52 protein-coding genes (1 of these 52 running past the window's edge) are annotated in these 57671 nt (G+C 71.0%); 31 read left to right on the top strand and 21 right to left on the bottom strand.

What is annotated here, in order from left to right; translation table 11 throughout:
- From ABT352_RS36725 to ABT352_RS36710, 4 genes are all read right to left on the bottom strand, one after another.
- Positions 1-510: the beginning of a sugar ABC transporter ATP-binding protein gene (locus ABT352_RS36725; RefSeq protein WP_350949646.1), read on the bottom strand. The gene continues 1041 nt to the left of window position 1, outside the view; the window shows 510 of its 1551 coding nt (coding positions 1-510); the start codon lies at positions 508-510; its stop codon lies beyond the left edge, outside the window.
- An 85-nt stretch (positions 511-595) separates the two neighbouring features.
- Positions 596-1657, bottom strand: coding sequence for a sugar ABC transporter substrate-binding protein (locus tag ABT352_RS36720; protein WP_350949645.1), 1062 nt, complete (start codon positions 1655-1657; stop codon positions 596-598).
- 153 nt (positions 1658-1810) lie between these two features.
- Positions 1811-2512, bottom strand: coding sequence for a GntR family transcriptional regulator (locus ABT352_RS36715; protein ID WP_350949644.1), 702 nt, complete (start codon positions 2510-2512; stop codon positions 1811-1813).
- Positions 2509-3039 carry a VOC family protein gene (locus tag ABT352_RS36710; protein ID WP_350949643.1) on the bottom strand — a complete coding sequence of 177 codons (531 nt, stop codon included), beginning with the start codon at positions 3037-3039 and terminating at the stop codon, positions 2509-2511. The genes ABT352_RS36715 and ABT352_RS36710 overlap by 4 nt, the downstream gene beginning before the upstream one ends.
- A gap of 321 nt (positions 3040-3360) precedes the next feature.
- Between ABT352_RS36710 and ABT352_RS36705 the strand changes: the two genes are divergently transcribed.
- Positions 3361-5565, top strand: coding sequence for an alpha-ketoacid dehydrogenase subunit alpha/beta (locus ABT352_RS36705; RefSeq protein WP_350949642.1), 2205 nt, complete (start codon positions 3361-3363; stop codon positions 5563-5565).
- A 63-nt stretch (positions 5566-5628) separates the two neighbouring features.
- Positions 5629-6876 carry a dihydrolipoamide acetyltransferase family protein gene (locus ABT352_RS36700; protein WP_350949641.1) on the top strand — a complete coding sequence of 416 codons (1248 nt, stop codon included), beginning with the start codon at positions 5629-5631 and terminating at the stop codon, positions 6874-6876.
- 101 nt (positions 6877-6977) lie between these two features.
- Here ABT352_RS36700 and ABT352_RS36695 read toward each other — a convergent pair whose 3' ends face one another.
- Positions 6978-7982, bottom strand: coding sequence for a DMT family transporter (locus ABT352_RS36695; protein WP_350949640.1), 1005 nt, complete (start codon positions 7980-7982; stop codon positions 6978-6980).
- Between the two features lie 73 nt (positions 7983-8055).
- On the opposite strand from ABT352_RS36695, the gene ABT352_RS36690 reads away from it, so the two are divergent.
- Positions 8056-9006, top strand: coding sequence for a LysR family transcriptional regulator (locus ABT352_RS36690; RefSeq protein WP_350949639.1), 951 nt, complete (start codon positions 8056-8058; stop codon positions 9004-9006).
- A gap of 10 nt (positions 9007-9016) precedes the next feature.
- On the opposite strand, the gene ABT352_RS36685 is transcribed toward ABT352_RS36690, so the two are convergent.
- The 4 genes from ABT352_RS36685 to ABT352_RS36670 form a co-directional block, all read right to left on the bottom strand.
- Positions 9017-10258 (bottom strand): MFS transporter, encoded by a 1242-nt coding sequence (locus tag ABT352_RS36685; RefSeq protein WP_350949638.1) that lies wholly within the window; start codon positions 10256-10258, stop codon positions 9017-9019.
- A 104-nt stretch (positions 10259-10362) separates the two neighbouring features.
- Positions 10363-11253: an ATP phosphoribosyltransferase gene (gene hisG / locus ABT352_RS36680; protein WP_350949637.1), complete on the bottom strand. Its 891-nt coding sequence runs from the start codon at positions 11251-11253 to the stop codon at positions 10363-10365.
- Between the two features lie 17 nt (positions 11254-11270).
- Complete coding sequence (locus ABT352_RS36675; RefSeq protein ID WP_350949636.1) at positions 11271-11975, bottom strand: SDR family NAD(P)-dependent oxidoreductase; 705 nt, start codon at positions 11973-11975, stop codon at positions 11271-11273.
- Positions 11962-12693, bottom strand: coding sequence for a phosphoribosylaminoimidazolesuccinocarboxamide synthase (locus ABT352_RS36670; RefSeq protein WP_350949635.1), 732 nt, complete (start codon positions 12691-12693; stop codon positions 11962-11964). The genes ABT352_RS36675 and ABT352_RS36670 overlap by 14 nt, the downstream gene beginning before the upstream one ends.
- A gap of 170 nt (positions 12694-12863) precedes the next feature.
- Between ABT352_RS36670 and ABT352_RS36665 the strand changes: the two genes are divergently transcribed.
- The 18 genes from ABT352_RS36665 (at position 12864) to ABT352_RS36580 (ending at position 33511) form a co-directional block, all read left to right on the top strand.
- On the top strand, positions 12864-14126 hold the full coding sequence (locus ABT352_RS36665) for an aminotransferase class III-fold pyridoxal phosphate-dependent enzyme (RefSeq protein ID WP_350949634.1): 1263 nt from the start codon (positions 12864-12866) through the stop codon (positions 14124-14126).
- Entirely contained in the window at positions 14119-15150 is a 1032-nt protein-coding gene (locus ABT352_RS36660) for a Gfo/Idh/MocA family protein (RefSeq protein ID WP_350949633.1), read from the top strand. The genes ABT352_RS36665 and ABT352_RS36660 overlap by 8 nt, the downstream gene beginning before the upstream one ends.
- A gap of 26 nt (positions 15151-15176) precedes the next feature.
- The gene (locus ABT352_RS36655; RefSeq protein WP_350949632.1) at positions 15177-16931 is read left to right on the top strand and encodes an ABC transporter ATP-binding protein; all 1755 of its coding nucleotides are present in this window, start codon (positions 15177-15179) and stop codon (positions 16929-16931) included.
- Complete coding sequence (locus ABT352_RS36650; protein WP_350949631.1) at positions 16924-18702, top strand: ABC transporter ATP-binding protein; 1779 nt, start codon at positions 16924-16926, stop codon at positions 18700-18702. The genes ABT352_RS36655 and ABT352_RS36650 overlap by 8 nt, the downstream gene beginning before the upstream one ends.
- Positions 18699-19232 carry an NUDIX hydrolase gene (locus tag ABT352_RS36645; RefSeq protein WP_350949630.1) on the top strand — a complete coding sequence of 178 codons (534 nt, stop codon included), beginning with the start codon at positions 18699-18701 and terminating at the stop codon, positions 19230-19232. Before ABT352_RS36650 ends, ABT352_RS36645 begins: the two co-directional genes overlap by 4 nt.
- A gap of 4 nt (positions 19233-19236) precedes the next feature.
- Positions 19237-20133 (top strand): ATP phosphoribosyltransferase, encoded by an 897-nt coding sequence (gene hisG / locus ABT352_RS36640; RefSeq protein ID WP_350949629.1) that lies wholly within the window; start codon positions 19237-19239, stop codon positions 20131-20133.
- 14 nt (positions 20134-20147) lie between these two features.
- Positions 20148-20975 carry an HAD family hydrolase gene (locus ABT352_RS36635; protein WP_350949628.1) on the top strand — a complete coding sequence of 276 codons (828 nt, stop codon included), beginning with the start codon at positions 20148-20150 and terminating at the stop codon, positions 20973-20975.
- Between the two features lie 53 nt (positions 20976-21028).
- Positions 21029-22078: a BMP family lipoprotein gene (locus tag ABT352_RS36630; protein ID WP_350949627.1), complete on the top strand. Its 1050-nt coding sequence runs from the start codon at positions 21029-21031 to the stop codon at positions 22076-22078.
- A complete protein-coding gene (locus ABT352_RS36625; protein WP_350949626.1) occupies positions 22075-23586 on the top strand; it encodes an ABC transporter ATP-binding protein in 1512 nt (503 codons plus the stop codon). The genes ABT352_RS36630 and ABT352_RS36625 overlap by 4 nt, the downstream gene beginning before the upstream one ends.
- Positions 23583-24719, top strand: coding sequence for an ABC transporter permease (locus tag ABT352_RS36620; protein ID WP_350949625.1), 1137 nt, complete (start codon positions 23583-23585; stop codon positions 24717-24719). The genes ABT352_RS36625 and ABT352_RS36620 overlap by 4 nt, the downstream gene beginning before the upstream one ends.
- Positions 24716-25933: an ABC transporter permease gene (locus ABT352_RS36615; protein WP_350949624.1), complete on the top strand. Its 1218-nt coding sequence runs from the start codon at positions 24716-24718 to the stop codon at positions 25931-25933. Before ABT352_RS36620 ends, ABT352_RS36615 begins: the two co-directional genes overlap by 4 nt.
- 11 nt (positions 25934-25944) lie before the next feature.
- The gene (locus ABT352_RS36610; protein ID WP_350949623.1) at positions 25945-28077 is read left to right on the top strand and encodes a N,N-dimethylformamidase beta subunit family domain-containing protein; all 2133 of its coding nucleotides are present in this window, start codon (positions 25945-25947) and stop codon (positions 28075-28077) included.
- Positions 28074-28985 (top strand): 6-phosphogluconolactonase, encoded by a 912-nt coding sequence (locus ABT352_RS36605; RefSeq protein WP_350949622.1) that lies wholly within the window; start codon positions 28074-28076, stop codon positions 28983-28985. Before ABT352_RS36610 ends, ABT352_RS36605 begins: the two co-directional genes overlap by 4 nt.
- Positions 28986-29046: 61 nt before the next feature.
- Positions 29047-29979 carry a PfkB family carbohydrate kinase gene (locus ABT352_RS36600; protein ID WP_350949621.1) on the top strand — a complete coding sequence of 311 codons (933 nt, stop codon included), beginning with the start codon at positions 29047-29049 and terminating at the stop codon, positions 29977-29979.
- Entirely contained in the window at positions 29976-30701 is a 726-nt protein-coding gene (locus tag ABT352_RS36595) for a GntR family transcriptional regulator (RefSeq protein ID WP_350949620.1), read from the top strand. Before ABT352_RS36600 ends, ABT352_RS36595 begins: the two co-directional genes overlap by 4 nt.
- Positions 30694-31716: a nucleoside hydrolase gene (locus tag ABT352_RS36590; protein ID WP_350949619.1), complete on the top strand. Its 1023-nt coding sequence runs from the start codon at positions 30694-30696 to the stop codon at positions 31714-31716. The genes ABT352_RS36595 and ABT352_RS36590 overlap by 8 nt, the downstream gene beginning before the upstream one ends.
- A gap of 25 nt (positions 31717-31741) precedes the next feature.
- Entirely contained in the window at positions 31742-32494 is a 753-nt protein-coding gene (locus tag ABT352_RS36585) for a response regulator transcription factor (protein WP_350949618.1), read from the top strand.
- A gap of 75 nt (positions 32495-32569) precedes the next feature.
- Positions 32570-33511 (top strand): isopenicillin N synthase family oxygenase, encoded by a 942-nt coding sequence (locus tag ABT352_RS36580; RefSeq protein ID WP_350949617.1) that lies wholly within the window; start codon positions 32570-32572, stop codon positions 33509-33511.
- 147 nt (positions 33512-33658) lie between these two features.
- Here ABT352_RS36580 and ABT352_RS36575 read toward each other — a convergent pair whose 3' ends face one another.
- Positions 33659-34312 (bottom strand): TetR/AcrR family transcriptional regulator, encoded by a 654-nt coding sequence (locus ABT352_RS36575; RefSeq protein ID WP_350949616.1) that lies wholly within the window; start codon positions 34310-34312, stop codon positions 33659-33661.
- Between the two features lie 103 nt (positions 34313-34415).
- Between ABT352_RS36575 and ABT352_RS36570 the strand changes: the two genes are divergently transcribed.
- A complete protein-coding gene (locus ABT352_RS36570; RefSeq protein ID WP_350949615.1) occupies positions 34416-35978 on the top strand; it encodes an FAD-dependent oxidoreductase in 1563 nt (520 codons plus the stop codon).
- Positions 35979-36206: 228 nt separating this feature from the next.
- Here ABT352_RS36570 and ABT352_RS36565 read toward each other — a convergent pair whose 3' ends face one another.
- On the bottom strand, positions 36207-37328 hold the full coding sequence (locus tag ABT352_RS36565) for an epoxide hydrolase family protein (RefSeq protein WP_350949614.1): 1122 nt from the start codon (positions 37326-37328) through the stop codon (positions 36207-36209).
- 262 nt (positions 37329-37590) lie between these two features.
- Between ABT352_RS36565 and ABT352_RS36560 the strand changes: the two genes are divergently transcribed.
- Both ABT352_RS36560 and ABT352_RS36555 read left to right on the top strand, forming a co-directional pair.
- A complete protein-coding gene (locus tag ABT352_RS36560; protein ID WP_350949613.1) occupies positions 37591-38031 on the top strand; it encodes a MarR family winged helix-turn-helix transcriptional regulator in 441 nt (146 codons plus the stop codon).
- A 117-nt stretch (positions 38032-38148) separates the two neighbouring features.
- On the top strand, positions 38149-38880 hold the full coding sequence (locus ABT352_RS36555) for a TSUP family transporter (RefSeq protein WP_350949612.1): 732 nt from the start codon (positions 38149-38151) through the stop codon (positions 38878-38880).
- Between the two features lie 134 nt (positions 38881-39014).
- Here ABT352_RS36555 and ABT352_RS36550 read toward each other — a convergent pair whose 3' ends face one another.
- Complete coding sequence (locus ABT352_RS36550; protein WP_350949611.1) at positions 39015-39809, bottom strand: DUF998 domain-containing protein; 795 nt, start codon at positions 39807-39809, stop codon at positions 39015-39017.
- A gap of 182 nt (positions 39810-39991) precedes the next feature.
- On the opposite strand from ABT352_RS36550, the gene ABT352_RS36545 reads away from it, so the two are divergent.
- On the top strand, positions 39992-40582 hold the full coding sequence (locus tag ABT352_RS36545) for a TetR/AcrR family transcriptional regulator (RefSeq protein ID WP_350949610.1): 591 nt from the start codon (positions 39992-39994) through the stop codon (positions 40580-40582).
- Between the two features lie 170 nt (positions 40583-40752).
- Here the strand turns inward: ABT352_RS36545 and ABT352_RS36540 are convergent, their stop codons facing one another.
- The 3 genes from ABT352_RS36540 to ABT352_RS36530 form a co-directional block, all read right to left on the bottom strand.
- A complete protein-coding gene (locus ABT352_RS36540; RefSeq protein ID WP_350949609.1) occupies positions 40753-42222 on the bottom strand; it encodes an acyl-CoA synthetase in 1470 nt (489 codons plus the stop codon).
- Positions 42223-42259: 37 nt separating this feature from the next.
- Entirely contained in the window at positions 42260-43591 is a 1332-nt protein-coding gene (locus ABT352_RS36535; protein ID WP_350949608.1) for an MFS transporter, read from the bottom strand.
- A 91-nt stretch (positions 43592-43682) separates the two neighbouring features.
- Entirely contained in the window at positions 43683-44549 is an 867-nt protein-coding gene (locus ABT352_RS36530) for an amidohydrolase family protein (RefSeq protein WP_350949607.1), read from the bottom strand.
- A gap of 72 nt (positions 44550-44621) precedes the next feature.
- On the opposite strand from ABT352_RS36530, the gene ABT352_RS36525 reads away from it, so the two are divergent.
- Complete coding sequence (locus tag ABT352_RS36525) at positions 44622-45455, top strand: PaaX family transcriptional regulator (RefSeq protein WP_350949606.1); 834 nt, start codon at positions 44622-44624, stop codon at positions 45453-45455.
- Here the strand turns inward: ABT352_RS36525 and ABT352_RS36520 are convergent.
- Complete coding sequence (locus ABT352_RS36520; protein WP_350949605.1) at positions 45445-45942, bottom strand: cellulose-binding domain-containing protein; 498 nt, start codon at positions 45940-45942, stop codon at positions 45445-45447. The genes ABT352_RS36525 and ABT352_RS36520 overlap by 11 nt on opposite strands.
- 193 nt (positions 45943-46135) lie before the next feature.
- On the opposite strand from ABT352_RS36520, the gene ABT352_RS36515 reads away from it, so the two are divergent.
- From ABT352_RS36515 to ABT352_RS36505, 3 genes are read left to right on the top strand one after another with little or no spacing between them, the layout of a single operon-like run.
- Complete coding sequence (locus ABT352_RS36515; protein WP_350949604.1) at positions 46136-46651, top strand: MarR family winged helix-turn-helix transcriptional regulator; 516 nt, start codon at positions 46136-46138, stop codon at positions 46649-46651.
- A gap of 57 nt (positions 46652-46708) precedes the next feature.
- Positions 46709-47389, top strand: coding sequence for a HEAT repeat domain-containing protein (locus ABT352_RS36510; RefSeq protein WP_350949603.1), 681 nt, complete (start codon positions 46709-46711; stop codon positions 47387-47389).
- Positions 47390-47396: 7 nt separating this feature from the next.
- Positions 47397-48401, top strand: coding sequence for a HEAT repeat domain-containing protein (locus ABT352_RS36505; RefSeq protein ID WP_350949602.1), 1005 nt, complete (start codon positions 47397-47399; stop codon positions 48399-48401).
- Positions 48402-48550: 149 nt separating this feature from the next.
- Here ABT352_RS36505 and ligA read toward each other — a convergent pair whose 3' ends face one another.
- Positions 48551-50653 (bottom strand): NAD-dependent DNA ligase LigA, encoded by a 2103-nt coding sequence (gene ligA / locus ABT352_RS36500; RefSeq protein ID WP_350949601.1) that lies wholly within the window; start codon positions 50651-50653, stop codon positions 48551-48553.
- An 890-nt stretch (positions 50654-51543) separates the two neighbouring features.
- Between ligA and ABT352_RS36495 the strand changes: the two genes are divergently transcribed.
- A complete protein-coding gene (locus ABT352_RS36495) occupies positions 51544-52560 on the top strand; it encodes a LacI family DNA-binding transcriptional regulator (protein ID WP_350949600.1) in 1017 nt (338 codons plus the stop codon).
- A 107-nt stretch (positions 52561-52667) separates the two neighbouring features.
- Here the strand turns inward: ABT352_RS36495 and ABT352_RS36490 are convergent, their stop codons facing one another.
- Positions 52668-53141, bottom strand: coding sequence for a MarR family winged helix-turn-helix transcriptional regulator (locus tag ABT352_RS36490; protein WP_350949599.1), 474 nt, complete (start codon positions 53139-53141; stop codon positions 52668-52670).
- A 57-nt stretch (positions 53142-53198) separates the two neighbouring features.
- Between ABT352_RS36490 and ABT352_RS36485 the strand changes: the two genes are divergently transcribed.
- Positions 53199-53975 (top strand): alpha/beta fold hydrolase, encoded by a 777-nt coding sequence (locus ABT352_RS36485; RefSeq protein ID WP_350949598.1) that lies wholly within the window; start codon positions 53199-53201, stop codon positions 53973-53975.
- Positions 53976-54035: 60 nt separating this feature from the next.
- On the opposite strand, the gene ABT352_RS36480 is transcribed toward ABT352_RS36485, so the two are convergent.
- From ABT352_RS36480 to ABT352_RS36470, 3 genes are all read right to left on the bottom strand, one after another.
- Positions 54036-55793: an amylo-alpha-1,6-glucosidase gene (locus tag ABT352_RS36480; RefSeq protein WP_350949597.1), complete on the bottom strand. Its 1758-nt coding sequence runs from the start codon at positions 55791-55793 to the stop codon at positions 54036-54038.
- 105 nt (positions 55794-55898) lie between these two features.
- On the bottom strand, positions 55899-56717 hold the full coding sequence (locus ABT352_RS36475) for a carbohydrate ABC transporter permease (protein WP_350949596.1): 819 nt from the start codon (positions 56715-56717) through the stop codon (positions 55899-55901).
- Complete coding sequence (locus tag ABT352_RS36470) at positions 56714-57553, bottom strand: carbohydrate ABC transporter permease (RefSeq protein WP_350949595.1); 840 nt, start codon at positions 57551-57553, stop codon at positions 56714-56716. Before ABT352_RS36470 ends, ABT352_RS36475 begins: the two co-directional genes overlap by 4 nt.
- Positions 57554-57671: the final 118 nt, after the last annotated feature.

Raw genomic sequence — 57671 nt, 5'->3', positions numbered from 1 at the left:
GTCCAAGAGCAGCACCCGCGGGCCCTGGGAGAGCACCCGGCAGATCTCGACGACCTTCCTTTCCAGCGGCTCCAGCTGTTCGACCGGGGTGTCGGCCAGGTGCGCGTACTCCCATTCGGCGAGCAGCTCGGTGGCCTGCCGCTGCACCTCGGACCAGCGGATGAAACCTGCCCGAGAGCGGGGGAACCTGGCCAGGGCGATGTTCTCCGCGGCGGTGGCGGCGGGGACCAGCGTGCTGCGCTGGTAGACGCATCCGACGCCGGCGGTTCCCGTGGCGTCGCCGTCGGCGAGCACCCGGACCGAGCCGCTGTCGGGCTGGGTGAGGCCGGTGAGGATCGACATCAGGGTGGACTTGCCCGCCCCGTTCTTGCCGATCAGCGCCCGTGACTCGCCCCGGTTGACGGTGAGGGACACCGCCGACAGCGCCTTGGTCGGCCCGAACGCCTTGGACACCTGGTCCATCACGATGGCCTGCTCCGCGCCGGCCTGTTCTGAAGGGGCCTGTGGCATTGCTCCGCGCCCTCCTTCCTTGGGTTCTGGATCGTCTCCGGTGGCGGGCCCGCGGGCGCGCCACCGGAGATCACCGGGAGGGGGGTCAGCCGTTGCCCCACAGGCTGGGGTCGTCCACGTTCTCCTTGGTCACCGTGGGCGAGGGAAGCAGGTCCTGGAGGGACTCCCCGACCTCGACGATGGTGCTGTCGTGGTCGGTGGGGCCCGGCTGGTAGGTCTTGCCCGCGATCGCATCCTGGATGTACTGGATGCCGTACTTGGCGTACAGGTCCAGCGGCTGTGACACGACGGCGTCGAGGGTGCCTTCCCGCACCGCCTCCAGCGCCGCCTTGGAGCCGTCGATGCCGACGGTGACGATGTGGTCGGGGTCGCCGACCTTGGTGAGCTTGCCCTGCTTGCGCAGCGCCTGCTGGACTCCGGCCAGGCAGACCGACTCGCTGCCCATGAACAGGCCGGTCAGCTTCTCGGTGCTGAGCACCGTCTGCGCCTGGGTGGCGCACTCGTCCGGCTTCCAGTTCATCGGCTTGGAGATGACCTTGACGTTGGGGAACTTCTCGGCCATGCAGGTGGTGAAGCCCTTGCTGCGGTCCTGGCCGTTCTGGGTGGCCAGGTCGCCCTGGAGGTCGAGGACGGTACCCTCGCCGTTGATCTGCTTGCCCATGTACTCGCAGGCGGCCGTGCCCATGAAGACGTTGTCCGCGCGGACCACCATGTAGATCTTGCCCGAGTCGGCGCCCAGGTCGACGGTGACCACGGGGACGTTCTTGTCGTTGGCCCGGCCGATGGCGGGGGCGACCGCCTTGCTGTCCACCGGGACCACGATGAGGCCCTTGACGCCCCGGCCGAGCAGGGTGGTGATGTCGGCGTTCTGCTTGGCCGCGTCGCCGTCGGCGTTGACCGCGGGCAGCAGGTTGACGCCGGCCGCGGTGGCCTGCTCGCCGAGCTGCTTGACCAGCTGGACCTGGAAGGCGTCGGTGAGGAAGGACTCGGAGAAGCCGATCTCGCCGCTGTCGGCGGCGGCCGGTTCGCCGGAGGCCGCGCCGTCGCCGGTGGCCGTGGTGTCGCCGGAGGAGCATGCGGTGAGGGTGAGGGCTGCCGCGGCGAACAGGGTCAGTACACGCCTGCCCGTTGTGATGTGGTATGACATGAGACCTGCTTTGCTTGGGTGGTGATGTCGTTCTTCGTGTACTGACCGTTCGTTGCGGGACGGCCATGTGGAGGGCGCGTCCGGGAGTTCTGGTCCCGGAGTCACCTTTCGCCGCAGCGTGCCGGACGCGGGTGGAGCCGCGTCCGGTGTGGCTCAGCGGCCCGTGGAGTTGCGTTCGATGACCGGTAGGAGTGCGATCCGGGTCCTGCGGATGTGCCCTGCCAGCAGACGCTCCGCGTCCGTGGTGTCGGCGCGCCGGATCGCGTCGATGAGCAGTCGGTGTTCGGCGTTGATCACCCATTCCCGTTCGTGGCCCGCGCGTTCGACGTACGCGCGCCGGTACGGCTGGGTTATGTTCCACAGCCTTTCGATCATGTCCCGGAGCTCCTTGTAGGGGTTCCCCGAGTAGGACAGCAGGTGCAGTTCACGGTCGAGGTGGAGAAACCTGTCCAGGCTGGTGTTGGCCTCGATCTCGTCCTGGATCCGCTCCAGGCGCCGGATCGTCTCGGCCGGCAGGTGCGGGATGCTCTCGGTGAGCGCGAGCGGTTCCAGCCGTTCGCGGATCTTGTAGGTGACGTCGCACTCCGCCGCGTTCATCTCCGAGACCCAGGCGCCGCTGTTGGCCTTGAGGGTGACCAGGCCCTGGGAGTGCAGGATGCGCAGCGCCTCTCTCACCGGCAGGCGGCTGGCGCCGAAGTCCTTCGCGACCTCCTCCTGACGGATCCTGGCGCCCGGCTTGAGCGCCCCGGACAGGATCTGCTCGCGCAGGTGCTCGGCGATCTGGTGGCTCATCACGCTGGTGGCGGCGCCCGTTTTGTCGTCCGCGGATTCCAGGCCCGAGGTGAGGCCGGTCATCCGCCCACCGCCTGGCTCTGTTCCTCCCGCAGGTACCACGCCCGGCCGCGCGGGTAGGAGACCAGTTCGAACTGGGCACCCCAGGGGGCGAGGAAGTAGATCCAGCGCTGCCCGGCGTGCGGGCCGTCGCTGGCGGTGGGGCCGCCAAGCACGGTCACACCGCGGGAGCGCAGGTAGTCCGCCGCGGCGTCGATGTCCTCCACGTACAGGGCGAGGTGGTGACCGCCGACATCGCTGTTGCGCGGCGGGGTCTGCGCCTGGTCGGGGGCCTCGTACTCGAAGACCTCGAAGACCGGCTGGTTGCCGCAGCGGAAGAACCGCAGCTTGTCCACCCGGGCCCGGGGATGCACGTTGAGATGGGTGGTCATCCAGTCCCCGTCGTCGGACTTGGCGCCGAGCGGGTAGAGGTACTCGCACCCGAGCACGTCCACCAGGAACTCGGTGGCCTGGTCGATGTCGGGAACGGTCAGACCGACATGGTCCAGGCCGACGAGCCCCGGCAACCCAGGGGCACCCCCTTCAGCCATGTATCCCACCTCCGAATCCGTTGACGATCTGTTTCTTGGAAGTTTCCACTGCCGCACCTTCACCGAGTATGGATCCAATAAGGCCTGGTGGATCGGTAGCTTGGTCGCCCAAAGTATGGAAAGTCAATGTTGAGAGCACATTCTTCCGTTACGAAGACATAACGGTAGTGTGAGATCGGATCCAATCTGTGCGATGGTCGGTAACAACCGCGGATCGCGGAGGGGGTGCGGCCGACCGGTCCCGGTCGCCCGGCAGAGCGCCGGCGCCCCCGCGCCGGAACCTGCCCGGCCTCTGGCTTGTCCACCTGGAAGAGAACACACATGACCAAACACCAGGACCTCGCCGCGCCCACCCCCTGGCTGGAGTTGACCACCACGGAGGCGGACTGGGACGCGGCCGACCCCGACCTGCTGCGCGCGATGTTCGGGCAACTCGTGCTGATCCGCGCCTTCGAGGAGTACGTCCTCGAACTCGCCGGGTCCGGACTGGTCCACGGGCCCGCCCACTCCAGCGTCGGTCAGGAGGCCGGGGCTGTCGGGTCGATCCTCTCCCTCACCTCGGCCGACACCATCACCGGATCCCACCGGGGCCACCACCAGTTCCTGTCCAAGGCGCTGGGACATGTGCTGCCCGGCGGCTGGGACCCGCGCGGCGACCTGCCCGCCCCGGTCACCGACCTGCTCACCCGGACGCTGGCCGAGATCTGCGGGCTGGCCCGCGGTTTCTGCCGGGGCCGGGGTGGATCCATGCACCTGCAGTGGCCGGAAGCCGGAGCGATGGGCACCAACGCCATCGTCGGCGGCGGCGTCCCGCAGGCGGCCGGCTTCGCGTGGGCACACCGGCGGGCCGGCACCGACGCGGTCTCGGTCGCCTACTTCGGTGACGGCGCCGCCAACATCGGCTCGGTGCTGGAGAGCTTCAACCTCGCCGCCGCCTGGTCCCTGCCGATCTGCTTCTTCATCGAGAACAACCAGTACGCGGTCTCCACCCACGTCCGCGAGGTCACCGCGGAACCTCGGCTCTCGGTGCGCGGTCTCGGCTTCGCCATCCCCAGCTGGCGGGTGGACGGCATGGATCCACTCGCCGTCCACCTGGCGATGGGCGAGGCGCTGGCCCACATGCGGGCGGGCAACGGGCCGGTCATCATCGAGGCCGACCTGTACCGGTACTACCACCAGAACGGCCCCTTCCCCGGCAGCGCGTTCGGCTACCGCTCCAAGGAGGAGGAGCGGCAGTGGCGGCAGCGCGACCCCATCACGCTGATGACCGGCCACCTGCTCCGGCGCGGCGCGCTCACCGAGCAGGAGGCGGGCAGGGCCGTCGACCAGGCCGCCGCCATGATGCGGGCGATCGGCGACCGGCTGCTCGAACCTCTCCCCGGCGGCAAGCCCGGCCAGCGCCGTATCCGCCCGTCGGAGTGGCCCGAGCCCGGTTTTCGTGACGTCGGCGTACGCGGCGACCTGTCGGAGTTCGGCTCCGAGGTGCGCTACGAGGAGGAGGCCACATTCTCTGGCCGGCTCGACGAGCGCGAGTTCGTCGACGTGGTCGCGGAGGTGATGGCCCGCCGGATGGAGACCGACCCCGCCGTCGTCGTCATGGGCGAGGACGTGCACCGCCTCAAGGGCGGCACCAACGGAGCCACCAAGGGACTGGCCGACGCCTTCCCCGACCGGGTTCTCGGCACCCCGATCAGCGAGAACGCGTTCGCCGGACTGGCCGGCGGACTGGCCATGGACGGCCGCTACCGCCCGGTCGTGGAGTTCATGTACGCCGACTTCCTCTGGGTGGCGGCCGACCAGCTGTTCAACCAGATCGGCAAGGCCAGGCACATGTTCGGCGGCGACCACCCGGTACCGCTGGTGCTGCGCAGCAAGGTGGGCACCGGCACCGGCTACGGCTCGCAGCACTCGATGGACCCGGCCGGAATCTTCGCCACCGCGCCGGGGTGGCGGATCGTCGCGCCCAGCACCCCCTTCGACTACGTGGGCCTGATGAACACCGCGCTCCGCTGCGACGACCCCGTGGTGGTCATCGAGCACGTCGACCTGTACACCAGCACCGGCACCGGGCCGATGGACGACCTCGACTACCACATCCCGGTCGGCCGCGCCGCGGTGCGCCGGGCGGGACGGGACGTGACCGTGCTCTCCTACCTGTCGATGGTCGCCCACTGCCTGGAGGCGGCCGAGCAGGTCGGTGAGATCGACCCCGAGATCATCGACCTGCGCTGGCTGGACAGGGCCAGCATCGACTGGGACACCATCGGCGCCAGCGTGATGAAGACCGGCACCGTGCTCATCGTCGAGCAGGGGGCGGTCGGCACCTCCTACGGGGGCTGGCTCGCCGACGAGATCCAGCGCCGCTACTTCGACTGGCTCGACCACCCGGTACAGCGGGTGACCGGCGGCGAGGCGTCACCGAGCATCAGCAAGGTCCTCGAACGGGCGGCCATCGCCCGCACCGAGGAGGTCGCCGCCGCCTTCCGCCGCATGACCACCGACGGCACGCTCGCGCCCCGGCACTGAGCCCACCTTCCGATCTCCCGCACCACGAACCAGGGACCAGGACCAATGGCCACTCTTCTTCGCATGCCAGAACCGGCGGCCGGTGCCACCAGCGCCGTCGTGTCGGAATGGCCGATCGCCGAGAACTCCCCCTACTCCGTCAGCACCGCCATCGTCGTCATCGAGACGGCGAAGGCGTCCATCGAGATCGAGGCGGAGAGCGACGGCGTCCTGCTCAAGCGACTCGTCCCCGCCGGGACCGAGGTCGACGTCGGCACGCCCATCGCCCTGCTCGGCGCGCCCGGGGAACCGCCGGAGAACATCGAGGACCTCCTCGCCGGACTCGGCGTCACCAAACCCACCGCAGAGCCCGCCACAGAGTCCGCCACGGAATCCGCCGCAGAACCGGACGCCTCCCCGGCGCAGCCCACCGCCGTGAACGGGCACCCCGTACCGGAGGAACCGGGCACGCCACAGCGGGTCTACGCCAGCCCGCTCGCCCGGCGGCTGGCCCGCCAGGGCGGTCTGGCGATCGACCGGATTCCCGGAACCGGACCGGCCGGCCGGATCCTGCGGCGAGACGTCGAGGAGGCACTGGCCCGCGCGAGCGAGCCCACCCCCGCCCCCGCGCCTGTCGCGGCTCCGGAGGCCGGGGACCACGAGGACATCCCGCACAGCAGGATCCGCCGCGCCATCGCCACCCGCCTGGTGGAGAGCAAGCAGACCACGCCGCACTTCTACGTCAGGGGAACCGCCCGCGCCGAAGGGCTGCTGGCCGTCCGGGCGCAGCTCAACCAGCCGGGATCACCCAAGATCTCGGTCAACGACCTGGTGGTCAAGGCGGTCGCCCGTGCCCACAGGCTCGTCCCCGAGATGAACGTGATCTGGACCCCGGAGGCCGTCCGCCGCTTCACCCAGGTGGACGTGGCGGTCGCCGTGGCCACCGACACCGGCCTGGTGACCCCGGTGCTCCGCGCGGTCGACACCATGCCGATCAGCGTGGTCGCGGAGACCACCCGCCGCCACGCCGACAGCGCCCGTACCGGCCGCCTGCGCCAGGGTGACCTGGAAGGCGGCACCGTCGCCGTCACCAACCTGGGCATGTACGGCACCGAGGAGTTCACCGCGATCATCAACCCGCCGCACTCCTCGATCCTGTCGGTCGGTGCCGTCCGCACCGAGCCCGTCGTGGAGAACGACGTGGTCGTCCCCGGCGCCACGATCCGTTTCGTGCTCTCGATCGACCATCGCCCGATCGACGGCACGGTCGCGGCCCGTTGGATGGGCGAATTCCTGTCCTTGATCGAGAATCCGGTCCGCATCCTCGCCTGAAGGGGCCGGGATGCGAGTGGCGATTTTTCGCGCCGCCCCGTCCCGGCCCAGCCGCCACCTGCCGACGAGGATTCAGCGCCGTGAACCCATGAGGTCACGCTTCACGGCGCCAGGCCGACCGGCTCCGTGCGGTCCTCTCGTGCGGAATCCAAGCCCCGGCGGTTTTCCGGGCCGGGCCGGTCGGGCGCCGGGCGCGGGCCCCGGTCCTGGCGTCGGAGTTGCAGGACGACGACGCAGGACAGCACAAGCGCGCCGCCGGCGAGCTGCACCGGGGTCAGGGATTCGCCGAGGACGAGCGCGGCCAGTGCGGCGGTGACCACGGGCTCGAAGGTGGACAGGATGGCGGCGGCCGACGGGCCGATGCGCTTGAGCCCGGCGAAGAAGGTCAGCATCGCCGCGACGGTGGAGACCACGGCGATGGCGGCGAGCCAGAACCATCCCGACGCCCCGAAGCCGAGGTCGACGCCGCCGGTGAGCAGGGTACGGGCGGTGAGGGTGCCGGCCGCGCCGGTCATCACCAGCGCGGACAGCACCACGGGCGCCAGCCGGTGCACAACGGTGTCGGCGACGAGGATGTAGACGGTGTACGTGACCGCGGAGGCGAAGGCGAGCAGCGCCCCGAGCGGGTGGAAGCTCATGCCGCCGGCGCCGAGCAGGACCAGCAGTGTTCCGCCCGAGGCGGCCGCGAGCGCGGCTGCGCGCGCGAGGGTGAGCCGGTCACGGCCGAGCAGCACCGCCGTCACGGTGACCATGACCGGGTAGGTGTAGAGGATCAGGGCCAGCAGCGAGGCGTCCATCAGCCGCAGCGCGGAGAAGAACAGGCTCGCCTGCGTGGCGTACCCGATGGCGCCCAGGCCGACGGCGATGGCGAGCACTCGGCCGCGCGTCATCGCCGGCCGGCCGCTCGCCCGCTGCCGGGGAGGACCGGAGGCGGCGCGGCGCAGTCCCGGCCGCACCAGCACGACGATCCCGAGCAGGACGGCGGCGAGGGTGAAGCGCACCAGCAGCAGCGCCTCGGGCGAGACGCCGGCGTCGTAGGCGAGTTTGCCGAAAATCGCCATCGCGCCGAAGCAGGCCGCGGACAGAAGACATAGTGCTGCACCCATGCGTACCAGGATCGAGGTCCCGACTCATTGGGTCCAGCGATGATTTCTGGAGGTGAATCGTTAGGATTCTCGCATGATCGAGCTGGATCTTCGGCGGTTGCGCTTCCTGCGGGAGTTCGAGGAGCGCGGCACCCTGGCCGCGGTCGCGGCGGCTCTGGGCTACAGCCCGTCCACGGTCTCCCAGCAGCTCGCCCTGCTGGAGAAGGAGGTCGGTGCCCGGCTGCTCGACAAAGCCGGTCGGGGTGTGCGGCTCACCGACGCCGGACAGCTGCTCGTCCAGCACGCACGGGTGCTGCTGTCGGCCGCCGAGGCGGCGGAAGCGGACCTGGCCGGCCTCGGCGGCGACATCCGGGGCACCGTCCGCGCCGGCGGTCTGCAGTCGGCCGCCCGCCGTCTCCTCATCCCGGCACTGGCCCGTATGAAGGCCGGCCACCCGCGGGTCCGTGTGGAGATCTTCGAGCTGGAACTCGAACAGTCCCTGCCGGGCCTGCGCCTCGGCACGGTCGACCTCGTCATCGGCGACGAGTACGACAGCCACCCCCGCCCGCGCCCGGCCGGCCTGCGCTTCACGCCCCTGCTCGAAGAGCCGCTGAAAATCGTGCTCCCGGCCGCGCACCCACTCGCCCTGCCCGGCGGACCCGTCCCGGTCACCGGCCTGCGATCCGACATCTGGACCGCCTCCGCCGAGGGCACCGGCCACCACGCCATGGTCATCGGGACCTGCCGCACCCTCGGTGGCTACGAACCGGACCTGCGCCACCGCTCCAACGACGCCGACGTCCAGCTCGAACTCGTCCGCGCCGCGGCGGCCGTCGCCCTGCTGCCGGCCCTGACCCTGCCCGGCCACGACCCCGCGCTCGCGTTCAGGGACATCGCAGAAACCACCCTCGAACGCCGCCTGGTCGCCGCCACCCGGGACACGCCCCCCGCTCCCGCACTCAGCGCCCTCCTGACAGCCGTGACGGACCAGGTGCACAGGCTCGACCTGTGGCAGCCTTCCAGACCACCCGCCCGGCGTTCCTGACGATCGACCTTCAGCCCGCGACGCCTTTCTCCCCTGCTCCGGCCACCCACCGTTGACGCCCCGCGGCGCGGCCGCCGGCCAGCAGCAGTGCGGCGACGGCGGCGACGAGCCCGACGGCGATGACCGGCGCGAGCGCCGCGAAGCCGAAGGCGGCCGCGACCTCGCCGAACATCGGCGGGCCGAGCAGCGAGCCGAGGCTGCCCGCCTGGGCGACCAGGCCGCTGCCGACGTCGGCGTGGTCGAGCCGCTCCAGGATCAGTGGCAGGGCGGCGAAGACGAGGGCGGCGAGGAACCCGTTGGCGAGCGAGAGCGTCCCGGCGCCCGCGAGCACGCCGGCGAGCGGGCCGCCGCCGTAGACGAGCCAGGCGGCGGGCACGGCGAGCAGGCCGAACAGCGCGAGGACGCCGACCCGGGTGCCGCGACGCAGCAGCATGCCGACGAGCAGCCCGCCGACCGCGCTGAGCAGCGAGATCACCGAGGTGCTCGCGCCGGCGGCGGCGGCCGAGTTGTCGTGCTGCTCGATGAGGAGCGTGGGAAGCAGCACGATCACCGGGATGGTCACCAGCGCGGTCAGGCAGAACGAGAAGGCCAGCACGCCCGGCCATCGCAGCGCACGCAGCCGGGGGACGGGCCCGGCGGCGGCTCGCGGACCCGCCCCGGTGCGGGGCAGCCGCAGTTGCAGGACCACCGCCATGAGAAGGGTGAGAGCGGCGAGCAGGCCGATCCAGCCGCGCCAGCCGAAGGCGTCGCCGGCCGCGCCGCCGACGAGCGTGCTGGCGAACAGGCCCACGGACACGAACGTGGCCCAGACCGACAGGGCGGCGCTGCGGTCGCGTTCGTCGGCCAGGCGCAGGACGAGCACCGGCCCGGCGATGGTGACCAGCAGGTAGCCGAAGCCCTCGGCGACGCGGGCGACGAGCAGCCAGGCGAAGTCGCCGGCCAGGACGCTCGCCGCGCCCGCCACGGCGATCAGGGCAAGGCCGTACACCAGCGCCCCCCGCGCGCCGACGCGGCGCATCAGGTAGCCGCCGGGCAGGCCGAAGGCTGCGCCGACGCCGACGACCGCCGAGATGACCCAGCCCAGCTGGGACAACGACAGCGACAGCTGGCCGGTCACCGCCGGCCCGACGGGGGCGAACTTGCCCAGGCTCATCGCGGCGACGACGCCGCCGAGGTAGACGACGCCGATGGTCGCCCACGTCGAGCGCCGCCCGGGCTGCACGGGCGCGTCCGGGGCCGGCTCAGACTTCACACGCTCTCTCCTTCACACGACGTCGCGGCGGCTCAATGCTCGTCGTGCCCTCGTGTGCCGGTCAACTCGGCGCGGCCTGTACGGCGACGCGGCACGGGCCGGCGTCACGGCCGCGTCGCGTTCGTGGCGAGGATGCCGATTCCGGTCTCGGTGACGTTGACGGCGCCGGCCGACAGCAGGACGTCGATCGTCTCGGGCACGTCCCGGCTCGGCAGCACGCCCTGCAGGACGACCATGTTCTCGTCGCCCAGCTCCGCCCCGGCCCGCCACGAGCGCCCCGGCATGGCCGAGGTGACCTGCGGCAGGCACTCGGCGGGGGCGCGGACGGTGAGCAGCACGTTCGCCGGGCCGACCCAGGCGCCGCGCAGCAGCCGGGCGACCTTCCCGATGACGGCGCGTCGCCTCTCGTCGGCGTAGGCGGCGGGGTTGGCGACGAGCTGGGCGCCGCAGGTGCGGATCGTCTCGATGACGCGCAGGTTGTTCTGCCGCAGGGAGTGTCCCGTCTCCACGACGTCGATCATCACGTCGGCCAGCTCGGGGATCTTGGCCTCGGTGGCGCCGTAGGAGACGACCACCTCGGCGCGCCGTCCGGCGTGCTGGAAGAATCGGCGGCCGATGTTGGGGTACTCGGTGGCGACGCGGACACCGTCGGCGAGGTCGGCCACGCTGGTCGCCGGGTGGTCGGCGGGCACGGCGAGGACGAGCCGCCATGGCCTCTCGGTGTTGCGGGAGTAGTCGAACGACTCGACCACCTCGACCTCGGCGCCGGTCTCCTCGACCCAGTCCGCGCCGGTGAGCCCCACGTCGAACGAGCCGTTCTGGACGACGAGCGGGATCTCGCGCGGCTTGTAGAACGCGACCTGCGCGGTGCCCGCGTACTCGATGGTGCCCCGGTAGGAGCGCTCAAAGGGTCGTCGTACGTCGAGACCGGCGGCCGCGAAGAGTTCCAGCGCCCGCCGTTCCAGGGATCCCGTCGGCAGAGCGAGCGAGATCATGCTTCCTCCTCCGCGCGTCAGATGTGTAACAGCCGGTCGATACCGGTGATCGGCGGCGTCGCCAGGTCGGCGGGGCGCACCTCGATCTCGCCGACGACGAGGTCGGTGGGCCAGGAGTCGACGATGCTGCCGACGCAGCGGGCGATCGAGCGGGTGCTCATCTTGTAGGGGTCGGTGTCGCCGTCGAGGTTGGCGATGGCGCCGGGCGAGACGAGACAGGCGCGTACGCCGTTGCGCCGCTCCTCCAGCAGCAGCGTCTCCACCAGCGCCTTCAGCCCGGCCTTGGTCGCGCTGTAGGCGGCCCCGCCCTCGAAGTAGCGGGTGCCCGCGTGGCTGCCCATCGCGACGAAGACGCCGCGGCGGGCTCGCAGCGCCGGCAGCGCGGCCTGAACGAGGTGGAAGCAGGCGCTGAGGTTGATCGCCACCAGGCGTTCCCAGTCGGCCTCGCGCAGGTCGGCGATCGGGTCCAGGACCCGGTCGACGGCGTTGGACACGCAGACGTCCAGCCGTCCGGTCGCGGCCAGGACGTCGGCGACGGCCCATCTGATCTCCGCGGGCCGCGACACGTCGCAGCGCCGTTCGCCGAGCCAGTCCGCGCCGGCGAGGGAGCGGTTCAGGGAGAAGACGCGAAACCCGCGCCCGCGCAACTCCTCGGCGATGGCCCGGCCGCTGCCCCGGTTGGTGCCGGTGATCAGCGCCACCCGGCCGTCATCTGATGACATCGAGGATGCGACTCCACTGGTTGACGATCTCGTCGGCGTCGACGCCGTCACGGAACAGGTCCTTGTCCAGCGGGGACCCGTCCTCGTGCCGCAGGCGCATGCAGTCCTGTGAGATCTCGGAGATGACGGTGAGGCCGCCTTCGGCGGTGACGCCGAAGATGAGGCACATGTCCCAGAGGTCCACGGGGTGCAGCCAGGAGCGCAGTGTCTCGTTGACGGCCAGGGCGCGCTCGCGCATCTCCTCGACGGGCAGTCCGAGGACGCGCAGGTAGTCCTCGCCGATCGGCTGGTCCTCGGGGTCGACTCGGTAGTCGAACTTCACGACCGGGCGCGGCAGTGGCGCACCGTCCTCGAACAGGCCGGGGTACTTGCGGGTGGTCGACCCGGTGGCCCGGTTCTTCACGATGACCTCGAAGGGCGGGGCCGGGCAGTAGTCGGCGAGGTAGGAGTCGGGGCCGACCCGCTCACGGAACGCGCACGCCACCCCCGCAGCCTCGATCCGGGCCGCAGCTTTTTCATAAAAAGCCAGCCGTAACGGCCCGGTACGCTCCACCATTTCGTCGCGCTGGTATGTGAAACTGCGCAGGCTGGGGACTATCTGCACCAGACATCGGCCCTCGGGCAGCCGCCACAGCCGTTTACTGCGCCCGACGATATCCGGCTGTACCGTTCCGGGTATTTCGGAGATCGGAATTCGCCGACTCGATCCGTGGTCCACATCGCCTCCATATCGGAGTTCGGCTCGACCCACCGCTTCGACCGTCGCACCCTTATCCAGGCGTTGTAAACCTAGAAGAAGGTTCACTTGACCCTGCTCGCAGGCCGCCGCTACGGTCTCGGAAATTAAGCCCTCGATCTTATTCACGGTTTCCGGAGAGGAGGAAGATCTTGTCGAAAAACGAGCGAATAGCTCACTCGAAGATCACTCGTAAGTTTCGGTCCGAAGGACGCCAACTCCTGTTCACGCAGGGGCAGGGCGGTGAGGTTTCGGATGCGAACGGGATGACGTACATCGACTTCGTCATGGGATACGGACCGGTGATAATCGGCCACTCGGACGAACTCTTCAATGAAATTCTGTGCGGCTATCTCGGTAACGGCGTGATGATGCCGGGCTACACGACCTTCCACGCGGAGTACTTGGAACGGCTGCTCGGCGAGCGGACCGGGGACCGCGGCGCGTTCTTCAAAACCGCCTCCGAGGCCGTCACCGCGACCCTGCGGCTGGCCGCGATGCGCAACGGCCGGCTGGGAGTGCTGCGCAGCGGTTACATCGGCTGGCATGACGCGCAGATCGCCAACTCCCTGAAGTGGCACGAGCCGCTGCACTCGCCGCTGCGCGGGAAACCGCGCTACACCGAGGCGATGCGCGGCATCGGCGAGAGCGAGCCCGCGGTGAACTGGGTGGACCTGCGGCTGGAGTCGCTGGCGGAGATCCTGGAGCGCTACCGGGACCGGCTGGGCTGTTTCGTCTTCGACGCCTACCTGGCCTCGTTCACCACCCCCGAGGTGCTGCGGCAGGCCGTCGCGATGTGCCGGGACGCCGGTCTGCTCACCGTCTTCGACGAGACCAAGACCGGTGGCCGTATCTCGCCGCTCGGCTACGACCACGACCACGCCATCGGCTCGGACCTCATCGTGATCGGCAAGGCGCTGGCCAACGGGGCGCCGCTGAGCCTGGTGGTGGGTGAGGCCGAACTGCTGGCCGACGCCGAACGGGCCCGGCTCAGCGGTACGTTCTCCAAGGAGATGATCGCCGTGTACGCGGCGCTGGCGACCCGCGACATCTTGGACAAGCCCATCGGTGACGCGCCGGACGGCTGGGCCGAGATCGGCCGGATCGGCACACGGGTGGCGGCCGTCCTGACCGCGGCGGCCGAGGACGCCGGTGTGGCGGCCCTGGTCGGTGCACGCCCCGTTCTCGGCGGCGGGATGTTCGAGCTGGTCTACCACGATGAGGCGCTGCTGGGTGACAAGGTGCGGCGTGAGGCGCTGCTCGCCGCGCTCACCGGCGCCGGCATCCTGCTCCTCGAAGGGCACCCGTCGTTCGTCAGCCTGGCACACCGGCAGATCGACCCCGATGAGCTGCGCGGCCGGGCGCGCCGAGCCTTCGAGCGGTGGAGCACGAACGTGGAGGCCGGCCGTGACTGACCGCCCGCGCCTCGCCCTGGTCGGCTGCGGCCGGCAGATGAGCCAGAATCTCCTGCCGTTCCTCCAGCGCGTACGCGGTCACCGGATCGTGGCCTGCGTCGACCCCGACCTGTCCTTGGCCAAGGAACTGCAGCAGGAGTCCGGGGCCGCGCTCTGCGCCGACTCGATCGAGGCGCTCGACCTGGACACCGTGGACGCGGCCGTCATCGCGGTGCCGCCCGAGCCGTCGTACCGGCTGACCCGCCGGCTGGTGGAGGGCGGCGTCGACTGCTTCGTGGAGAAGCCCGCCGGGCCCTCGACGCCCGCGTTGCAGGATCTGCACCACGTCGTGGACCGCAGCGGCCGCAACGTCCAGGTGGGCTTCAACTTCCGCTACGCCGAGACGCTGCGGCGGCTGCACGAACTGAGCCGCGACGCCCGGGCGACCTCGTGCTCGGTGACGATCGACTTCTACAGCCGCCATCCCTCGGCCCCGCAGTGGGGGGTGGACACCACGCTGGAGGCGTGGATCCGGCACAACGGGGTGCACGCCCTGGACCTGGCCCGCTGGTTCACCCCCTCCCCCGTCGTCCAGGTCAACGCGCACGTCATCCCGGGCGAGGACGACCGCTTCCAGGTGAACGTGTTCCTCCGGCACCGCGACGGGTCCCTGTCGACGTTGCGGATGGGCAACCACGTCAAGCGGTTCCTGGTGGGCGTCATGGTGCAGGGGATGGACGGCAGCCGCTACAGCGCGCCGTCCCTGGAGCGGGTGACCCTCGATCTGGCCGACGGCCTGCCGCTGGGCCAGGAGCTGTACGGCACGAAGAACCTCGATCACGGCTGGGATCGGAGCGGCTTCGGGCCGGAACTGGAGGCGTTCGTGGCATCCTGCGGGAACGACGCCCCCCGTGCGGGTGACACGCCGTCGATCGCCGACGCGCTCGCCGCCTCCGTGCTGGCCGACCAGGTGATGGAGGAGATCGACCGGGACGGTAAGAACGGCCTGGGACACCTGCCGGACGCGGCCCGCGCCTCGGTGTAGGTGAGCCGTTGACCAGGGAGGGGGCCATGGACCGGACGCGACCGGCGGGCCGGGCCGGGCGAGCACGGCAGGTCGCGTCGCCGGCCGTACTCGGGTGGATCGCCACCCGGCTGCGCGTGCACCGGCCGCTGCTGGCGGTGTTCACCGTGGCGGCGGTGGCGGCGAACGTGTGCACGACGCTGGTGCCGGTCCAGATCGGCGCGGCGTTCGCCGAGGCGACCGGCGAGCGTGCCGACCCCGGCGTGCTGGTCGCCGCGGCGGTCGCCACCGCGCTGCTGGCGGCCGGCCGGTTCGCCGCCGACCTGCTCTCGCACGGCTCGATGGAGGTCCTCGCCCAGCGGGTCAAACGCGACGTGCGCGACGAGCTGTACCGCAGTCTGCTGGCCAAGCGCATGTCCTTTCACGACCAGCAGCGCATCGGCGACATCCTGGCCCGCGCCATCAACGACGCGCGGCTCGTCGACTACATGTTCAGCCCAGGGGTGTCCACCGCGTTCAACGCGCTGCTCGCCCTGGTGGTGCCGATCGTGTTCATCGCCTCGCTGAACCCCCAGCTCCTGCTCGCCCCCGGCGCACTGGTCGTGGTGTTCGCGGTCGCGCTGCGCCGGCACCTACGGCGGCTGCAACCGCTGACGATGCGCATCCGGGAGACGTTCGCCGACCTGAACGAGCGCTTCTCCACCACGTTGACCGGCATCGCCACCGTGAAGGCGGCCACCCAGGAGGAGCACGAGCGGCTCGCGTTCCGGCGGGCCGCCGCCGCCTACCGGGACGCCTTCGTGCGGCGCGGCCGGGCGCAGGCCGTCTACCTGCCCGCGCTCAGCTTCGCCGTCGCGATGGCCGTCGGCGCCCTGCACTCCCTGTACCTGTACGGCCAGGGCGAGCTGGCGCTCGCGCAGGTCGTCACCTACCTGGGCTGGCTGGTGGCGCTGGCGCAGCCGGTCACCTTGTCGGAGCAGGCCGTGCCGGTCGTCCAGGAGGGGCTGGCCGCCGCCGCCCGGATGCGGCAGATCATCGACGGGCCCGGCGACCTCGAGGAGACCACCGGCGTCACGACGGCCGTCGAGGGCGCGATCACCTTCGACCGGGTGACCCTGCGCCACGACGGCAAGGACGTCCTGAGCGAGGTGTCCTTCCACCTGCCCGCCGGGCGCACGCTCGCCGTCGTCGGCCCCACCGGCAGCGGCAAGAGCATGCTGCTGAAACTCGTCGCGCGCATGTACGACGCCGACGAGGGGCGGGTGCTGATCGACGGCCGGGACGTACGCGACTGGGAGCCGGGCGCGCTGCGCCGTCAGATCGGCCACGTGGACCAGGAGATCTTCCTGTTCTCCAAGAGCGTGCTGGACAACGTCGCCTTCGGCGCACCCGCGGGGGCCGCGGAAGAGGACGTCAAGCGCGTCGCCAAACTGGCCTGCGCCGACGACTTCGTCCAGGAGATGGAGCACGGCTACGCCACCGTCCTGAACGAGGGCGGCACGACGCTGTCCGGTGGTCAGCGGCAACGGCTGGCCATCGCCCGGGCGCTGCTCACCGACCCGCGTGTCCTCACCCTGGACGACGCGACGAGCGCGATCGACGCGCGTACGGAGGCGACCATCACCGAGGCGATCGAGCGGGCGACCGCCGGCCGCACCACCGTGCTGGTCTCGCACCGTCCGGGCCAGATCCGGCGCGCGGACCTCATCGTGCTGCTGGACGCCGGGCGCGTCGTCGACCTCGGCGGGCACGACGAGCTGATGGCACGCTGCGCGCTCTACCGGGAGATCTACAGTGACTGACCTGTTCGCGGGCCTGCACGCCGACACCTACGACCGCGTGTACGGCAACCGCCGGCTCCTGGTGCGCATCCTGGCCTATCTGCGCGCCCGGCGCGGCACGATGCTGGGCTGCGCGGTCCTTGTCGTGGGGGCGGCCCTGCTGACCGCCTCGGTGCCCGTCGTCATCGCGCGGCTGATCGACGAGGTCGGCGGCGGGGCGGGGCTGGGCCTGTGGCTGGGCCTGTTCGTCGTCGCCGCCGCGGTGCTGGCGTGGGCGATGAACTGGGCGCGCCAGGCAGTCACCGCCCGGCTGGTCGGCGACGTGGTCTACCGGCTGCAGTGCGAGGCCGCCGACGCCGCGCTGGACAAGGACGTCGCCTTCCACGACGACAACTCCGTCGGGCGGGTGCTCAGCCGGGTCACCGGCGACACCGAGGGCTTCGGCTCGGTGATGACGCTCACCTTGAACCTGCTCAGCCAGTCGCTGCTGGTCCTGCTGCTCGGCGGCGTGGTGTTCTGGACCGACCCGGGCCTGGGGCTGATCATCGTGGCCGCGTTGCCGTTCCTGCTGGGGGCGGCGCTGGCCTTCCGCCGGATCGCCCGCACGGCGGCGGCCGCCACCCGGCGGGTGATGGCGAAGGTCAACGCCAACGTCCACGAGTCGATGATGGGCATCGCCGTCGCCAAGAGCTTCGGCCGCGAACAGACCGTCTACGACGACTTCGACGACGTCAACCGGCTGTCGTACCGGGTGTACGTGCGCCAGGGGCTCATCTACGCGGTCATCCTGCCGGTGCTGACCCTGCTGGCGGGGCTGGCGACGGCCGTCGTGCTCTACCAGGGCGGGCGTTTCGCGATGCTCGGCCGGCTCTCGCCCGGCGAGTGGTACTTCGCGCTGCAGGCGCTCGGCATGCTGTGGCAGCCGGTCACCCAGGCGGCGGCGTTCTGGAGCCTGTTCCAGCAGGGGCTGGCCGCCGCGGAACGGGTGTTCGCGCTGATCGACGAGCGGGGATCGGTCGTGCGGGGAGGGAGCGAGCCGGTGTCGCGCCTGAACGGTGAGATCGAGGCGCGCGGCCTGCGTTTCGGCTACGGCTCCGGCGGCCCCGTCTTCGACGGGCTGGACCTGCGGATCGCCGCGCGCGAGACGGTGGCGATCGTCGGGCGCACCGGGGGCGGCAAGTCCACCCTCGTCAAGATCATCGCCCGTGCGTACGACTTCCAGGGCGGCGAGCTGCTCGTCGACGGCCGCGACGTCCGCGCCCTGGACCTGACGGCCTACCGGCGGCGCGTCGGCGTCGTCCCGCAGCACCCGTTCGTGTTCGCCGGCACGCTGGCGGAGAACATCGCCTACGGCCGTCCCGGAGCCGGTCCGGCCGACGTCGAGCGCGCCGTCGACCGGATCGGGCGCCGGGTGTGGAAGCGCAGCATGCCGATGGCGCCGCACGAGCGGCTCGCCGACGGCGGCCGGGGGGTGTCGGTCGGGCAGCGGCAGCTCATCGCCGTGGCGCGGATGTTCGTGCGCGAGCCCGACATCGTGCTCCTGGACGAGCCGACCGCCAGTGTCGACCCCCTCACCGAGAGGGGCATCCAGAACGCGCTGGCGCGGCTGTTCGCCGGCCGGACCGTCCTGGTCATCGCGCACCGGCTGTCGACCATCCGGCGGGCCGACCGGATCCTCGTCCTGGACGAGGGCAGGATCGTCGAGGACGGCTCCTTCGACGAGCTGCTGCGCCGTGACGGGCCGTTCGCCGCCTTGTACGCCACCTACTACGCCCACCAGGAGACGGCATGAGCAGCCCGCCGCCGGAACGCTGCGCGCCGCACCCGCGGGAGTTCGACACGATCCAGCGGAGGGCCTCGGCCGAGGGCGTGCGCTGTGTGGTGGGAGCCGTCCTGGTCAACCCGCGCGGCGAGGTGTTCCTGCAGCGCCGCGCCCCGCATGTGCGGCTGTTCCCCGGCTGCTGGGACATCGTCGGCGGGCACGTGGAGGCCGGCGAGACGCTGTGCGCGGCGCTCGCCCGCGAGATCGCCGAGGAGACCGGCTGGCATCTTGAGCGGGTCGGCGACCTGGTCAAGGTGTTCGACTGGGAGGGCGGCGACGGCACCCGGCGGCGCGAGATCGACGTGCTCGCCACCGTCACCGGAGACCTGGAACGGCCCCGCGTCGAACACGACAAATTCGTCGAGGCCGGCTGGCTGGACGCGGCGCGGCTGCGCGTCCTGGCCGCCGGCGGTGAGGAGACCGGCATGGTCGATCTGGCTCTGCGCGCCCTCGCCATGCGCTCCCCCGCCGGCAACACCCCGCCTACCTGGAGACGCTGATCACATGATCTCGCTCGCGCTGCCCAAGGGGTCCGCTCTGGAGCGGCCGGTCCTGGACCTGTTCACCGCGGCCGGGCTCGGCGTGCGCCGGACGTCTGGACGCAGCTACCGGGCGAGCATCGAGTACGGCGGCCCGATCCAGGTCGTCTTCTTCAAGCCGCGGGAGATCCCGCTGGTCCTGCAGGACGGGGCCTTCGACGTCGGCGTCGCCGGCACCGACTGGATCGAGGAGACCGGCGCCAAGGTCGAGGTCGTCGAGGCGGTGGCGGCGGGCCGTCCGTGGCGCATGGTGCTGGCCGTACCGGCCGAGACATCGGCGGGGCCCGCGGGCCTGCCACCCGGCGCCCGGGTGGCCACCGAGTTCCCCGGCATCGGCCGGCGCTATCTGCGCGGCCGGGGGTCGGCGGCCGAGGTGGTGCACTCCTACGGCGCCAGCCAGGCCAAGATCCCCGAGCTCGCGGACGCCGTCATCGAGGTGCTCGAACCGGGCGCGTCCCTCGCGCCGGGCCTGCGGGTCCTCGACACGGTGCGCACCTGCGCGCCGCGGCTCATCGCCGGGCCGCACGCGTGGCGGGACGCCGGCAAACGCGCCCGGATCGAGAAGGTGGCGCTGCTTTTGGGCTCGGTGCGGGCGGGGGCGGCGCACGTGCTGCTGACGGTGCGCACGTCGGCGCGCGAGTTGCCGCGCGTCGCGCCCGCGCTGCCGCCGCGCTCATGGCGCGTCGGTGACCTGTCCGAGGAGGGGGCTGTGGTGGTGCAGGGGCTGGCGGCACGGCGTGGCGTGGCCGAGACCATCGACGCCATCCTGGCCGCGGGCGCGGCCGACGTCGTGGTGTCCGCGGTCGGCCGGGTCGTGACCCGTCGGCAGCGGTCTTCGTCGCGGGAGCCGTGCCGGCCGTGAGCAGCGTGCCGCCCGTGGAACGCCGAATGATCGTCTGCGACCTGGACGGCACGCTGCTCGACTCGCGCGGCGAGCTGTCCGAGCGCACCCGGGCGGCCGTGCGCCGCGTCCGGGCGGCCGGGCATGTGTTCGTCATCGCGACGGCGCGGCCGGTCCGCGACACCCGGCACGTGGCCGCGGCCCTCAACGACACCGGCGACAGCGGCGACAGCGGCGACACAGCCGGCGCGAACAGCGCGGTCTGCGGCAACGGCTCCGTCGTCTACGACTTCGCCCGGGACGAGGTGGTCGATCACCACCCGTTCGCCGAGGCGGACGTGACCAGGGCGCTGACGGCGCTGCGCGACCGCTTTCCCGGCATCCGGCTGGGCGCCGAGTGTCATCTGGAGCTGTTGCTGGAGGACGCCTTCGAGCTGGCCCCCGCGCTGGCCCGCGACGCCCGTCGGGTGGCGAGGCTGGAGGAGGCGATCGACTGGCACGGCGTCGGCAAGATCGTAGTCCAGCTGGAGGGGGCGGCCCGCGGGTACTACGAGAGCGTGGGCACGCTGCTGCCCGGGTGCGAGGTCACCGTGTCGGCGGACGTGTTCTGCGAGGTGACCCGCGCCGGAGTGACGAAGGCGGCCGCCCTGGAGGCGATGGCCGACCGGCTCGGCTTCGGCCGCGCGGGGGTGATCGCCTTTGGCGACATGCCCAACGACCTGCCGATGCTGACCTGGTCGGGGACGGCGGTCGCGGTCGCCAACGCCCATCCGGCGGTGCTCGCCGCGGCCCATGAGATGACCGCGTCCAACGACGAGGACGGCGTCGCCGTATGGCTGGAGCGGTTATCAGAGAAGCATTGACACTTGTCTGATGAGTGCTCATTCTGGTCAAAGCCCCGGTTTGGGAGGTACTTGTGTCCCGCCTGTTCACCCGGTCGTCGATCGCCCTTTGCTTTCTGTTCGCCCTCGTCGCCTGCGGAGGCTCGCAGGGCACCGCCCAGAACGCGGGGGCGAACGAGGCCGCCTCGGCTGCGGGCGCCGCCGGCCTGCGCGTGGGGGTCGCCTACAGCCGGGGCGGGCGCGGCGACAAGTCCTTCAACGACTCCGCGGGGGCGGGCGTCGATCAGGCCAAGGCCGCGCTGGGCATCGAGGTCAAGGAGCTGAGCCCGAACGCGGCCGGCTCCGACCTGGAGGAGATCCTGCGCCTCCTGGCCGAGACGGGCCACAACCCCGTCCTGGCCGTCGGCTTCTTCTACGCCCAGCCGCTCACGAAGGTCGCGCCCGCCTACCCGGGAACGCACTTCGTCATCATCGACGACGCGACGGTGAAGCTGCCCAACGTCACCAACGTGGTGTTCCGCGAGGAGCAGGCCAGTTACCTGGTCGGGGCCGCGGCGGCGCTGAAGTCCGCCACCGGGCGGATCGGCTTCGTCGGCGGCGTGCAGACGCCGCCCCAGGAGAAGTTCCTGGCCGGGTACGCGGCCGGCGCCCGCGCGATCGACCCGAAGATCCGGCTGTCGAGCGTCTTCATGACGCAGCCGCCCGACTTCAGCGGATTCTCCTCCCCCGACAAGGCGCGGGAGGCCGCCCGCGGCATGTACGACGGCGGCGCCGACATCGTCTACCACGCGGCCGGCGCCTCAGGGCTCGGCGTCTTCCAGGCGGCCAAGGCGGCACACAAGTGGGCCATCGGCGTCGACGTCGACCAGCGCCGCACCGTCGCCCCCGACCTGTCGGAGGTGATCCTCACCAGCGCCACCAAGCAGATCGACGTCGCGGTGCGGCGTGTCATCGAGGAGCAGGCGGCGGGCAAGGCGGTCTACGGGCTGCGCGAGTTCGGCCTGGACGAGGACGGCGTCGGCTACGCCACCACCGGCTCCGACCTCGCCGACATCCGCCCCCGGCTGGACGAGATCAGAAAGCGGATCATCGCCGGCGAGATCGACGTGCCGGTCACCCCGTGAGGCGGCCTTCGACGACCTCCCCGGGCGTGCCGCTCGTCGAGCTTCGCCGCATCACCAAGCGCTACCCCGGCGTCACCGCCAACCGCGACATGAACCTCCTGGTGCGGCCGGGCCGGGTGCACGCCGTGGTCGGCGAGAACGGCGCCGGCAAGTCGACCCTCATGCGCGTCCTGTACGGCGAGGAGCGCCCCGACTCCGGCGACCTGCTGCTCGACGGCGTCCCCGTGCGGTTCCGGTCGCCCGCCGACGCCATCGCGGCCGGCATCGGCATGGTGCACCAGCACTTCCTGCTCGCCGAGAACCTGACCGTGCTGGAGAACGTGATCCTGGGCGCCGAGACCTCGCGCCGCGGGCTGCTCGACCGCCGCACGAGCGCCCGCGCGCTGCGCGACCTCGGCGAGCGCTACGGCCTGGCCGTCGACCCCGGCGCCCGGATCGAGCACCTGGGCCTGGGCGAACGGCAGCGGGTGGAGATCCTCAAGGCCCTGTACCGGGGCGCGCGTCTGCTCATCCTCGACGAGCCCACCACGGTGCTGGCGCCCGGCGAGGTGGGGCGCCTGTTCACCAGCCTCGCCGAACTGCGCGCCCAGGGCCTGGCCGTGCTGTTCATCTCGCACAAGCTCGACGAGGTGCTCAGCGTCTCCGATCACATCACCGTCATCCGCGCCGGAACCGCGGTGGGCGAGTTCGCCGCCGGCGACGCCGACCCGGGCGTCCTCACCCGGCTCATCGCCGGCGGCGACCTGCCGCCCACCGTCCGCGGCGGGCGCACGGAAAAGGGCCCCGTCGTGCTGCGCCTGGACGGCGTGCGCACCGACGCCGTCCAGGCGGCCACCCTGGAGCTGGCCAAGGGCGAGATCCTGGGCATCGCCGGCGTCCAGGGCAACGGGCAGTCCGAGCTGATCGACGCGCTGGTGGGCACCCGCCAGATCACGGCCGGCACCGTGCGCCTCGGCGACCGTGACGCCACCCGGCTGGGCGTGCGCGGGCGCCGCCGCCTGGGACTGGCGTGCATCCCCGAGGACCGCCACCGCCACGCGCTGGCGCTGCCCGCCACGCTGTGGGAGAACGTCATGCTGGGCAGCGAGGACCTGCGCCGCCGCAGCCGGTGGCGCCTGGACCGCGCGGCCGCCCGGGAGGCCGCCGGGCGGATCGGCGCCCGCCTCGGCGTCGGCGCGCCCTCCCCCGACGTCCCCGCCGCCGCGCTGTCGGGCGGCAACCAGCAAAAACTCGTCGTCGGCCGGGTGCTGCGCGGCCGTCCCCAGGTGCTGCTCGCCGCCCACCCCACCCTCGGCGTGGACGTCGGCGCCCAGGCCGTCATCTGGGATCTGCTGCGCGAGGCCCGCGATGCCGGCCTGGCCGTCCTGCTGGTCAGCGCCGACCTCGACGAGGTGCTCGGCCTGAGCGACCGCGTACAGGTGATGTTGCGCGGCCGGCTGACACCCGCCCTGCCGGTCGCCGAACTCACCCGGCCGCGCCTGGTCCGGCTGATGACGGGCACCGGATGAACACGATCATCACCCGGGCCGGGAAGGTGCCGCGCGTGCTCGCCGCGCCGGCGCTCGCGCTGCTGCTGGCCCTCGTCGTGGCCACGGCGTTGCTGACCGCGGCGGGCGCGTCGCCAGGCAGGACATATGTGACGATGCTGGAGTTCGGCGCGCGGCCGGACTCGCTCGTCTCGGCCGTGAACCGCTCGGTCGTCTACTTCCTCGCGGGCCTCGCGGTGGCCGTCACGTTCCGCATGAACCTGTTCAACATCGGCGTGGAGGGCCAGTACCGCCTCGCCGCGCTGCTGGCCGCGGCCACCGGCGCGCACCTGGACCTGCCGGCGCCCCTGCACGTGGCCGTCATGTGCGCGGTGGCCATGCTCGCCGGGGCCGCGTGGGCCGCGCTCGCCGCGCTGCTCAAGGTCTGGCGCGGTGTGTCGGAGGTGTTGTCGACGCTGCTGCTGAACTATGTCGCCACCGGGGTCGTGGCGTACCTGCTGGCCGAGGTGTTCGCCGCCGGCAGCACGACGGGGTCGACCGCGGACCTGCCGCCCTCGGCCCGCCTGCCCGAGCTGAACGGCCTGCTCGCCGCGGCCGGGGTAACGCTCCCGGGCGGCGCGAGCCTGGGCGGGGCCGTGCTCGGCGCCGCGCTCCTGGGGGTGGCCCTGCACCTGCTGCTCACCCGGACGCTGTTCGGGCACGACCTGCGGATGAGCGGGCTGAACGCCGCGGCGACCCGCGTCCACGGCGTCGATCCACGCCGCATGATCGTCGTGACGATGCTCGTCTCGGGCGCGATCGCCGGACTGGCCGGGCTGCCCCACCTGCTGGGCACCGCCTACCACTTCGGCCTGGACTTTCCCGCCGGGGCGGGCTTCACCGGCATCGCGGTGGCCCTGCTCGGCCGCAACACCCCGCTCGGCATCGCGCTCGCCGCCCTGCTCTTCGGCTTCCTGGAGCGCTCGGCGCTCATCCTCGACATCGAGGGCGTGCCCAAGGAGATCGTCACGATCATGCAGGGCGTCATCGTGATCAGTGTCGTGGTCGCGCACGAGGTGGTGCGTCGCGCCGAACGCCGGCGCGCCGCACGGCTGGTGCGGGCACGCACCGAGCCCGAGGCCACCCCGGCCCCGGCGCCGGGCGGGGTCTCGTGAACGCGCTGACGCGGCGGCCGCTGCTGATCGTCCTGCTCGTGCTGCTCGCGGTGGCGGGCGTCCGCGCCCTCACCGGCGAGGCGCTCACCGACTCCGGCATGGTCGGCGCCGCACTGCGCCTCGCGGTGCCGATCGGGCTGGCCGCCCTGAGCGGGTTGTGGAGCGAACGCGCGGGCGTCGCCAACCTCGGCATCGAGGGCATGATGATCATCGGGACGGTGTGCGGGGCGTGGGCGGGCCACTTCCACGGCGTCTGGGCCGGGGTGGTGGCCGGAGTGCTGGGCGGCGCCGCCGCCGGACTGCTGCACGCCGTCGTCACCGTCACCTTCGGCGTCGACCAGGTGGTGTGCGGCATCGCCGTCAACATCCTGGCGGCGGGGGTGGCGCGTTTTCTGTGCGTCGTCGTGTTCGCCGGCCTGCCCGGCGCCGGGGCCACCCAGTCGCCTCCCGTCACGGGCGAGGTCGGCACCGTGAGCATGCCGCTGCTGGCGGGCGGCGCGGGCGGCGGCGACCTGCTGGGCGACCTGGAACGCGGCGGCGTCTTCCTCCTCGCGGACGCCGCCGGCCTGCTGCGAGGGCTGCTGCACGAGGTGTCGTGGCTCACCGTGGCCGCCGTCGTGCTCGTCCCGGTCAGCGTCGTGCTCCTGTGGCACACCGCGTTCGGGCTGCGGCTGCGCTCGGCCGGGGAGCACCCGGCCGCGGCCGACTCGCTCGGCGTGCCGGTCCAGCGGATGCGCTACTGCGGCGTGCTGGTCTCCGGCGCTCTGGCCGGTCTGGCCGGCGCCTACCTCGTCACCGTCTCCTCCGGCCTCTACCAGGAGGGCCAGACCGGCGGGCGCGGCTTCATCGGCCTCGCCGCAATGATCTTCGGTAACTGGCGGCCGGTCGGCACGGCGGGCGGGGCGCTGCTGTTCGGCTACGCCGACGCCGTGCAGCTGCGCCAGGCGAGCGCGGTGCACACCCTGCTGCTTTTGGGCGCGATGCTGGCGTGGGCGGCGGCGATCGTCGTCGCGCGGCGGCGGCCCCGCCTGGCGGCGGGCGCGGCCCTGCTCGGCGCGGCCGCCTTCGCGCTCTTCCAGAGCACCGGCTCGGTGCCCACCCAGCTCATCTACGTCACGCCGTACCTGACCACGCTGCTGGTGCTGGCCACGGTCGCCCAGCGGCTGCGCATGCCCGCCTACGTCGGCCTGCCCTACCGGCGGGGAGATGCCTGACCATGACACACGTGCCGCGACCCCGGATGCTGGCCTACCTGGACCGCTGGTCCGCCTCCCCCGGACAGCGCGTGAACGTGCACGCGAGCGGGCCCGCCGGAGCCGCGCGGGTCGAGGTGGTCGACCTGGTGAGCCAGGCCGTGCTCGGCCAGGCGATGCCGGTCACCGTCGAGCCGCGGCGCCTGCTGACCGGCTCCCACCTGGAGGCCACCGGCGTGCCGGCCCCCGCCCGAGGCAGCGTCGCGCTGTGGCTGCGCCCGCACGGGGCCGGCGCCCGGCAGGTCGCGGCGGAGCTGGACACCGGCGACCGGCGGCTGCTGATCACCCTGGACGAGGCCGGACGTCCCGAGACCGTCATCGAGACCGGATCCGGCGTCCTGCGCGCGGGAGCGGGTTCGGCCCTCCCTCAGGGGGCGTGGTCGTTGCTGGTGGCCGCCTGGACGGCGGAGCCGTCCGGCACCCGGCTGCGCCTGAGCATCCGAGGGGCGGTGCGCGACGACGCCGCCGCGTACCGGGCGGACCTGCCGCTGGAGCCGGCGACCGCGACCCTGCGCTTCGGCGCGGGCTCCGGCCACCGCGACCCGTACGCCGGGCGCCTGGCGCTGCCCCTGCTGACCGGCGACGCGCTCACCTCCGGCGACTGCGACACCATGACGGGCCTGACCGGCGGCCCGGCCCTGGCCGGGCACCTGGGCGCCGGCCTTCTCGCCCTGTGGGACCCGGCCGCCGATCCGGGCGGCCCCGTCGTCCTCGACATCAGCGGAAACGCCCGGCACGCCCGCGCCGTCAACCGGCCGCTCGCCGGGCTCGTCGGCCCCGGCGAGGACGGCACCCGCACCGCCCTGCAGCTCAGCCCCGAAGACCTGGACGACGCCCGCTGGCCGCGAACCTGCGCGGTGACCGTACCCGCCGACGCCGGCTCGACCGTGCTCGGCGTGCGAGTGCGCGCCCACGGTGACTCTCACAGTGACTCCCACGGTGACTGCCATGTTGTCCCGCTCGTCGTCCCCCCGGCCGGCCCGGCGCGCCCGATCGCGGTCGTCCTGCCGACGTTCACCTACCTGGCCTACGCCAACCACCGCCAGTCCAGCGAGGCCGAGTACTTCGGCGACTACTCGCACGTGACCGACCGGCGCATCGAGCTGTCGGACACCGACGTCCACCTCAACGCCCACCGCGACCTGGGCCTGTCCCTGTACGACCAGCGACGCGAGGGCGGCCCCGTCTACCACTCCTGCGGTCGGCGCCCGGTGCTCAACCACACGCCGGACTACCGGTGGTGGATGACCGGGGCGCCCCGGCACTTCGCCGCCGACCTGCTGCTGCTGCGCTGGCTGCACGCCGAGGGCTTCGCCTTCGACGTCCTGGCCGACGAGGACGTGCACACCGGCGGGGCCGCCCTGCTGGCGCGCTACCGCGTCGTGCTGACCGGCAGCCACCCCGAGTACGTCAGCGCACCGGAGCGCGAGGCCGTCGCGGCGTACGTGTCCGGCGGCGGACGGCTCATGTACCTGGGCGGCAACGGCTTCTACTGGGTGACCGGCGTCGATCCGCGCCACCCGAACGCGATCGAGGTACGCCGCGGCCACACCGGCGCCTGGTGGGACAACGAGCCGGGAGAGGACGTCCTCACCTCGACCGGGGAGCCCGGCGGACTGTGGCGCGAGCGCGGCCTGGCGCCCCAGGAGTTGCTGGGCGTCGGCTTCACCGCCCAGGGCTGGGGCCCGGCGCCCGGCTTCACCCGCCTGCCCGACGGTTACCGTGCCGAGGCGGCCTGGGTGTTCGCCGGGATCTCCGATCCGGTCATCGGCCGCCACGGGCTCGCTCTCGGCGGCGCCGCCGGAGACGAGATCGACCGCGCCGACCCCGGCCTCGGCACCCCGCCGGGCACCTTGTTGCTCGCCACGTCCGCGGGCGGGCACAGCGGCCACTACCAGAACGCGCCGGAGGAGGCCAGTCTCGGCGCGGACGCCGTCCGCGCCGACATGACGCTGCGCCTGACCGGGGCGGGCGGCGCCGTCTTCGCCACCGGATCCGTCAACTGGGTGGCCAGCCTCGCCTGCTGCGACGGCGACGTCCGGCACGTCACTCGAAACGTCCTGTCCCGGTTCCTTATCCCGAAACCCTTCAAAGGAGTGACGTGACCTTCGTCAGGACAAAGGCGCACGCCTACCCCTATCCCCGCACCTCCGGTGAGCTCACCGAGGAGCACCTGAGTATGCCCGCCGCGACGCTCACGGCGATCGCGCGGCACCCGGTGACCGTGTATCCCGACACAGGCGCCCTCTACCACCGGCTGGCCCGTGAGATGGCCGACGAGCTGCGCGACAACAACCTGCGTGGCGAGCCCACCCGCTGGATCCTGCCCGTGGGCCCCAAGGCGCACTATCCGCTGCTGGCGCGCATCTGCAACCAGGAGCGCATCAGCTGGGCCGAGGTGCACGCCTTCCACATGGACGAGTTCCTCGACTGGCAGGGCCGCCCCGTCGAGCCGTCACACCCGTTCAGCTTCCGCGGCTACTGCGACCGCAACCTCTACCAGCTGCTGGACCCCGCGCTGCGCCCTCACCCCGGCAACGTCGTCTACCCCGATGTCCTCGACCCCGACGCCTACGGCGCCCGCCTGCGCGAGGTCGGCGGGGCCGACACGTGTTTCGCGGGCTTCGGCTACCGGGGGCACCTCGCCTTCAACGAGCCGCCCTCGAACCGCTGGCACCGGTACACCGTCGAGGAGTTCGCCGCCTCCACCACGCGGATCGTCACCCTGCTCGACGACACGCTCGTGGCCCTTTCGCACCGGCTGACCGGCGGCTACACCCAGCCCATCCCGCCGATGGCCATCACGCTGGGCATGGCGGAGATCCTTTCCGCCCGGCGGCTGCACCTCATCACCGACGGCGGCGCGTGGAAGCGGTACATCGTCCGCGTGCTGCTGCTGACGACCGAACCGGAGGTGTCGCTCCCGGTCACGCTGGCGCACCGGCACCCCGACGTGCGCGTCTCGGTGGACGCCGACAGCATCGCCCCGTGCGCGGTGGGGCTGGGCGCATGACCCCGCCTTTGGCCCGGTCCCCTCACCAAGCACCGGCGCCCCCGAGAAAGGCGGTGCCCCGGTGACCGTGCTCGCGCTCGGCGCCTACACCCTGGACCTCTACATGTTCGGCGGCCGCCTGCCGTCCGCCGGCGAGAGCGTCAACGCCGCCGAGTACGCCACCGCGCACGGCGGCAAGGCGGCTAACGTGGCGGTCGCGGCGGCCCGGCTCGGCGCGCCCGCGCGTTTCGCCGGCTGCCTGGGCGAGGACGCCGACCGTTCGGCGGCGCTGGCGGCGCTGCGGGCCGACGGCGTCGAGGTGGGCGACTGCGCGATCGCCAAGGGCGTGGCCACCGGGCGCAGCTTCGTCTACGTCGACGACCAGGGGCGGCAGATCGTGATGACCTGGCCGGGGGCGGCCGGCCTGCTGGCCCCGGAGCGGGCGGCCGCGGCGGCCGCGCGTCTGCCGGCCGGGTCGGTTCTCGTCCTGCAGGGCGAGATCCCGGTGGCCACCTCGTGCGCGGCCGCGGCGGCCGTCTCGCCGGGAGTGCGCCTCCTGGTCAACCCCAGCCCGGCCGAGGCGTTCCTGGGGGCCGACGGGGCGGACCTGCTGAGCAGGGCCGACGTGGTGGTGCTCAACGAGGCAGAACTGGGCGTGCTGACCGGCGGCCGCACCGCGGACTTCTCGCGGTCCCTGGGCCTTCGTACCAAAGGAGGGGCCGTGGTCGTCACCCGGGGCGAGCGGGGGGCCGAGGTGAGCGACGATCACGGCACTATGCTGGTCGACGCACCCCGCGTGGACGCTGTCGACACGACCGGAGCGGGCGACGCCTTCACCGGTACGCTGGCCGCCACCCTGCGCGCCGGGCTGAGCCTGGCGGCCGGGGTCCGACTCGCCTGCAGGGTGGCCGCAGTCTCGGTCACGCGCCGTTTCTGCGTGCCCAGTTACCCGTCCGCCGGAGAGCTCGGTCTCGCCCCTCTCCACGGTCCACCGGCGCAGGAGATATCCGCATGACACCACGACCGCACACCCTGGCCGTCAGGATCCGCGACCGGCTCCGCCTCCTCATCGTCGAGCAGGGCCTGCGCCCGGGCGACAAGCTGCCGTCGGAGAACGAGCTGATGAACCTCTTCGACGCGGGCCGCACCAGCATCCGCGAGGCGTTCAAGCTCCTGGAGCAGGAGGGCGTCATCCAGGCGCGTCACGGTGACGGCCGCTACCTCACCGCGCAGCCGAGCCTGGATCGTCCGCTGACCCGCCTGGAAGGGGTGACGGAGATGCTCGCCAGCCGCGGTTTCACCGCCGACGACACCGTCTTGGACGTCGCCTCGGTCGAGCCGGACCGCCACCAGCGCGAGGTGTTGCGGCTGGCGCCCGGTGAGACGATCGTGCGCCTGGAGCGGCTGCGCCGGCACCGGGACGACGCGTTGCTCTACTCGATCGACCTGTTCCCGCGCCGGCTCGTCCGTCTCCCGCTGGACGAGGTCGACTGGTCCGGGTCGCTGTTTCAGCTCCTCACCGAGCACGGTCACACGATCGCGTACGCGGTCACCCAGGTCCGTGCCGTCACCCTGGATTCGGCGCAGGCCGAGCGCATCGGCGGCGCCGAGGCCGGCGGCGCGTGGCTGCTGCTCATCCAGACCCACCACGACAGCGCGGGTCGGCCCCTGCTGTTCTCGCAGGACTACCACCGCGGCACCGACTTCTCCTTCCACCTGGTGAGGCGCCGTGACTGACCCCCCGACAACCGGCACCGAAACCGGCACTGAAACCGGCACTGAAACCGGTGCCGCACCCGGCGCCGCACCCGGTGCGCGCCGCCGCCACGTCGTGTTCGACCACGACGGCGCGCCCGACGACCTGCTGGCGCTGCTGCTGCTGACCCGCTACGAGAACGTCGATCTGCGCGGTGTCGCCGTCACCCCGGCCGACTGCCTGCCCGCGCCCGGACTGTCGGCCACCCGCAAGATCCTCGCCTTGGTGGGCCGGGACGTACCGACGGCGCTGGGCGTGCTGCCCGGCCGCAACCCTTTTCCGCTCGCCTGGCGGATCGACGCCCTGCGGGCGGACGCGCTGCCCGTGCTCAACCAGCGCGGCCGCACCGTCCCCGCCGCTCAGGCGCCCCCGGCGCACGAGCAGCTCGCCACCTGGCTGGCGCAGGCGCCGGGACCGGTCACCGTGCTGGCCACCGGCCCGCTGACCAACATCGCCTGGTGCCTGAAGCACCATCCTCGGCTCGCGGCACGCATCGAGGAGATCGTGTTCATGGGCGGCGCCCTGGATGTGGCGGGCAACGTCCACCAGCCGGGCCACGACGGCACCGGCGAGTGGAACGTCTACTGGGATCCCGACGCCGTCAAGTGCGTGTTCGACTCCGATGTGCCGATCACCATGTTCCCGCTGGATGTGACCAACCGGGTGCCGGTGACCGCCGACTTCGTGGAGATCTTCGGCCGTGCGTACGGCGAGCACGTGAGCGACCTGGCCGGGTCGCTGCTCGCGCTCACCTTCGGCACGCTGGAGACCACCGGGCTGCCCTACTGCTGCTGGGACAGCCTCACCGCCTCCTACCTCGCCGACCAGGACATCTGCACCTTCGAGACGGTGCGCTGCGATGTCGTGACCCGGAGCGCGAGCCAGGGACGAATCGTGCGAAGTGCCGGCGGGCGCGCGGTCCGCTGTGCCCGGTCGGTCGACGCCGACCGGTTCTACCGGCACTTCGTCACCACCCTCGCCCCGCGCGGGCGATGACCTCAACGACAGAAAGGATCATGCGATGAGCACGAGAACGATGGATGCGGGCGAGCGGATCGCCGCGCCTCTTTTCGGCCGCCGCCGGATCCTGTCCGTCTTCTGGCTGGCCGAGGACGAGATCTCCTTCTACGGGCTGCCGCTGCTGCTGTGCCGGGTACCGCACGTGGTCAGGGCGACGGTCGGCCGAAGCGTGGCGGAGGCCGGCCAGGCGCTGGGCGGAGGGGATTTCGACGTGGTGGTGCTGCCGGTCGCGACGGTGCCGCAGGTGGTGGCCGCCGCCGGTACGCCCTGTGGCCGCACCAGGGTGCTGGCACTGATGCGAACCGAGGAGGCGCGCCACCTGTCCCCTGTCGCCGGCGATCACGGTGTCGACGGCTGCCTGCTGTGGGACGTGGTCAACGTCGCCGGATTGTCCGACGCCTTCGCGCACCTGCTCAGCGGCGACCTGCCCACCCTGCCGGTCGCGCCGTCCGTGTCGCCGTCCGTGTCGCCGTCCGTGTCGCCGGTCGCGCCCTCCCCCCAGGGCGCCGGCGCCGAGCTGACCGACCGGCTGACCGAGCGCGAGCACACGGCGCTCGCCCTGCTGCTGCGCGGAATGAGCAACAACCAGATCGCCCGCGCCATGGGCATCTCGATCCACGGCGTCAAACGGCACGTCTCGAACCTGCTGGTGAAATTCGACTGCTCCAACCGGACGGAGGTGGCGCTGGTCGCGCAGCGGCTGGGACTCAGCTCCGCCACCGGCGGCCCCCGCGTCAACCCGGCGGTCAGGTGAAGGGCGGCACCGCCGCCCTTCACGGATTCGCATATCGCCCGCACCCCGTAGTGACCGAAGAGAAGTGGAGCGACAATGGACGTCCCCCCCATGGAACTCAGTGGTCGCGTTCCCCTCGTGCGCGCCGACGATCTCGACGCCGACATGGAGAAGGCGACGCAGGCCATCAGGACCCAGCTGACCGACTGGGGCTTCATGGCCGCCGAGGTCCCCGGCATCGGCGCACGCGTCCGCACCATGATGGAGGAGTTCGCCTCGGCGTGCCGATCGCCGGAGCCGCGGCTGGCCGACTACGCGCAGTCGTCGGTGCCCCAGCTGTCGGTCGGCGGCACGCACGGGTTCTTCCCCTACAACTCCGAGATCCCGCGCCTGGCCAACGGCGTGCCCGACCCCAAGGAGTTCATTCACATCAGCGGGGCGCTGCTGGCCGACCAGCCGCCCGGCGCCGGTGACGTGCTGCGCGCCTTCCCGGCGTTCGGGGCGGCGGCGGCCGGTGTGTTCGACACCGCGTTCCGGCTGATCTCCCTGTTCGGAGAGGTCGTCCGCGGCATGATGGCGCCCGGCACCCCCGAGCTGGACCTGTCGCGGGAGGCCACGAACCTGCGGGTGATCCGCTACCGGGACGTGGGCGATCGCGAGGTGCTGGCGCACGAGCACTCGGGCATCCAGATGCTCGGCCTGCAGTTGCCGCCTTCCGACCAGGGGCTGCAGTACGTGCTGCACGACGGCACCTGGGTGGAGCCGGTGATCGCCGGCACCGACGTGGTCCTGTGCAACATCGGCCGGATGCTCACGAGCGCCTCCGACGGGCGGTTCCGGCCGTCGACGCACCGGGTGCACACCAAACCCATGCCGCCCGGCTACGAACGCCTGTCGTCGGTGCTGTTCGCCTACCCGCCGCACAAGGCGCCCCAGTGGAAGATGGTCGACGGTGAGATGGTGACGCTCGACGCGACCTGGGGTGACTTCATCGAGAGCCGGTTCCAGGGCCTGGGTGAGCGGCAGCCGGAGTCCTGACGAAGAGGGGGCCTTTCGGCCCGGTGCGGCTCGCGATCCGCGCCGGCGGCCCGAAAGGCCCCCTCCTGCCGGTGGTGTTCGGCCGTCTCCCACGCCGGCGACGATTCAGCGGCAGATGCCGGGGCGCCGTTTCCTTCGGCAGGCGGTTCACTGACGCCGGTGGCGGAGTGCTCGTTGCTCGGCGGCGTCGAGTGCGGGCGCGAGGGGCGCGAGCGCGGCGCGAAGGAGGTCCGGCAGCGAGCCGGACGGCACGACGAGCCCGCCGGCCGTGGCGGACGAGACGGTCGCCTGCAGCCATTGCTCGAGCGCCACGCGAACCGCGGCGGCCACGCTCGCCGCGAGCACCCGTGCGGTGTGCGGGTCGCCGTCGCCGAGACGTCCGGCGATCGCATCGGTGAGGGGGTGCTCGATCGCGGTGGTGGTTTCGACGAACGCCTCGCGCAGCGCCGGGCGGGTGACGATCAGCAGTAGCGCGTCCCGGGCGGATTCGTCCGGGGCGGTGTACTGATCCACGATCGCCTCGATGACGGCGTCGGCGAGGCCGACGCCGCGGGGCCGGCCGGCCACCGCCGCCGCGACCCGCGCCTCCCGTTCGCCGGCGACGGCGGCGACGATCGCCTGTTCGCGGCTGGAGAAGTAGTTGTTGTACGTCCTGGGTGAGACGCCGGCGGCCTCGGCGATGTCGTCGACGCGCACGTTGTCGGGTCCACGCTCAAGAGCCAGCCGCAGGGCCGCGGTGCGCAGGGCCTCTCGGGTGGCCTGCTTCTTCTGCTCGCGCAGCCCTGCCGGTCTCGTCGTCACCGTCTCAGCCTCCCAGATTCAATGCGCGTACGCAAACTTGCCTACACGCAACTTTTTTCCTAGCCTGGGCGTCCTCTCACCTCGGGCGAACAAGGGAACGCACATGATCACAGATGTCGTCATCGTCGGCGGCGGCCCGAACGGGCTGATGCTGGCCTGCGAGCTGAGCCTGGCGGGGGTCCGGCCACTCGTGCTGGAGCGGCTGCCGGAGCCGAGCGAGGAACCGAAGGCGAACGGGCTGCTCGGCCAGGTCGTCAAGCTGCTCGACCGCCGGGGGCTGCACGAACGTCTCAGTGGCAGCCCGGAGCCGCCGCGGCCGAACTCCGCCTACTTCATGTTCGGCGCGATGGGCCTGGACCTGAGTGTGCTGGACGACAGCCCCGTCTACGCCCTGCCGGTGCCGCAGCGGCGCATCGTGCAGGTTCTGCAGGAGCGCGCCGTCGAGCTGGGCGTGGAGATCCGGCGCGGACATGAGGTCGTGGGCCTGTCGCAGGACGACGAGGCGGTCACCGTCGACGTCGCGAGCCCGGGCGGGGCCTACCACCTGCGGGCCCGGTACCTTGTCGGCGCCGATGGAGCCCACAGCGTCACCCGCAAACTCTCCGGCATCGGATTCCCCGGAGTCACCTACGACCGGATGACCGTGCGCTCGGCGCATGTGACGGTCCCGGCGGACCGGGTCGATCCTGCGACCGGTGCGCTGAACGTGCCCGGCTACGGCGCCGTTTCGCCGTTCCTGCCCCACCGCACCGAGCACGGGGGGTTCTCCTACGCGCCGATGCCCGGCCACCCGCCGCTGGTCAGCACCACGGAGTGGGACCAGCCCGCGACCGATGCGGTGATGAGCCTGGAGGAGTTACGGGCGAGCGTCCGCCGCGTGCTCGGCGTCGAGGTGCCGCTCGGCCCGCCCGACGGCCAGGGACCGCACGTGCTGCGCCGGCTGAGTGGCGGTAACACCCGGGTCGCCGAGCGGTTCGCCGACGGCCGGGTGTTCCTGATCGGTGACGCCGCTCATGTGTACGCCGCCACGGGGGGCGGTCCAGGGCTCAACCTCGGCCTGCAGGACGCGGTCAATCTCGGCTGGAAACTCGCCGCCGAGATCCGGGCAGGAGCCCCGTCCGGGCTGCTGGGCACCTACGAGACGGAGCGGCGGTCGGCCGCCCGGCGCATGGTGCTGAACGCGCAGGCACAGGCGGCCCTGATCGCCCCCGGCGACGATGTCACCGGACTGCGCGAGGTGTTCGCCGAACTGCTCCGCGACCCCGGCACCGTGCGGCGCCTGGCCGAGCTCACCGCGGGCGCCGACGTCCGCTACGACATGGGTGCGGGCGAGGCGCATCCGCTGACCGGCCGGTTCGCCCCGGACCTGGACCTGCGCACCCCGGCCGGTCCGGTCCGGCTGGCCGAGCTGACCAGGACCGCACGCCCCTTGCTGCTCGACCTGACCGAGGAGGCGTCACTGGCGAAGACCCTCGCCCTGCGGCACGACCAGGTCGATGTCGTCACGGCGCGCTCCCAGGCCGCCGCGCCCACCGCCCTGCTCCTTCGACCGGACTGCTACGTGGCCTGGGCGTCTTCGTCACCCCGGCCCGATCCAACGGAGATCGCGGCACTCCAGGCGGCCTTGCGGCGGTGGTTCGGAGTCATCACGCCCGCTCGCACCTGAGGTCGCCGGTACCGGTCCGTCATCGGTGACCGCGATCGGACGGATCGCGGAGGCGCACGCGTGCGCCGAGTGCGGACAGGCGAGCTCGTGGCCCGCGTCCGAGCTCGTCGTTCCCCCGTTCGGGGCCTCCCGCCTGGCCGCGGGAGGCCCGCCCCCTCCGATCACCGCGCCCGGAGCGATCCGGCCACCTTTCCGCTCGCGAAATGACGCGATCGCGACCCGGAACATTCAAGGGGTGTGACGCCGGACTCGGCTCGTCGGCCCCTCCTGCTCGACATGAGGGAGGAAGAAGTCCCGGACGTCCCCGGCGAGCAGCTCCGGCACCTCCATCGCGGCGAAGTGGCCGCCGCGCTCGAACTCCGACCAGTGCCTGATGTCGTACAGCCGCTCGGCCAGCGGCCGCACCGACTGCGTGATGTCGTGCGCGAACACCGCCACGCCGACCGGTACCGGGCACGGCTCGACCCGCCGCGGAGCCTCACGTGCCAGCCGCGCCGAGGAGGCCGCGGTGGCGGTCAGCCAGTACAGCGAGATGTCGGTGAGCATCCGCTCGTCGTCGATCTGCGAGCGCGGGTCCGTCCACTGCGCGAAGCGCTCGGCGATCCAGGCCAGCTGGCCGACCGGCGAGTCGGTGAGCGCGTATCCGAGGGTCTGCGGGGTGGTGGCCTGCAGAGCCTGGTACGGCGGGCGGTTCGCCATCAGCCGCCTGACCTTCTCCAGCCGGGCCTCGTCGGCTTGCGACAGCTCGAGGCCGGCGTCGGGGTCCGGCCGGGTCGGCAGGTAGTTGACGTGCACCCCGGCGACCTGCTCGGGGGCCACCGCGCCGAGCGCCAACGAGATGCCCGAGCCGAAGTCGCCGCCGTGCGCGCCGTAGCGCTCGTACCCCAGGCGGCGCATCAGCTCGGCCCAGGCCCGGGCGACCCGGACGATGTCCCAGCCGCGCTCGTGGGTCGGCCCGGAAAAACCGAAGCCCGGGATGGAGGGGATCACCAGGTGGAAGTCGCGCGACAGGGGCTCGATCACGTCGAGGAACTCCAGGAACGACCCTGGCCAGCCGTGGGTGAGGACGAGCGCGAGTGCGTCCGGTCTTGGAGAGCGGACGTGGACGAAGTGGATGTTCTGCCCGTCGATCTCGGTGGTGAAGTGCGCGAGCTCGTTCAGCCTGGCCTCGTGCGCCCGCCAGTCGTAGCCGGTGCGCCAGTGTTCGGCGAGCTCCTTCAGCCGCGCCAGCGGGAAGCCGTAGTCCCATCCGGCGCCGGTGATCTCGTTGGGCCAGCGGGTGCGCGAGAGCCGGTCGGTGAGGTCGTCGAGGTCCGCCTGGGGGATCTCGATGCGAAACGGCTTGATCATGGTCTTGGCTCCAGGGGGTTCGTCCGGCGCCCGGATGTTCGGACGAGCGGGTGTCGATGAGGTCGGTGCGGACGGCGACGGGGACAGCGGGTGCCGGTTTCGGAACCACGCTCGCGCGGGTGTCCATGGCGCGCCCGAACGTGATCGGTGCTCGCGTGTTCAGGCGGTCACGGCCCGCGCCGTTTCCGTTGGCTCCACCAACGTTGGCGACGCCCACTATATACAGATTTATTGGTCATACCAACGATGTATGGTGGCTGATGTGGAAAAAACACCCGCACGTCTGACCGCGAAGCCGAGTTGGCTGCTCACCCAGCTGGCGGTGCACGCCCACCGCCTGGCCTCCGACGGCTTCGGGCAGGTGGGGGCGCGTGGATACCACTACCGGATCCTGGCCGCGCTGGAGGAGTTCGGGGTGGCCAGTCAGGCCGAGCTCGGCCGCCGGTGCAACATGGACCGCAGTGACGTCGTGGCGGCGATCAACGAGCTGGCCGGGCAGGGCCTGGTCGAGCGGACGCCGGACCCCGAGGACCGAAGGCGCAACCTGGTGACCCTCACCGCGGCGGGTGATCGGCAGCTGCGGCGCCTGGACCGGGCGCTCGACGAGGCGCAGGAGGAGCTGCTCGGACCGCTCGCGGCCGAGGACCGGCAGGCCCTGACCCGCCTGCTCACCCAGCTGCTCGCACACCACCAGCGGGGGTGAGCGGCGCCCGGATCGCGCCGGGGCCGGCCGAGGCGGGGAAAAGCTGTTGATCGCTGCGGCCGCGCGGGGGAAGGCTGTGGCGAATCACCGGTGAAAAGCATCCGCGAGGAGCCGTCCGTGGCGAGTGAGTGGGGGGTCGTCCTCGTACTGGGCGTGATCATGGTAGCGGGAGCCTCGGTGCAGCGGCTGGCGGGGATCGGGTTCGCGCTCGTGTCGGTGCCCGCCCTGGTGCTGCTGCTGGGCCCGGCCGAGGGCGTGGTGCTCGCCAACTGCGCGGCCGGCGCCATCAGCGCGGTCGGCCTCGCCGGCACCTGGCGCCAGGTGCGCCTGGCCGCGATGGTCCCGCTGGTCGCCGCGGCCGCCTGCACGGTACCGGCCGGGGCCTGGGTGGCCGCCCGCCTGCCCGAGCCGGTGCTGCTGGCCGGGATGGGGGTGCTGGTGAGCGTGGCCGTGGCGCTGGTGATGTGGGGTGCTCGGGTGCCGGCCCTGCGCGGCGTCAAAGGCGCGGTGGCCGCCGGGGCCGCCAGCGGGTTCATGAACTCCTCCGCCGGGGTGGGCGGCCCCGCGGTCTCCCTGTACGCGGTGAACGCGGGCTGGACGGTACGGGAGTTCGTGCCGAACGCCCAGTTCTACGGGGTGGTGGTGAACGCCTTCTCCGTGACGGCCAAAGGCGTGCCGCAGCTGCCCGCGCCGGTCTGGCTGCTGGTCGCGGCCTCCATCGCGGCGGGCTCGGCGATCGGCGCGGCACTGGCGCGGCGGGTTCCGGAAAGGCCGGCCCGGCTGATGGTGCTGCTGCTCGCGCTGGGCGGCGGGCTCACCACGCTGGGCAAAGGGCTGTGGGAGCTGTGAGCGAGGGATTTTCCGGGGTCGATCTGCCGGTGAGAATCGTGCACACCGTGCGAGGCCGGCGTCGACGACGCCGCCGGCCTCGCACGGACCCGAGCGGAGGGCCTGGCGGCTGGTGGTGATCGCGGGGTTCTGCGTCACCCGGCCTTGACCTCGGCGGCGGGGTGCGCGTCCGGCATGTCGAGGGTTCGGCGACTCCAGACCGATGCTCCCGCGCAGAGAAGCCCGATCAGGAACGGATGGGTGGCACCGCGTTCGACGAGGCCGATGACGCCGCTCGCGGAGTCGCCAGCGGAAGAGATGATCATCAGGAGGTAGGCCGCCGTCGAGAGCAGGCCGACCACTCCGGTCGTGACCAGCGCCCTCCCGATCCCGGGCGAGAACCCGACACGCCGGCGCATCCTCCCGAGCACGACCGCGAGCATGTTCGCGCCGATAAAGCCCGCGAAGGCTCCCATGCTGTGGTAGGCGCCGGTGCCGTCTTCCAAAGCCTCGCCGGAGCCCGGGAACAAGCCGAGCAGAACACCGCCGACGGCCAGCAGTGTCGCGGGCACGAGCGTCGTCCAGCGGCGCCAGCCCGACAGGCCACGCAGCAGCGCGATACCGGCGAGGATCGTGATCCCGAACAGGATGAAACCGGTGTTCATCACCCAGGCAAGAGGTGAGTACATGTACTGCCCGAACAGGGTCGAAGGTCCGTGGACTCCGAGATCGCTGATGAAGTGGTACGTGTAGCTGTAGGGCGGATCCGTCCACGCTGCGGCAGCGACGAACTCCGCGAGCAGGAAGATCACAGGGCCGGCGACGAGCAACGCTCCCGCGGCTCGTCGCCGCGAAAGCCGAAGCACATCGGGGCCGGGCGTGTCGGGTCGCGAGTCGTTCCCGGGCTTTTCTTGCTCGATGCCGGAACGCGAGTGGGTGTACCCGGTCATGGCTGTAGTCCTTTCAGGCGTTGCTGCGGCGCTGACACCAAGGCCGGTGGAGGTTCTCACGGGTTCGGTCCTGCCGCCCGAATCGTCTTCCGCCGCCGACCTTACTTCACTCACACACTAAGTACATCGAGATTACTTTTATTGTCAATATACTTAGAGGTCGATACCAGTAAGATCGAGCCATGGTGAATGGAACGGCCGTGGGGCGACGAGAGCGCAAGAAGGCCGCGACGCGGGCGGCGATCCTGGACGCGGCGACGACGCTCTTCCTCCAACGTGGCTTCGATGCGGTCACTGTTCGCGAGATCGCGGACAAGGCGGACGTGTCGCCCAAGACGGTCTTCACGCACTTCCCCCACAAGGAGGCACTCGTCTTCAGCGACGAGGACGACCGACATGAACACCTCTTGGCCGCGGTCAGCGCCCGGGCGCCCGGCACCACGATCTCCGACGCGCTGAAAGCCCACTACCTCCTCGAAATCGCCGCACTCACATCCGAACCCCAGCGCCAGATCCTCGCCCTCATGGAGCAGACACCGGCCCTCGTGGACTACGCGGAGAAAATGTGGTTCCGCCACGAAGACGCCCTCGTCGCCACGATCACCGAGGAGTTCGGGCTCTCCGAGCCGAGCGACGAGATCCGCTTCTACGTCCGGTTCGCCCTGCACATCCAGCTCAGCGCCACCCGCGAGGCCGATCCGGAACGGACCATCGACGCAGGATTCCGACTCCTGGATGCGGGCTGGACGCGCTACCTCGAGGCCGGAGGTTAGAGCGCAGCCGTGCAGGCTCGCGGGGCAACGTCATCGCTTCGGCTCGACGCCGATCGCATACACGTCGCGGCGGCGCAGCGCCGACCACAGCGCCTCTTGTCGTTGCGGCCCGCCCGCGACGGCGGCTTCATCGCCGTCAGCACGTCGAACAGCAACAGCGCGTCATCGGCTCATTCGGGCAGGGGGCGGCCGCGGAGCTCGGATTTGCGGATCTTGCCCGAGCCCGTCTTCGGCAGCGCGCCGACGATCTCGAAACGGACGGGGATCTTGTACTTGGCGAGCCGGGAACGCAGGAAGTCCGCCAGTTCGCCGGGGGCGACGCCGGCGCCGGGACGGAGCACGACGAAAGCGCGGCCCACCTCGCCCCACCGGTGGTCGGCCATCCCCACCACGGCGGCCTCCGCCACGGCCGGATGCGCGAAGAGCGCCTCCTCGACCTCCGCCGGGTAGACGTTCTCCCCGCCGGAGATGTACATGTCCTTGATGCGGTCGACGACGCTCAGATGACCCTCCTCATCCATGATCGCGATGTCGCCGGAGCGGAACCAGCCGTCCTCGGTCAGCGCGGCGGCACTGGCCTGCGGGTCCCGCCAGTAGCCGGGGGTGACGTTCGGCCCCTGGATGAGCACCTCGCCCGGCTCCCCGGCCGGTGCCGTCGTGAGGTCGGGGCGCGCCACCCGCACCCTGGAGAAGAAGACCGGCACCCCGGCCGAGCCCACCTTGCGCACGCTCTCGCCCGCCTCCAGGAAGGTCGCGCCGGGGGCGGTCTCGGTCAGTCCGTAGCCCTGGCAGAAGACCAGGCCCCTTTCCTGGTAGGTGCGGATCAGCGCCACGGGGATGGCCGCGCCGCCGGCCATGAGGGTACGCAGCGACGACAGGTCGGCCTCGGCCCAGCGCGGCGACCTGGCGAAGTCGGCGAACATCGTGGTGACGCCGAACATCCACGTCACCCGGTGCTCCTCGATGAGGTCGTAGCACACCTCCGCGTCCCAGGACGGCATGATCACCGAGGTGCCGCCCTTGAGGAAGGTCGGCAGCAGCGTCTGGTTCAGCGCCGCGACGTGGAAGAGCGGCGCACTGATCAGCGTCACCTCCGAACTCGTCACATCCACGCCGACCATCATGTTGAAGCAGTTCCACACCAGGTTGGCGTGGCTGAGCATCGCCCCCTTGGGAGCGCCGGTCGTGCCGGAGGTGTAGAGGATGAGGGCGAGGTCGTCGAGTGCCACCGGCACGTCGATGGGGCCGGGATCGCCCCGCGCCACCCAGGTCTCGAAGTCGTGCTCCCCCGGCGCGGGCGATTCCAGGGCCACGAGCGTGTACGGCCCGGACAGGGCGTGTACGGTCTGCGCGCAGCCGGGGTCGTACACCAGCAGTGCGGCGCCCGAGTGGCCAAGCATGTAGCCGATCTCGGGCGCGGTCAGCCGGAAGTTCAGCGGGACGAAGACGGCCCCCAGCATGTGGGTGGCGAACATGGTCTCGGCGAAGGCGACGTGGTTGGGGCCGAGGTAGGCGACCCGCTCCCCCGCCCCGATCCCCGCTTGGCGCATCCGTGAGGCCAGGCGGGTCGCCCGCTGGTGGACGTCGGCGTAGCTGACCGATCGGCCCGCGAAGACGAACGCGGTGCGCTGAGGGCTCATCTGGGCTCGGCGGGCGGGCCAGCCGCCGAGCCCGGCGTTACGCATCGGTGGCGGCACGGATCGCCGGGGCGCCGGAGGTGAGGTCGTCGCCGCTGGTCTCCCGCAGGGCCAGCACGCAGACCACGGTCAGCAGGCAGCAGGCGGCGATGATCACCGAGATCGTCGTCGTGCTGCCGCCCCCGGAGGAGGCGTCCAGCTGGGCGAACAGCAGCGGGCCCAGGCCGGCGCCGAGTCCGGCGAGCTGGTAGCCGAGCGAGGCGCCGGTGTAGCGGTTCCTGGTGGGGAACAACTCGGCGTACAGCGCCCCCAGCGGGCCGTACATCATCGGGTGGATGAGCGCCTGGCCCAGCACCAGCGCGATGACGAGCAGCGCGACGCTGCCGGCGTTCACCATCGGGAACAGCGCGAAGCCGAACCCGGCCATGAGCAGCGCGCCCGCCAGCACGATCGGGCGGCGTCCGACCCGGTCCGAGAGCGCCGACCAGGCGATGATGCTCACCACGGCGAGCGCGGAGGAGAGCGTGAGGCCGTTCAGCACGGCCTGGCGGGTGAAACCGGTCCGGACGCCGTAGGCGATGAGATAGGTGGTCAGGGTGCCCTGGGCCACGAACGCCGACAGGCCGACCCCCACCCCCAGAAGCAGGGTCCTGGGGTGGTTGCGCAACACCTCCAGCAGCGGCATCCGGGTGGCGCGGCCGCCGGCGCCGGCCGCCTCGAACACCGGCGTCTCCTCCACCCGCAGCCGGACGAACAGGCCGACTCCCAGCAGGAGGATGCTGAGCAGGAACGGCACCCGCCAGCCCCAGCTCAGGAAGGCCTGCTCGCCCACGACGGCCGCGGTGCCGCTGAGCACGCCGGTGGACAGCACCATGCCGAACGGGGCGCCGGCGTTGGTGAAGCTCGCCCACAGGCCTCGGCGGCTGCTGGCGTGTTCCGCCGACATCAGTACGGCGCCTCCCCATTCGCCGCCGATGGCCACGCCCTGCAGGACGCGAAGGAGGACCAGGGTGACGGGGGCCAGGGCGCCGATCTGCTCGTAGGTGGGCAGCACGCCGATGAGGAAGCTGGCGACACCCATCAGGGTCATGGTCAAGACCAGCATGCGCTTGCGGCCGAGCCGGTCGCCGAAGTGGCCGAAGATCACTCCGCCGAGCGGCCTGGCGAGGTACCCCGTGGCGAAGGTGCCGAAACTGGCGACCGTGGCCGTGAGCGGGTCGAGCGAGGAGAAGAAGATCTTGCTGAAGACCACCGCCGAGGCCGTGGCGTACAGCAGGAAGTCGTAGTACTCGATCACGCTGCCCAGGAAGCTGGAGGCCACCGCGCGGCGTAGCTGAACCTGGTTGGGGGGAAAGACCGACGGGTTCGTCATGACTGAGCTCCTCAGTCCGAGAGCGAGCTACTGCGCTTGCTTGCCCGGAGGTTAGGCATTTTTATGACGGACGTCAATCCTTTGCCCAGCATTAAACGGTGCCGAGCCCGAGCAGGCGCACGGCGTTGTCCTTGAGGATCTTCGGGCGGACCTCGGGCTTGATGTCGAGGGCGTCGAAGTCGGCGAGCCACCGATCCGGCGTGATCATCGGGTAGTCGGATCCGAAGAGCACCTTGTCCTTCAGCAGCGTGTTGGCGTACCGGACGAGCTGCGGCGGAAAGTACTTCGGCGACCACCCCGACAGGTCGATGTAGACCTGCGGCTTGTGCGTGGCCACCGCCAGAGCCTCGTCCTGCCAGGGAAAGGACGGATGGGCCAGGATGATCCGCAACTCGGGGAAGTCCACGGCGACGTCGTCGACCAGCATGGGGTTGGAGTACTTCAGCCGGATCCCGCCCCCGCCGGGCAGACCTGCACCGATACCGGTCTGCCCGGTGTGAAACAGCGCCGGCACCCCCATCTCCTCGATCGCCTCGTAAAGCGGGTAGGCCACCCGGTCGTCGGGCGCGATGCCCTGGACACTCGGATGGAACTTGAAGCCGCGCACCCCGTGCTCGGCCACCAGCCGGCGCGCCTCGCGGACCCCGGCCCTGCCCTTCCACGGATCGACGCTGGCGAAGGGGATCAGCACGTCGGCGTGCGCGGCGCAACTCGCCGCGACCTCCTCGTTCGAGATGCGCCGATGCCCGGTGGCGTGCTCGGCGTCGACGGTGAACACCACCGCCGCCATCCTGCGCTCACGGTAGTAGGCGGCCATCTCGGCGACGGTGGGCCGAGAGCGCCCCTTGAAGTACTTCGCCGAGGCCGCGGCCAGCTCGTCGCCGAGCGAGGCGTGCCCGTCCGCGGAGACCTCCGCGTGCGTGTGCACGTCGATGGCGACCAGTTCGTCGACGTTCATAAACTCTCCTTGTGCACATATTTGACTTCCGTCAATTATGTGCCTGACATCTGGCCCGTCTACGCTTCCGGTGTGAGCATCGGCGGCGAAGACGAACCGGCGGCGCCGTCCGCGCGCCCGCAGTCCCTGATTTTCAGCTTCCTCGGCATCCACGCCCTGGACCGCGGCACCGCCATCTCCACGGGCAGCATCATCGAGGTGTTCGCCCGCCTCGGCGTCTCGGAGGAGGCCGTCCGCTCCACGCTCGCCCGCATGGTCAAACGCGACCTGCTGACCCGCCACCGGGTGGGGCGCAGGGTCTATGTCGGGCTCACCCCGCACGCCGAGGCGGTGCTGCGCGACGGCCGCCGGCGGATCTGGGAGACCGGCGCGGTGAACCGCGACTGGGACGGCACCTGGACGGTCGTCGGGTTCTCCCTGCCCGACAGCCGCCGCAGCACCCGCCACGACCTGCGCTCCCGGCTCATCTGGGCCGGATTCGGCCCGCTGCAGAGCGGACTGTGGATCGCTCCCGGCGCGAGGGAGGTCTGCGGGGTGCTGGAGTCGCTGGAGGTCGACGATCACGTCACGGTGCTGACCGCGAGGGCGTTCAAACCCACCGAGGCCGCCGACCTGGTGGCCAAGGCCTTCGACATCGAGCAGATCGCCCGGCGCTATCGGGCCTTCCTCACCAGGTGGGACCTCACCCGGCCGCTGCCCGACGCGCCGGACGACCTCGTACGGCAACTGGTGCTGCACACCGACTGGCTGCAACTCGTCCGCCAGGACCCTCACCTGCCGGCCGAGCACCTGCCCGGCGACTGGCCGGCGATCCGGGCCGAGCAGGTCTTCCGCGCGCGGGCCGAACAGTACGAACGGCCCGCGCTGAAGGTGGCCGGCGGCCTGCTGGACGAACTCACCCTATGACGCAGGCGGTCCCGTTCAGCGCGAACGCCGCCGGAGCCGAGTTCGTGCCGCTGTAGGTGCCCTGGAACCCGAAACTGCTGCGGGCCTGCGGGGCGATGGTGGCGTTGTAGGAGACGTTGCGCGCGCTGACCTGGGAGCCCGACTGGGTCACCGTGGCGTTCCAGGCACTGGTGACCTGCTGGTTACCCGGCCACGTCCAGGTCACGGTCCAGCCGTTGACGGGGGCCGACCCGGTGTTGGTCACGGTGACATCGGCGGTGAAGCCGTTGTTCCAGGTGTTGGGAAGGTAGGTGACCCTGCACCCGCCACCCGGGCCGGGGGTCGGGGTCGGCGACGGGGTCGGGGTCGGGGTGGGAGTGGGAGACAGGGAGGGGGTCGGGGTCGGCCCGCCGGTGAGGCCGAAGAACTGGATCGCGGCGGCGGCCATCCCGCTCGACGGCAGGCTGTGACCGGCCCCCTGGATGGTGTAGGCCTCGACCTGCACCATTCCGGAGGTGTCGGCGTAGCGGCGGCGGTTCCAGTTCGCCTGCGGGGTGTCGCTGCTGGTGGGCGTCTGGCTCGTACCGGATCATGGTCCCCAAGCGACGAAAAAAGCTGCTTGCGCTGGTTATCAAGCGATTTGTTATCAAGTAGCTTGATATTTGAGGCGCGAAACTTATATCGCCCGTTATCGTCATCCGGTGACCTCACGCCGCGACCCCACAGCCGACCAACCGCCCAAACCGGCACCTCACCTGAGCTACCTGGTCTACCGGCTGGAGCGTCGCATCCGCGCCCGACTCGACGAGGCACTCGTGCACTACGGCGTCACCACGACCGAATACATGGCACTCAGCGAACTGCGCATGCGCACCGGACTGTCCTCGGCCGAACTCGCCCGCATCGCCTTCGTCACCCCACAGGCCATGAACCTGGTCGTACGCGACCTGGAACAACGCGGCCTGATCCACCGCGACGCACACCCCGACGGCGGCCGGGTGCTTCGCACCCACCTCACCCGCGAAGGACAGGCCGCCCTACGACACTGCGACCGCGCACTCGACCGCATCGAAAAAGACATGCTCGCCGACGTCGACGACCACACCCGCACCACACTGATGGAGGGCCTCACCCTCTGCACCCGAGCCCTGCGTCCCCCTGAGCCCACCAATGCCGGACTCCGGCGGACGAAGACCCCTGACGACCTCACGGCATGATCCAGCTTGACCTTGACACAGTGACAAGGTCTTCACTGAGGGCCAGGAGGTGGCCCCATGACCATGCCGAAACAGGACACCAACCCGAACACCAACCCGATCCCAGCCCTCCAAGCACTGCAGGACGACGACCCGTCGGTGCGGCTACGAGCGGCGCTGGCGCTCGGCACGAACCCCGACCCGCGCTTCATCGACAAACTCATCGAACGATGCGCGATCGAAGACGAATTCCCGGTACGCGACACGCTCACCTGGGCACTCACCCGCCACCCCGCGTCAATGACCCTCCCCATACTCCTCGACGAGGTCCGCTCACCACGCGCCCAGGCACGAAGCCAGGCGCTGCACACCCTGTCCAAGATCGGGGATCGGCGAGCGTGGCCCGCGATCACCCAAGCGCTCCTGTCCGACGCCGACGACGAGGTCGCCCGCAGCGCCTGGCGGGCGGCCGTCGCGCTCGTCCCCGAAGGCGAGAAACCCGAACTCGCCGCGGCACTGTCGACACAACTCGGTCGCGGCGAACGTGAGACCCAACTCAGCCTCAGCCGGGCGCTCATCGCGCTCGGCGAGGTGATCTCGCCGATCCTGCACGCCGCCCAGACACGAGCAGACCCCCGCGTGCGCGCGCACGCGATCGCCACCGAGCAACTCCTACGCGACCCCGAGACCGGATTCGAGTTCGCGATCGAACAGGCCAAGCGCGTCGTGGCCCTCGGCGAAACCGAAAGGCAGGGATGATGAGACGGTGTTGATCGGTGAGGTGGCACGACGCTCCGGAGTCAGCGCCCGCATGCTCAGGCACTACGACGCACTCGGCCTGGTGCGGCCAACAGGCCGCACCGACGCCGGCTACCGCGAATACTCCGCGGAAGACATCCAACGGATCTTCCACATCGAGAGCCTGCGGTCGCTCGGACTGTCACTGCACGACGTCGGGCGCGCCCTCGAAGACCCCGCCTTCACCCCCGCACAACTCGTCGAACACCTCATCGACCAAACCCAGGAACGCATCGCGCGGCAGACCGAACTACTCACGCGACTTCGCCGCATCGGCGCCGCGCAACCCACCGACTGGAAGGAGGTCCTCCACACCGTCGAACTCCTGCAGGCACTGGGATCAAAGAACGCCGGCAAGCGCCAGCACGCGGCCCTGTCCTGGACCGAAGACGTCTCGATGCCGGTGGAAGCACTGGTCGAGGCGGCACTCAGCGAAAAGGACCCGAACGTCGCCGGAGCCCTTCGATGGGCCCTGGCGCGATCGGCCGACAGCGGAACCGCGTTGCTGGCCAAAGGCCTCGGCTCACCCGTGGCCGAAGTACGCGAACGCGCCGTCCAATCCATCGCCGAAATCCCGGACGCCCAGGCGACCGCACTGCTGCGCAACGCCCTCGCCCACCCCGACCTCGTCGTCCGCCGGCACGCGGCCCTGGCACTGGGGACACGCGGCGCGACCGAGGCGATCCCGACCCTCATCGACATGGTCGTCGAGGGAACGAACGACGTCGACGCGGCCGACGCGCTGAGCACCCTGGCGAGCACCCCCGCCCTGGCCGACCAGATCGCCACCGGCCTCGTCGACCGCCTCGCCCCCGGCACCACCGAACCACCGGCACGCCGACGCCTCGCGCAGGCACTCGCGGACATCCCGGCAACCATCGCCTCCCGCGCCCTCGCCGACCTCTCACACGACGAAGACCGCGCCGTCGCGCTCACCGCGGCCTACATCCTCAAAATGCGCGACACCCGATAGCCGGCCCTTCGCCCGGCACACCAAGTCCTACACCGAAAAACACGACACCGAACAACTCGTGACCGCAGCCGCACAGATCAGGAGAGGACGGTGAACCAGGAGATCGCCCGCGATCGCATGACGACGTCACCACCCCGTTCCGATCCCGATCAAAGGAACGGGCCGACGAGACCGGCGAACTCCTCGGGGCCGACGATCCGCACCCCCAAACTCTCGGCCTTGGCCCGCTTGGAACCCGCCTTCTCCCCGGCCACCAACAAGGACGTCTTCGCCGAGACACCAGAAGAGGACCTACCCCCGGCACGCTCGATCAGCTCATTCATCTGGTTACGGGTCAAGGACTCCAAAGCCCCGCTCATGGAACCGGTCACCACGACCGACATCCCGGCCAGCGGCAACCCGGACGCGTCACCCGACGTCGCGGGGGCCTCGCCCCCGTCGCCCCCGGTGACGACGGGGGCGGCAGGAGGCGTCCAGCCGGGCTCGGTCATGGTGACCCCGGCCGCCACCAGCTTGTCGATCAACGGCGCGAGCTCGGCGAGCTCGGCCACCACCGCCGGCGACTTCTTCGGGCCGATGCCCTCGACCGCCTCGATCGCCCCGGCGTCGGCCGCACGAATGGCGTCCATACTGCCGAAATGCCGGGCGATGCGACGACTCATGGACCGGCCGGTGCCACGCACACCCAGCGCGCAGAACACCCTGCTGAGCGGCTGTGCCTTGGCCCGCTCGATCGCGGCCAGCAGATTGTCGGTGCTCGTCTCCCCCATCCGCTCCAGACCCAGCACCTGCTCGCGGGTCAAAAAGAACAGATCGGCGAAGTCGGCGATCAGCCCCGCGTCCAGCAACTGCAGAATGCGGCTCTCCGCCAGCCCCTCGATGTCGAGCTGGTCACGGCCCACGGCATAGCCGATGGAGGCGATCGTCCGGCAGGCGCGACCACGCACGCACCGCCACCGCTCCTGAGAGGCGTCGATCGCATCACCACAGGTAGGACAGACCTTCGGAATCTCGATCGGCCGCTCATCACCGGTGCGCAGATGCACCACCGGCGCCTCCACACGAGGAATCACATCACCCGCCTTGTAGACGGTCACACTGTCACCCAGCATCAAACCCCGACGCGCAATGTCGGAGGCATTGTGAAGCGTGGCATAGGTGACGACACTGCCATCGAGCTCGACCGGCTCCAACACCGCACGCGGGGCGATGACGCCGGTACGGCCGGTATTCCACTCCACACCGACCAACTTGGTGATCTTCTCGGTCGCGGGCAGCTTGTAGGCGACGGCCCACCGCGGAGCACGCGAACTGAAACCGGCCTGCACCTGATCACCGGCGAGATCACACTTGATCACGATCCCGTCGATACCGAACGGCAACTCCGGCCGCACCGCGGCGATCTCCTCGACCCGCTCCCGCACCCCCTCCAACGTCTCAGCGACGATCCCCGCGACCGAGGTGGCCGCGGTGGTCTGCACCCCCTGCCCCGCGACCCACGCCATGACCTCGCTGTGCGCCAACCCGCGCAACCACTCAGCCGTCTCGGAGACATCATCGGGATACGGCAGCGCCCCATAGCCGAAGAAGGTCAACTCGCACACATACGGCCGGTCCTGGGCACGCAGCGTCCCGGCGGCGGCGCTACGCGGATTGGCGAAGGTGGTGCCGTCATGCGCCTGCCGCTTGCCACATGCCTCCTCGAACTGCGACGTCGTCATCAGCACCTCACCGCGCAACTCAACGGTCACCGGCTCGGCCAACCTGGAAGGCAGCCCCACAACGGTGCCGATCGCGTGAGAGACGTCCTCACCGGCGGTGCCATCACCACGGGTCACCAACCGCACCAGGCGGCCGTGACGATAACGGGCCGAGATGGCCAGGCCATCGAGCTTGGGCTCAACGCTCCACGCCGCGACCGGGCGCCCAAGCCTGCGCTCCAGCGAGGCGGCCCAGTCGGCCAGCTGCCCGGCACCGAAGACGTTGTCCAAGCTGAGCATCGGCACCGCGTGCGGCACATCACCGACCACCGCACCCCCGGCCACCTTGCCCGTCGGCGAAGTCGGCAACACCTCCTCGGGATGCTCGTCCTCATAAGCCTCGATGCCCCGGACCAACCGGTCGTAGGCGTCGTCGTCCAACGTGGAGGTGCCGTCACCGTAGTAGGCCGCGGCGGCGTCCAAGGCGAGCTGAACGGCTTCGGCGTAGGCGGTCTGATCAGCGAGAAGAGTGCTGGGGGGCGCGTCGGTCATGATCCCATCATCTCTCCCGGCACCGACAGTTTCCGGCCACCGAATCGGACGCCTGAAGTTCACCGACGTCGCAGGCCTGCGCATGCTGACCGACCTGTGCCGCGACGGCACGGCCCACCTGATCAACGCACCGATCGACATACGCCGCCTACTCGGCCTGCTGAACCGGACGGACATTCTCGACAAGTGCGCATGACGCCCCCAACCACCCCCCACCCGACGACCTGCCACCCTGCCTGCCACCCTGCCTGCCACCCTGCGCGGCCAACCGCCACTGACGACCCGAACCCACTCGGCCACCCGAAAACGACCGCGACCTTCGAGGACCCGGTGGCGGACGGCGAGTGGCGTCACCTCCTGGAAGCAGGGCGACGCGATACGCGCGGTGAACCCGGCAGCCGTCCCTCAACCGTAAGAGGTATCGACAAGTGAGCAGCGGGCGGAACCGGGCGCGTTGCGCTCTCCTCTGGCAGGTGGTCGGTTTTTGATCTTTGGAATGGTTTTCAACCAACCGACCCCCTTTACAATGTAGATTTATAACTGCTCCGGAAGCCGTCAACCCCGTGACAGGAGTTGACGCCCGGTAGTCCCGCGGGGCACGTTATCTGTCGGCCGGCTCAACGAATCGATTCGGGGTATCTACCCCCTCCACGAGGTGGTGCCCCAGGCCGGATGACCGACCGGCCAATGGCGAGACGCGTTTGACAGAGAGCCCAGGTCGCCGACGACGCACTACCCCACTCCCCCTCCCTCCCAGAGGCGGCACATCCTCGCCGCAGCACGCTGAGCTGCTTTGACACCCCCCTTCCAGGCCCATAGCCTCGCATCGAATCGATTCGAACCAGGTGTCACAAGGCGCGGGCTCGATCCGGTGCCACGGGGAGGCCACAGTGAACATCGGGGAGATCGCCAGGCGCGCCGGCGTGTCACGTAGCACGGTCTCGTACGCGCTGAGCGGCAAGCGGGCGGTGTCCGAGGCGACCCGTCGGCGGATCGAGCAAGTGATCGCGGAGGCGCGCTACCGTCCCAACGCCAGCGCCCGGGCACTGGCGGAGGGGCGCACTCGTACGCTCGGGCTGGTGGTCCCGCCCGCCGGCCGGAACCTCACCTTCATGCAGTTGGGCTTCGTCGCGAGCGTGGTGGAGGCCGCGGGCCGTCACGGACTCGACGTGCTGCTCTCACCCAGTGGTGACGAGCACGACAGGTCGTTCGAACGGATGGTGAGCAGCCGCCGGGTCGACGGCGTCGTCTTGATGGAGGTCCGGCTGGAGGATCCGCGAGCGCACCGGCTGCGCCGGTCCGGCCTGCCGTTCGTGACGATCGGCCATACCGCGGACTCCCAGGCCGACTGCTGGGTGGACGTGGACTACGAGGCGTTGACCTCCCGCTGTGTCCACCACCTGGCCGACCTCGGACACCGCGCCGTCGCGCTCCTCAACCGGCCGCAGGAGTTGCTGGCCGCCGGTTACGGTCCCGCCCGCCGGGCTCTTGACGGTTTCACCGCGGCGGCGACCGAACGCGGCCTGAGCGCCACCGCGGTGTGCTGCCCGGACGAGGCGACGACCGGCGAGGAACGCGTCGAGGACCTTCTTCGCCTGAATCCGGCCGTCAGCGCCGTCGTCACGCTCAACGAAGCCGCCCTGCCAGGTGTGGATCGGGCTCTGCGAGGCAGGCGACTCGCGGTGCCCGACGACTTCTCGATCACCGGCGTGGTGGCCCGGCAATGGGCGGAGGACTTCCACCCGCCGCTGACCTCAGCCGACGTGCCTGTCGCGACCATGGCCACCCAGGCCGTGGAGCTTCTCGTGGAACGGATCTCGTCACCGGACGCTCCCCCGCGCCAGGTTCTGCTGCAGCCGTCGATCTCGCTGCGGGCCAGCACCGGCCCCGCTCCGGTACGCCCTTAGACGCGACGGGCGCCGTGCGGACGGAAAATCGAGTGCTTCGAACCGGCCGCCGAAGTGACCGGCACCTTCGATCGGACGGCTTCGACGCGACCGCATCTCGTACAGGCTTAGTCCACCTCGACGTGGTCGAGGAAGCGGAGGAGGTGTGAGAGCACCCGGATGCAGGCGGCGACCTCGGCATCGCTCAGATCTCCGCCCGCCTGGCGGAGAAGCGCGCGCTCGCGGTCGATCAGGGCGGTGACGGCGACCCGCCCCTCCTCGGTCAGCCGGATGAGAGAGGACCTCTTGTGCGCCGGGTTGGGGACGGACTCAACCAGGTTCCGGGCGGCGGCGTCGTTGATCATGCGCTGTACGAACTGGCGGCTCAGCGCCTGAGCCCGGCCCATCTGGGGGACGGTCATCGGCCCGTGCTCGCGGAGCATGGTGAGCACCGCCCGTACTCCGACGGACAACCCCTCGATGGGTGCGTCCTGCTCCACCTTTCGATGGGCGCGCCGGTACAACGGCCCCACCAGGTCGAACACCTCGGCGAGCCGGTCGGCCCGTTCATCGGACGCGGGGGTGCGGTCTTTTTCCTTCACCCCACCATCATGACACCTAGGTTGTCATGAGTGACCAATAATGACAACCTAGGTGTCATGAGTGATCTGTTCTGGCTCGACACCGGCACCGGCCGGCCCCTCGTCCTGCTGCACGGCGGCTTCCTGGACCACGGCATGTGGGAGGAGCAGATTCCGTTCCTCGCCTCTCGCTACCGCGTCATAGCACCCGATGCCCGCGGTCACGGCCGGTCCGCCAACGCCACCGAACCGTTCCGGCCCACCGACGACCTGGCCGGCCTGCTGCGCCGTCTGGGCACCGGCCCCGCGATCCTGGTGGGGGTCTCCATGGGGGCGGGCATCGCGGTCGACACAGCGCTTGAGCACCCGGAACTGGTCAGCGCCGTGGTCGTCAGCGGCGCCGGAACCAGCGAGCCGTACTTCACCGACCCCTGGACCCTCCAGACCATGACCGCGTGGCACTCGGCGATGGCGGCCGGCGACCTGGACACCTCGATCGAGGCGTTCACGCTCTTCGCCGCCGGCCCGTACCGCACCCTCGACAATCTCGACTCCGATGTCGTCGCCCGTCTGCGCCGGATGACCGGGGACACCATGTCCAAGCACACCGCCGACGAACCCAACCTGCTCGTCCAGGTACGCGACACCTGGGAACGCGCCGCCACGATCGACGTCCCCCTGCTGGCGGTGAACGGCACCGTCGACTCACCCGACCACATCGGCATGGCCGAACGCCTCGCCCACACCGTCGCCAACGGCCGGGTGATCCCGGTCGAAGGGACCGCCCACTACCCCAACATGGAGCGCCCCGACGTCTTCAACGAGATCCTCGAAGGCTTCCTGCGTGCCCTGTGACCCCAGCGACCGTCCGTGGGCAGCCGGAGCGGGACTGCGGGAACACGAACCGCCCCAGGGCTACCCGGCGGCCGGGGGCACGTCCGGGAGCAGAGCGCCGGACCGGCGTCGTTCGTGTGCGGCGGCCAGGATCAGGTAGCCGCTCGCCGTCCAGGTGTAGGCACGGTCGCGCAGCCCGGCACCGCTTCGGGCGTCGAAGTTCTCCGCGAAGCCGGACTTCTCGCACAGCGCGCGGAACCGCGTGCTGATCTTGTCGGCCAGTTCGGCGAAACCGGCGCGGCGCAGACCGTCCTCGATCAGGACGGTCGAGGGCGCCCAGATCGGTCCCCGCCAGTAGCCGTCGTCTCGATAGTGCTCCGAGGTCGGCAGCTCGGTGGCGGGCCCGTAAGCGGTGAGGTGCGTCTCGATCCTCCTGGCCAGCGTGGTGCGCACCGGCTCCGGCAGCTCCGCTCCCAGCACGATCGGCATCAGGTCCAGCAGGCTGCCGCTGGACCAGGTCCGCCTGGAGTGCGCGCCGCGCGAGACGAACCGGTCGCCGGCCCAGAGCTCTTCGAGGAGCGCCTCACGGATCCGATCGGCGGTCCGGGACCACGCGGCGGACTTCTCGGCGAGCCCGAGTTCTCCCGCGAGGTGGGCGAGTTCCCGCATCTGGAGCACGAGGAAGGCCGCCAGGTCGGCGGTCTCGACGACCCGCTCCGGGTCGAAGGTGGTCGCGTTGTCCCAGCCGCTGTCGTTGCCGTGCTGGTAGTGCGGCAACTCCTGTCCGGGAACACGGCGCGCGGTCAGCCAGAACCCGGTCCAGCTCTCCAGCTTCCGGTACGTCTCGGCCAGCTCGGCCGCGGGCAGCCGGGGCATGCGCTCTCGCAGGTGGCGCAGCGCCCAGCCGTGGATGGGCGGCTTGACGAAGTTGTAGAGCACCTCGGAGTGGGTGATGGAGTCGGGCAGCGCACCGCCCTCGTCCTGATGGTCGAAGACGAGCCGGAACTGGTCCCACGCCAGGTCGGGCACCCCTTCGGCCAGCGCGATCGCGTTGAAGCAGTGGTCCCAGCTCCAGACCTTGTCCATCCAGTGCTTGGACATCAACACCGCGGGACGGGTGATGAACCCGGTCGGCCGCACCGTGGCCGACCACAGCACGTAGGCCGCCAGATCCGCGGCGGGCGTCTCGGCGCCGCGCCACGGTGCGAGCGCCTCGGCGAAGGACTCGAAATCGGCCCTCGCCGACTTGACCGCCTGCTCGAAGGTGCCCGCCGGCAGGTACGGCGGACGGGAGGTCCCGTACTCCTCGATCGCGATCTCCCACGGCTCGCCGTCACCGGACAGCACGACGCCGCGCTCCCCCGACCCCAGCGCCTGCACCCCCGGGCAGTCGGTCATGTCACCGCGCAACACGGTGACCCGGTAGCGCCGCCCGGTCTCGTAGACCGTGAAGACATGGGCCCCGTCGACCGGATCCCGATAGAGGTACGGCCCGCTGAACGGGGTCAGGTCGGCATTCGCCGCGATGAGACGCAGACCGAGCCCCCGCCCTCGCAGCCGCGCCGTGTCCGGCCGCTCGTAGGCGAGTTCCATCTGCCCGCTGTCATGGGTCCAGGTGAGCCGGTACGGCGTGGCCGCGACGGTCGTCTCGGCGCGCACTCCCCCGACGGTGGGTATCAGCCGCAGAATCGGGTGCAGTCCCGTCTGGTGCGACACGAGATGCACGTCATCCGCGTAGGTCTTCTCCGCTATAACGGGTGAGAAGTTGAACCAGGACCCTCGGAAACTGAAGGGGATCTCCTGGACGGAGAACTCCGGGCCCGGTGCGGCGACGGTCATGAACTCAGCTCTCTTTCTCGATGTGGGTTCCGCGTGGCGGCGACGCCTGCGGCCCGTGTCGGTCGGCCGGGTCTGGTGGTCCCTGCGGGAAAGGGCGAGGAGCGGTCAGTCCTTCACCGCTCCGGCGGTGACACCCGCGGCGACATAGCGTTGCGCGATGATCAACAGCACCGTGGCGGGCAGGGAGGCCACGACCGCGGTCGCCATGATGGCGTTCCACTGCTGGTTGTTGTTGCCGATGTAGTGGTAGATGCCCAGGGTGATCGGGCGCAGGGTGCCACCGCCGTCGAGCGTGCCGGCGAACACGAAGTCCGACCACGCCCAGAGGAAGGCGAACAGGGAGACCGTGACGACGGCGTTGCGGCTGACCGGCAGGACGATCGACCAGAAGACACGCACCGGCCCCGCCCCGTCGGCCGTGGCCGCCTGGAGCATCTCCCGGGGTATTCCGGACATGAACGCGGTGAAGACCAGCACGGCGAACGGGACGGCGATCGTGGTGTCGGCGACGACGAGGCCGGGCAGCGAGTTGAGGACACCCAGGTTCAGATAGATCGCGTAGAAGCCCATCGCCATGATGATTCCGGGGATCATCTGCGCGATCAGCAGCGCGAAGCTCAGCGCGCCGCCGCCCCTGGGACGCAGCTTCGCCAGCGAGTAGCCCGCGGGCGCGGCGACGGCCACGGTCAGCACCACCGTGGCCAGGCCCACGATCAGGCTGGTCGCCAGGTAGGGCATCTGCTGGTCGAGGACCGCCCGGTAGCCGTCCAGCGTGCCGTCGAACGGGAACCAGGGCGGCGGGCTCTTGCGCATGTCCCGGTCTTGGGTGAAGGAGACATTGACCATCCAGTAGACCGGGAAGAGCATCAGCCCGGTCAGGACCACTCCCAGGACGCTCTTCCACCACACCCTCTTGCCGGTCATGATTGCGACTGCCTTCGCTGTACGCGGATGTAGATCAGGCCGAAGACGAGGGCCATCAGGATGAGCAGGTTGCCCACCGCCGCGCCCGGCCCGAAGGCGGGCAGCAGGTTGCCGAACCCGAGCCGGTAGGACCAGGTGGCGAAGGTCGTCGAGGAGTCCGCCGGCCCTCCCTTGGTCATGATCCAGATGATGTCGAACACCTTCAGCGTGTAGACCAGGCCCAGCAGCAGCGTGATCGCCGACACCGGCCGCAGCAGAGGGAAGGTCACCCGCCAGAACTTCTGCCAGCCACCTGCTCCGTCCAGTTCGGCGGCCTCGTGGACGTCGCGCGAGATCGCCTGCAGGCCGCTGTAGAGCACGACCAGGTTGAAGGGGATACCGATCCAGATGTTCGCGATGGTCACCGAGACCAGCGACCAGTCGGGGGAGGTGAGCCAGTTGACCGGTCCCAGGCCCGCGTAGCCCAGGGCCGCGTTCACGATGCCCGAGTCGCTGTTGAGCATCCACGACCAGGTCGAGGCGGACACGATCAGGGGCAGCAGCCACGGCACCAGGAACAGCGCGCGCAGTGTGGCCGAGAGTTTGAAGTTCTGGCTGAAGAACACCGCCAGGGCCAGGCCGATGGCGAACTGGAAGGCCAGCGACACCAGGGTGAACACCACGGTGTGGGTCAGTGCGGGCCCGAAGGTCGGGTCGTCGAGCACTTCGCGCAGGTTGTCCAGGCCACTGAACTCCGCCCCGCCCTGCACGAACGAGCGGACCGTGTAGTCGCGGAGGCTGAGGTCGATGTTGCGGTAGAGCGGATAGAGGTAGAAGGCGATCAGATAGGTGGTCACCGGGGCGAGGAACGCCCAGGCCGCCCACTGGGTGGAGCGTGGCCGCCGGTCACGCCAGCGTGGGGGGGGGGGGGCGGCCCCCCCCCCCCCCCCCCCCGGGGCCCCCCCCGGGGCGCGG

Source organism: Streptosporangium sp. NPDC000563 (assembly GCF_040299985.1).
GTDB lineage: Bacteria > Actinomycetota > Actinomycetes > Streptosporangiales > Streptosporangiaceae > Streptosporangium.
This window is presented reverse-complemented; position numbering and strand designations above follow the sequence as displayed.

Coding starts and splice junctions, on each gene's coding strand:
- ABT352_RS36535 (WP_350949608.1), bottom strand. CDS start 43,591: ATGACGAACCCGTCGGTCTTTCCCCCCAACCAGGTTCAGCTACGCCGC.
- ABT352_RS36570 (WP_350949615.1), top strand. CDS start 34,416: ATGATCACAGATGTCGTCATCGTCGGCGGCGGCCCGAACGGGCTGATG.
- ligA (WP_350949601.1), bottom strand. CDS start 50,653: ATGACCGACGCGCCCCCCAGCACTCTTCTCGCTGATCAGACCGCCTAC.
- ABT352_RS36695 (WP_350949640.1), bottom strand. CDS start 7,982: ATGGGTGCAGCACTATGTCTTCTGTCCGCGGCCTGCTTCGGCGCGATG.
- ABT352_RS36585 (WP_350949618.1), top strand. CDS start 31,742: ATGAGCACGAGAACGATGGATGCGGGCGAGCGGATCGCCGCGCCTCTT.
- ABT352_RS36480 (WP_350949597.1), bottom strand. CDS start 55,793: ATGACCGTCGCCGCACCGGGCCCGGAGTTCTCCGTCCAGGAGATCCCC.
- ABT352_RS36550 (WP_350949611.1), bottom strand. CDS start 39,809: ATGACCGGGTACACCCACTCGCGTTCCGGCATCGAGCAAGAAAAGCCC.
- ABT352_RS36510 (WP_350949603.1), top strand. CDS start 46,709: ATGACCATGCCGAAACAGGACACCAACCCGAACACCAACCCGATCCCA.
- ABT352_RS36675 (WP_350949636.1), bottom strand. CDS start 11,975: ATGTCATCAGATGACGGCCGGGTGGCGCTGATCACCGGCACCAACCGG.
- ABT352_RS36715 (WP_350949644.1), bottom strand. CDS start 2,512: ATGACCGGCCTCACCTCGGGCCTGGAATCCGCGGACGACAAAACGGGC.
- ABT352_RS36520 (WP_350949605.1), bottom strand. CDS start 45,942: ATGGTGCAGGTCGAGGCCTACACCATCCAGGGGGCCGGTCACAGCCTG.
- ABT352_RS36705 (WP_350949642.1), top strand. CDS start 3,361: ATGACCAAACACCAGGACCTCGCCGCGCCCACCCCCTGGCTGGAGTTG.
- ABT352_RS36475 (WP_350949596.1), bottom strand. CDS start 56,717: ATGACCGGCAAGAGGGTGTGGTGGAAGAGCGTCCTGGGAGTGGTCCTG.
- ABT352_RS36700 (WP_350949641.1), top strand. CDS start 5,629: ATGCCAGAACCGGCGGCCGGTGCCACCAGCGCCGTCGTGTCGGAATGG.
- ABT352_RS36620 (WP_350949625.1), top strand. CDS start 23,583: ATGAACACGATCATCACCCGGGCCGGGAAGGTGCCGCGCGTGCTCGCC.
- ABT352_RS36710 (WP_350949643.1), bottom strand. CDS start 3,039: ATGGCTGAAGGGGGTGCCCCTGGGTTGCCGGGGCTCGTCGGCCTGGAC.
- hisG (WP_350949629.1), top strand. CDS start 19,237: ATGATCTCGCTCGCGCTGCCCAAGGGGTCCGCTCTGGAGCGGCCGGTC.
- ABT352_RS36540 (WP_350949609.1), bottom strand. CDS start 42,222: ATGAGCCCTCAGCGCACCGCGTTCGTCTTCGCGGGCCGATCGGTCAGC.
- hisG (WP_350949637.1), bottom strand. CDS start 11,253: ATGATCTCGCTCGCTCTGCCGACGGGATCCCTGGAACGGCGGGCGCTG.
- ABT352_RS36645 (WP_350949630.1), top strand. CDS start 18,699: ATGAGCAGCCCGCCGCCGGAACGCTGCGCGCCGCACCCGCGGGAGTTC.
- ABT352_RS36530 (WP_350949607.1), bottom strand. CDS start 44,549: ATGAACGTCGACGAACTGGTCGCCATCGACGTGCACACGCACGCGGAG.
- ABT352_RS36655 (WP_350949632.1), top strand. CDS start 15,177: ATGGACCGGACGCGACCGGCGGGCCGGGCCGGGCGAGCACGGCAGGTC.
- ABT352_RS36690 (WP_350949639.1), top strand. CDS start 8,056: ATGATCGAGCTGGATCTTCGGCGGTTGCGCTTCCTGCGGGAGTTCGAG.
- ABT352_RS36485 (WP_350949598.1), top strand. CDS start 53,199: ATGAGTGATCTGTTCTGGCTCGACACCGGCACCGGCCGGCCCCTCGTC.
- ABT352_RS36595 (WP_350949620.1), top strand. CDS start 29,976: ATGACACCACGACCGCACACCCTGGCCGTCAGGATCCGCGACCGGCTC.
- ABT352_RS36565 (WP_350949614.1), bottom strand. CDS start 37,328: ATGATCAAGCCGTTTCGCATCGAGATCCCCCAGGCGGACCTCGACGAC.
- ABT352_RS36720 (WP_350949645.1), bottom strand. CDS start 1,657: ATGTCATACCACATCACAACGGGCAGGCGTGTACTGACCCTGTTCGCC.
- ABT352_RS36580 (WP_350949617.1), top strand. CDS start 32,570: ATGGACGTCCCCCCCATGGAACTCAGTGGTCGCGTTCCCCTCGTGCGC.
- ABT352_RS36545 (WP_350949610.1), top strand. CDS start 39,992: ATGGTGAATGGAACGGCCGTGGGGCGACGAGAGCGCAAGAAGGCCGCG.